We start from the raw sequence: 56,447 nt of genomic DNA on the forward strand, positions 1-56,447 counted from the left end.
TGGCGTCCCCGGCCGCCCCGGGGCGGCCGGGGACGCCAGCGCCGCCAGCCCTTCCGCGGGCGTCGGCGCCAGCGGGGCCTCCCCGGGCTGCCGCAGCCGGGAGACCATGCCCCGCATCGACTCCAGGGCGCGGGTGCCCGACTCCTCGATCTCGGGCAGGGCGTCCCGGACCGCTCCGGGGTCCCGGTCGGCGATGTGCCGGAGGGCCTGCGCCTGCACCACGATCCCGGTCACCTCGTGGGCTACCACGTCGTGCAGGTCACGGGCGATGGCCAGGCGCTCCTCCGACCGGACCCGCTCCACGCGGGCGCCGCGTTCGGCCCGCCGCCAGCGCAGGTACAGCCCGGGTGCCAGGCCTGCCGCTACGACTGAAAGCGCGGTGGTCGGATCGAGGTTGAAGGGCTGGCGGAGGTAGTCGGAGCAGGCGGCGAGGAAGACCAGCACCGACACCACCGCGATGTGCCAGGCGCGGCAGCGCAGCGCGGTCAGCGCCAGAATGATGAGCAGGCCGAATGCCTCGGCCATCGTTATGGGGTAGCCGAACATCCCCTTGGGAAGCGGCCACAGCAGCGCGGACACCGTCATGACCGACAACGGCGCGGCGATCCCCGCGGCCAGGGTCGCCCGGGCTCCGGCCCAGGGCGGGCTGACCAGGATGACCAGGAGGACGCAGACCGCTCCGGAGACGCTCGCCGCGAAGTCCATCGGGGAGGTCGGCGGTCCGGGCCAGTCCTCGATACGGGGGATCTCCAGCACGGTTCGCAGGTCCAGTGACCACTGCAGGAGCACCACCGCCGACAGGGCCGCGGCGGCCAGGTACTGCAGCGCGAGGGACCTTCGTTCGATGGAGGCGAAGAGCCTGCTCAGCGCGGTCGTATGTGTCATGCGGCAAGGCTAGGCCGACATGTGCGGGCCGGGCATCGGTCAAAGGGCCGACCCGCGGAGCACCTCCGCGGTGGCCGGGTCGGCGGGGAGGAAGGTCTCGATGGCGAGCCCGGCGACCGTCACGTCTACGGCGGTGCCGAAGGTCGCGACGGTACTCAGGAAGGAGAGGTCCCCCTGGGAGGTCCGCAGCCGCAACGGCACGGCCAGCTCCGTCGGCTCCGGCGCGAGGTCGTCCCCCCGGGGATCCGGGGCAGGGTAGTCGGACAGCTCTCGGAGCAGAGCGCGCAGGTCGCCTTCGCCGGTCCATTCCGCTTCGCGCCGCAGCCGGTCCAGCAGATGCGCCCGCCAGCGGCCGAAGTTGAGCAAGCGGGGCGCCATGCCGTCGGGGTGAAGTGCCACCCGCAGGACATTGACCGGAGCGGTGAGGAGTTCCGCTGACACCCCTTCGAGGAGGAGCGGAACGGCGGCGTTGGCCTCGAGAAGGTTCCAGTCCGAGTCGAGCACCACGGCAGGATAGGGCTCGTGGCCGGTGAGGATCGCGCGGACGGTGGTGCGCAGCGACTCCAGGCCGGGGCCGTCCGGCGGGGCCTCAGGGAACTCGGGTGCGTACCCGGCGGCGAGCAGGAGCCGGTTGCGCTCCCGTAGGGGTACCTGGAGCGTCTCGCAGAGCCGGAGAACCATCTCCCGGCTCGGTTGGGACCGGCCGGTCTCCACGAAGCTCAGGTGCCGCGTGGAGATGTCGGCCTCCAGGGACAGGGCCAGCTGGCTGAACCGGCGCCTGCCCCGCCATTCGCGGAGCAGGTCACCGACCGGACGCGACCGTTGGCCCCCCGGCGCGGCGGGGCCCGGCCGCATCCCGTCCGGCCGAGTGCTGCCCGACCGTGCGCTGCCCGGTGGCGTGTTGGTCACGCGGCCCTCCTTGTGCTCCCTCGCAGGGTCAGGACCTCCGCGACGGTGATACCCGCGACCGCGACGGCCTGCGCCAGGACGAAGGCTACGCCCCAGGGGGAGGGCGCGAACAGGGCGACGACCGCGAACGAACCCAGGGTCCACAGAATGTTGACCGCCACCACCGTGTGCACCGAGCCGTGCCGGACGGTCGCGGTGGCAGACGTCCACCAGAGGAACGCCGCGAAGGCCAGCAGGAACAAGCCCGCGGCGACGAGCAGGGTTAGGGGCAGCCCCAGAACCGCGGACAGCGGGGCCGCGCCGGGCAGGAGCACCAGTCCGCAGACGGCGCAGGCCAGGGAGTCCAGACGCAGGGACAGGCGGAGCGGACGGTCGGTCGCGGGCGCGGAGAGTGTGCTGGCCATGAGAGCCTCCAAGACGCTGTCGGCCGTGGTCGGCCGGGTTAGGCACAACTGTCGCCCGGCAGGGGGAGCGGGGTCGATGACGTCGGAGGTAACGGCGGCGGCCCGAGAGGGCTGCTGGAGGGTCCGGGCCCGGCCGGGTGGGCAGGGCGAGGCAACGGGGATCGGCCGAAAGGCTGAACCGGGAGGGGAGGCGATTCGGCTGTTCGGGCGATGTGCGGGAGGGCGAGCGCTGGCCAAGCTTGGGGACTATCCACGAGGAGGACCCTTGATGAAAGCTGTAGACCCGTCCGCCACCGTGCCGTCCGAAGGGGCCGGACCGGCTGCTGCCTCCGCCGACGGCGGGGCCGCCGTGACCGCCGATGACCCCGCCAGGAGGGTCGCGTTCCTGGACGTGGCACGCGCAGTGGCGATGGTCGGCGTGGTCATGATGAACGCGCACACCATCGTCTTCGCCGCAGAACGGCTCGGCGAGCGCGACCAGAGCGCCGCGGCCTCGGCTGTGGACGCCGTGCTGGGCCTCCTGATGGCGGGGAAGGCGCGGGCCATGCTCATGGTGCTGCTCGGGGTCGGCGCCGCCCTCGCCTGGCGGGCGGCGGAACGGCGCGGAGGGAGGCCGATGGCCCTCATGCTGCGCCGTTACGCGGTCCTCGGCGTGCTGTTCGGGGTACCGCACCTGCTCGTGTTCCCCGGCGACATCCTCACCCACTACGCGCTCACCGCGCTGGTGCTCGCCCCGCTGATGCCGTTCCTACTGGGCGGGGCGGAGAGTGCGTTCTGGTTCGCGGTCGCCGCATTCTCGGCCGCGCCGCTCCTCGAGTACCTCGCGGGCACGGTAGGGTCGCGGACCGAAGGGGACGTCCTGGTCACCTTGGTGCCGCAGACCCTGGGTTTCTTCTGCGTCGGCCTGTGGCTCGCCCACCGGCCCGAACTCGCTCCGGAGGCTGCCGAGGGCCCTTCCCGGCTTCCGCTCCGGATGGTGTGGACCGGCCTGGTCGGTCAGGTGCTCGGCCTGGCCGTCCTCTACGGCTCCGACCTGCTCTTCCCCATGGAAACGGACGCCGTCGGCGCCCCCGTGCACCTCACCTCCGAGGGCATGCCGGTGGTCGCGCCGGGGGCCGAGGTGATGGTGTCCTTCTCGGGCACGCTGACCGGCCTGGGCGGCGCCCTGTTCTTCCTGGGGCTCGTGTGGTGGCTGGTCCGCCGGAACGGGCCGGCCTCCCGTGCACTGGGCGCCCTGGCTCCGCTGGGTCGCATGACGCTCAGCGTCTACCTCGGCAGTACTGCCGTGTTCCTGCTGACCATGAAGCCGTTCGAGGGGGAGATCCCGCTCATGGCGCAGTACGGGATCGGCGTCGCCTACTTCGTGCTGGTGTTCTTCCTCGCCCGCTGGTGGCTGCGCGCGTTCCGGCTGGGCCCGTTGGAGTGGGTGTGGCGGCGCCTCACCCACCTGCGCCCGATACCGATGCGGCGCGGTGAAGGCGTGCACGCGGCCTGACCGGTGCCGGTCGGGTCCGGGCCTATCCTCCCGCCACCGAGGGGAGCAGGCGTACATCGGCCCCGTCCCGGACGTGTGCGTCCAAGCCGCCGACGGCCCGGCACTCGTCCTCGTCCACGAACACGTTGACGTACCGGCGCAGCTGGCCGCGCTCGTCCCGGATCCGCCGGTCCAGACCCGGGTGCCGGGCGGCCAGCGTGTCCAGCACACCGCGCAGCGCGCTGTCATCGGGGACCTCCAGCGGTACGTGGGAGGCCCCGTCGGCGTCGGCCCGCAGCACGCTGGTCAGGTGTACGGTCACCCGCATCTCACACCTCCGCCGCTCGGACGCACAGCACGTCGGGCAGGTGCGCGGCTACCCGGTGCCAGCGCTCTCCGTCGTCGGTGGCGGCGTAAACGTCGCCCGAGCGCGTACCGAAGTAGAAACCGGGGACGTCCGCGCCGTCGGTGCAGGCACCGTCGCGCAGCACGATTCCGAAGTACGGCTCCTCCGGCAGGCCTTTGTTGACCGAACGCCAGGTCTTCCCCCCGTCGTCGGTGCGGTAGGCGCTCAGCCGGTGCCCCGGTGGGAAGTGCACTTCCTGGCTGACCACGGGGAAGTTGAGCGCGGACTCGGGCCGGTGCGGGTGTGCGACCACCGCGAAGCCGAAGTCGGTGGGCAGCCCTTCCTCGATCCGGCTCCACCCGTCGGCGGCCGGGGCGTCGCTGCGGTACACCCCGTGGTGGTTCTGCGCGTAGAACGAGCCGTCCGGGGCGGCCGCGACCTTGTGCACGCACTGGCCGTACTCGGGTTCCTCGTCCGGCAGGAAGCCCGCGGAGATGCCCCGGTTGGCCGGTGCCCAACTGGCCCCGCCGTCCCCGGTCTGGTAGACACCCCCCGTGGACATGGCCACGGTGATCGCCTCCGGCGACCGCTGGCCGGTACCGAGCGTTCCCGGCAGGACGGTGTGGATCGCCGCGCCCCCGGCCCCGGGGAACCAGTTGGTCCGGTGCGGGTGGTCCCACAGCGCCCGGACCAGTTCGAAGCTGGTGCCGCCGTCGGAGGACCGGAACAGGGCGTGCGGCTCCACCCCCGCGTAGACCGTGTCCGGGTCGGCCCCGAAGGCGAACTGCCAGGCACGGGCGAGCGAGGCGTCGGTGTCCTCGGGGAAGGCGATGGGTGCGGTCTCCGGTTCGGTCCAGGTCGCGCCGAGGTCGTCGCTGTGCCAGACGCTCGGTCCGAAGTGCCAGCTCTCCGTTCCGGCGAGCAGGCGCCTGGTGTGCGGGTTGATCCCGACGGAGTAGACGGGGCTCATCCCCGCATCGTTTTCTTCGTCGAGTCGGTGCGGACCGTGCACCTTCCACCCGCGCCGATCCTCGCTGTGGGCGGTGAACAGCCCCTTGCGTGTGCCTATGACCAGGATATATGCCATGACGAATCCCAAGTTGTGATGTGGGTCTCCACTGTGTCACAGGGGGGTGACATTCGGCAGGGCGCGCGCGGAAGGCTGCGGTGGGAGGCGGCGAGGGGTCCTCGCGGCCCGCGGGCACGGCTTTCGGATACCTCGGATAGCGAACAGTTAGGAACCTGAACGATTTGCTGGGAGTGCAAATTCGCCTCCCTCCGGAAATGGTGGGCCCGTTGGAGGGATAACTTCCGTGAGGAGGGAACTCTTTCCTGGCAAGGGTTCAGCGGTAAGGGGAAGGCGGTTGCGAGTACCAGACCTCTTTGCAATAAAATCCCGGGCCAACCGGTGTTTGCCCGAGGCTCCCCCAGGCCTCGGGTGCCGGATACAACCCGTCATCAAGCCCGGACGACTTCCCGCATCCTCGGCTTCTCGGTCCGTTTCAGGACCACCGTCCCTATGGTCGGTCCCGCGTGCCAAAGAGAACCGAGTTCCCACTCGATAGGGTCGCCTCATGCACCACCCCCCGGACACGCTCCACGCTCGCAAACGTCGTAAGGCGCGGGCCACGATCGTGTCGGCCGCCTTCCAACTCTTCGCCGAACACGGATTCGACAACGTCACTGTCGCCGCCATCGCCGAACGCGCCGAGGTCGGCCGCACCACGTTCTTCCGGTACTTCGGTGACAAACAACAGGTGTTGTTCGCCGACGACAGCGCGGAGGCGGACCGCATGTGCGCCTACGTGCGCGACAAGGCGGACCGGCCCCTGGGCGACGACCTCGGGGCGGCCCTCACCCTGCTGCGTGAGGCCAGCGCCGTCACCAGACCGTACGCCTCCCTGTCACCCGCTCACTCCGCAGTGCTCGTGCGGTTGCTCAAGGAGAGCGTCGACCTGAGATCGCGCTACCTGCTCACCCGGCAGCAGCGCGCGCTCCGGCTCGCCGCGGCGCTGACCGAGGCAGGGGCGACCGAGACCGTCGCGGTCCTGGCCGCCCACGCCGCGATGGCCTGTGAACTCAGCGCGATGCGCCTCGCGGAGAGCCCAGAGGCCTTCCCTGTCCGCATGGACGAGGCCCACGGGAAACTGCGAACCCTCGGGGCCTGAGAGGACACTCCCTCGGCAACTGAGGGCACCGCCGCACCGACGGTGCAGGGTCGGCGGGGGTCAGATGTCGTTCTCCCGCACTAGGCGGGTGAGCTGGCGGCCGAAGAACACCACCACCGTCAGGCTGACCGCGCTCACCAGGACGTAGGGGGCACGGAGGGCGTCCGTCTGCCCCAGCGCCGGCGCCAAGGACGACACCAGGACACCGCCGACCGCCATGCCCACGGCGCTCATACCGACGCTCACCGTGCGCATGGCGGCGTTCACCCGCCCGAGCAGGTGGTCCGGGGTGATGCGCTGGCGGATCGAGGTCATCGCGATCGCGTAGCCCAGCACCAGTCCGCCGGAGAGGAAATACACCCCGGCCACGACCGCGGTGAGCGGGAACAGCGCCACTACCAGGTACAGCAGTCCGCTGACGGCCAAGCAGAGCACCGGCAGGGTGCCGTGCGGCAGGACGGAGCGCAGCCAGGAGACCAGCTGCCCGCCCACGATGCCGCCGATCGCGGCGAAGGCCATGAGCAGGCCGAATCCGGCCGAGTCCAAGCCCAGGGTGTCGCGCACGAACAGGACCTGGGTGGAGAGCAGGGTCGCGTAGGCGGTGTTGATGAAGACCGCGATGACCGCCACGGCGCGCAGCAGGGGCTGGTTCCACAGGGCCCGCACGCCCTCGCCCACGTCTTCCCACACCCCTCGGAGCCCGCGCGGCGCCGCCGCATGGGCCTCGGGCGAGGACGCGGTTGTGGTGGGCGATGTCGCTCGGACCCTGAGCAGGGCCACCACAGACACCAGCAGCGCGGCGGTGTTGAACAGGAACGGCGCGAACAGGCTCAGAGCCAGAACGAAACCGCCCAGCGGACGACCGGCGAACTCCTGCGCCACGATCGCCCCGGACCGGATGTGCCCGTTGGCCCGCTCCAGACGCTCCTTGGGGACCAGCGCCGTCACCGTGGTCTCGGCGGCGGTGTCGTAACAGACCTCCAAAGCGCCGAACGCGAACGCGAAGGCCGCCAGCAGGGCGACCGAGTGCCAGCCGGAGAACACGACCAGAGCGAGGAGCAGCCACAGCAGCATACGCAGGGTGTTCGCGGAGACCATCAGCGTGAACCGGGGGACCCGGTCGATCAGCACCCCGACAGGCAGGGCGAGGAAGAGCCAGGGCAGCCGCCCGGCGGTCGCGACCGCCGCCACCAGGGCCGCGCTGTCGGGCGCGAGCGAGGACGCGAGCCAAGGCATGGCGATCATCGCCACGCCGTCGCTCAGGTTCGAGGCCAGGGAGGCGGACCAGAAGGCCCAGAACCGGCCACCGAGCGGCGCCGTCGATGCCCGGGTCGTGGAGTCGGACATGGGGGCAACACCGACCTTTCGCGCCCCGCGCCGGAACTACCGTCCGGTCCCGATCGGAGCACCGGAACGCCCAGCCAGGCTAAGCGGCGGCCGATGGCGGACCGTGACCGGCATAGGACAACCCGTTCCGACCTGCGGGGGTGGTCGGGAGCGCCGTTCTCGGCCAGGATGGGGCGCTGTGAGCGGCACACACAACACCTCCCACGGCGACAACCACGGCACCCAGGTCCAGATCGGCTCGGTGGCCGGCTCGGTGAGTATCCACCAGAGTGAGTCTCGAACGGTCCGGCTCCTTCCGCAGCGCGAGACCAGCGTCTTCCAGAACCGGGGCGAGGAGCTGGCCCTGCTCGACACCTTTCTCGAACGCGCGGAGGAGGGAACGGGGAGCTGGCTGTGGAGCATGGTCGGAGAGGCGGCGGTCGGCAAGACCACCCTCGCCCTCACGTGGATCATTCTCAACCGGAGCAGCTTCGGCCACGCCCAGATCGCCATGGCCTGCGGCGGCGACCCGGGTGAGGGGCGGGGCAGAGGCGTCGAGCAGATGTGCGACGAATACTTCCACGCGGCCGGTATCGATACCGACGCCCCGGGTTTCGACACCCTGGAGGGCAAGCTCAGCCTCTTCCGGCAGCACACCGAGGGCAGGCCCGTGGTCGTGTTGTTGGACGACGTCCGCTCGGCCGCGCAGGTCGAACCGTTCCTGTCCGACCTGCCCGGGACGCTGGTGATCACCACCAGCCGCGAACCGGTCCGAGGGCTGGGCATGCGGCGCCCGGCCGCGGTGCGGGTCGGGCCGCTGGAGGACGGGGCGGTCGCGGCGCTGTTCCACGACATCCTCGGTCCCGAGCGCTTCGCGGACGAGCCGGAGGCCTTCGAACAACTGGTACGCCGGTGCGCGGGGATCCCCCTGCTCGCCGGTCACTCCGCCGCCCTCCTGTGCGATGAGCCGGGCCGGTCCGCCGGGGAGCTGGTCGCACGTATGGAGGAGTGCGGCCGACTCGCCTACCTCGAGGAGGCCTCCGCGGTCTCCACCCGGCCCATCGCGGTCTTCGACGCGTTCTACCGGGAACTCGACGAGAACGCCGCCCTGCTGTACCGCGCACTGGGCCTGCACCCCACCCGTGACTTCGACCGATGGCTGGTCCGGTCCGTCTTCGGCCAGGACCCGGTCCGCGGTGACGAGGCGCTGGACCGCCTCCTGAGGCGCAGCCTGGTCAAGACCGACTGGGCAGGCCGGTACGTCATGGAGGACCTCACCTACGAGCACGCGACATGGGTCGCCACCACGAAGGGTTCACCGGAGGAACGCCGAAGCGCCCAGCAGGCATTCGCCGACTACTACCTGTACGGCTCCGTGGCGGCCGACACCGTCCGCACCCAGCGCTGGAAGCTCGGCCCCCTGTACGGCAAGGAAGCACCCTGTTCGGTGCCGGACTTCGCCGCCGCCGCGGAACAGGTCCGGCAGGACGACAGGCTTCCCGGCCGCCTCGAGCCCTGGTTGGCCCGGCGCCGTGAGATCCGTGAACGCAGCGCCGAGTTCGTGCCCGGCCGGATGGAACGCGACCCGATCCCCGACGAGTGGTTCGAGGCCAACCTGGACGCGATCATCGCCTGTGTGGAGCGCTCCGGCCGGGTGTGGGACGGGTGCCCGCCCGATCCCGGCTACGCCTGGCAGGTGGCCGAGGCAACCAACGGCTACTTCACCGCGCACGGCAGGACCGACGAGCGCGTGACCCTGCTCGCCTTGGCTGTCCGAGACGCCGAGGCCTGCGGGAACGCCGACGCCGTGGCCCGGATCCGGGGGCAGTGGGGCGAGGCGATGCTCGGGCGGGGCCGACTGGCCGAGGCCAGGCAGCAGCTCGAACTCTCCCTGGAGGCCGCTGAGACCGAGCGGGCCGACCCGAGAGGCAGGGGCGCGGCCCTGGAGTGGTTCGGCATCCTGGAACGCCGTGAGGGTCACCGGGAGGCCGCAGAACGTCGGCTCGAGGCGTCGTTCCCCTGCCTCGACCACACGCGCGCCCGGCCGTCGGCCCTCCACCACATGCACATGGGGGACGCCGCACTGCTGGGCGGGGATCAAGAGGCGGCCCTCGAACGCTACGCGGCCGCGCTCCGGCTGTTCCGCGAGCACGCTGAGGCGGAAGGGCCCGACCACGCCAACGAGGGCAAGCTGCTGGTGAACCAGGCCCGCATCCTCGCCGAGGAGCACCCCGGCCAGGCCGTCGCGCTGCTGGGGGAGGCCCTGGGCCGCTTCGTCGCGGCCAACCGTGCCTACCAGGTCGGCAAGGTCCTGGAGACCCTGGGCGACCTCGGAGACAGCCCAGGGGAGCGGTGGACCACGGCGGCCGAGGTGTACGAGCTCGTCGGCGCGGCCGGAGCCGCCAAGCGCCTTCGGGAGAAGCTCACCGGGCAGGAGCGGGCATAGCGTCGGGGCCGGGCATGTGGCTCCGGCCCCGGTATTGCTGGAATGGGGTCAGGCGAATAGTTCGTCGGTGGTCTTCACTTTGACGGCCTTGGTGAGCCAGGCATCGAGCTGGTCCGAGTCAGCGCATTCGTCGATACGCTTGCGTGCCTCCTCGTCAACCGTGATGGGGAGTGCCTCCAGGATACGGAGGAGCGCCTCGCGCTTGCCCTGCGCGAAACCTTCCTCACGGCCTTCCTCACGGCCCTGCCCCACGTACTTGCGGGCGAAGTCGCTCTGCCACTCGTAGGTACCGGTTGCCATGAGGTCCTCCCACATCTTGCGGGCCGACGCATTGAGCTTCGACTCGATGTAGTCATTATAAAGAAGTTGGGTGTGTTCGGGCAGCTTGTCCAGGGCGGCTTCGGCGGCCTTGAGCACAGGCAGGTGTGAGCCGTAAGCCGCTGCGGACAGCACGGCAAGCTCCGGAAGGGCCCTCGCCCGTTCGATGTCGTCGATGTAGGGGGTGTTACTCGGTCCTAGGACCGCTGGCCTGAGAACGGCACCTCCGTTCTCCATCTCGATGGGAGTGCGTGCCCACTGCTCGGTGTCGCTGTCCGGACAGACCACCATCAATCGAACGGGGCAACGTAGTTGCTCCCTGACAGTGGCGAGGTAAAGAGGCCAGGTGTAGGGCTTGTCATGGTCCTTGTCCTGTTGGACCTCCGAGATGATGGCCAGTAGCTTTCCGCCGTCGTCGTCGTAGAGAACGACCACGTTGTCTGACTTGAACGGCTTGGGCTTGAGCTTGGTGTGGTCACCGCAGCCGAGCTCCGCACGGGCGAAGTCGGGCACAGGGAAGCCAAGCGTGTCGCTGAGCATGAAGGGCACCAGGGACGGCCTGTTCTGGAGCAGCCGTACCTGAAGTTCGTGGTCGAATCCGGGCATGGCATGAAGCTACTGAGCGTGGTCGCGTGATGTCGGTGGAATCCGGAAATCAGTGGGTGTAGACCTCGAAGGGGACGGTGAGTGTGCGCTCCAGGGAGATCCGGATCCTCAGCGGGCTGCGGGCCGCGAGCGCCGCCGGGGTGGGAGGGTGGTCAGCCGTGATGAGGCGTTCGGCGAGGATGCACACGGCCAGGTGGTCGTCGTCGAGGGAGCTTTCGAAGCGGAGCCGGAAGAGCGCTCCTTCACGGGTACGCAGGCGGGCGCCCTCGGGGGAGTGCACGACGGTGAGCCTCGCGCCGGGCCTGTGGGCGAACACGGTGTCGGACCACAGTTCCTCGTCGGCGGGGAGGTTCCCCTCCGCGACGGTGAAGGCGTCGGCGGCCCCGGCGAGGCGGTGGTCGAGTTCGGCGTCGGACACGACCAGGATCCCCGGGCCGTCGGGGTTCGCGGCGGCGGGAACCCTGTGGACGGCGAGGGAGTCCTCCACCGGGGTGACGGCGACCCACAGGGAGGCGGTCCCGAGGCTCCGGACCCTCGGCGGCGGCACGGCGAGGAGCGCGGGGGCGCGCGCGGGCGGATCGACTCCCATGATCCGGTAGGCCTCGGCGCGGATGAGGTCGAGCGACTGCTCGGGCGCGGAGCTGATCCAGGATCGGGCGGTCTCGTGCGTGTGGTCGCGGAGCTTCTCCGCCTGGTGGAACTGGGGCGGGAACGGTGCGTGGGGGTCGAGGGGCTGGGCTGCTTCGTAGAGGCGGCCGAGCGCGGAGTCGGGGTCGACGGAGTCGCGGCCGCCGGGGGAGAGCAGGACCGGGCGACCGAGGGCGGCGGCGTAGACGCTGACGGAGCCGTGGTCGGAGAGGACGAGGTCGGCGGCGGTGACGGCGGCGCGCCAGCCCTCGTCGGGCGGGATCAGGAGGAGGCCGGAGCGGAGGGTTTCGTCGAACCACGCCTCGATCTGGCGCTCACTGTGCGAGGACCAGACATTGGGGTGCAGGACGAGCGCGAGGCGGTATTCATCGTACGGGAGTCGGGAGAGGAGCCGTGGTACGAGCGAGGGGTGGGACCCGAAAAGGGAATCGGTCTTCCAGGTGGAATTGACGGTGATGAGTTTCTGTCCGGGGCGCAGGCCGAGATCGTCGCGGTAGTTGAGCCGCCTCGGCGCGCTGGCGAGTAGCCGGTCGTAGCAGGGGTCGCCAGCGAGAAAGGCGAGGGGGAGCGCGTCGGGGCAGCCTTCGCGGAGCCGGTCGAACTGTTCGGTGTGTGAGAGCGCGATGGCGGAGGGAACCAGGCGCCCTTCGTGCTTGAGGGTCCCGTCGGAGAGTCCGAAGACTTCCTGCTTCCTGCTTCCTGCTTCCTGCTTCCTGCTTCCTGCTTCCTGCTTCCTGCTTCCTGCTTCCTGCTTCCTGCTTCCACCTCTTATTATATCCGTTGCCGTGGGGAATTCTCAGGATCGGGGAATTTATCTCGTGCAGATTATCGCCGAGGCTGGCGGTGACGACGAGGTCGAATTCCATTTCCCGTGCCTGGTCCCAGGGGAGGTGGCGGACACCGTTCTCCCGGATGTACTCCTGGACGCCGTTGGCGAAGACGGCACCGCTGGTCTGGGCGCAGTAGAGCTGGACGCGGGGGTCGTGGAGCGCCGGGAGGATGTCGGCGATGCGGGTGGCGGCGGTGACGCTGTGGATCACCAGGAGTACACGCAGTGTGGTGTCGACGGTTCGCCACTCGGGGGTCAGGGCGAGGACATGGTCGGTTGCGCGGGGCGGCTCCTTGGCGGTCACAAGTCGCAGAGCCTACTGGGGGTGTCGCCCCTCCGGCAAAGGGTCGGGTATGTCCGTTCGCTGCGGTGTCGCAGCTGGCGCTGTCCTCCGCAGTGTCCTTGGCCTTCGGCTCCGCGGTCGCGCGTGATCCAAGGCGTCCCGGGCCTAGATTTAGTAGGACGTCCAACTATATGGTGAGGTGGCCGCGGAGCGGGGAAGCTGGTGCGAATCCAGCACGGTCCCGCCACTGTGACCGGGGACAACACCGGGAGTCAGGCCACCGCTCGCGGCCAGGGAATTCGTGTGATCCACGAGGATGGAGTGAACACGCATGGTCAGCGAGCTGACGCATTTCGTGCATGGCAAGAACGTCCCGGGCCGGTCCGGTCGCTTCGGCGACGTCTACGACCCCAACACCGGCCGGGTGCAGGCGCGCGTCCCCCTGGCGGACCGGGCGGAGACCGAACAGGTCATCGCCGACGCCGAGGCAGCGCAGATCGACTGGGGCTCCTGGAGCCCCCAGCGCAGGGCCCGGGTCCTGCTGCGCTTCCTGCAGCTGGTCGAGCCGGAGCGGGAGTCCATCGCTCGGGCGCTGTCCGCCGAGCACGGCAAGACCGTCGCCGACGCGCACGGCGATCTCCAGCGGGGGCTGGAGGTGGTCGAGTTCGCCGCCGGTATCCCGCACCTGGCCAAGGGCGAGTTCTCCGACAACGCGGGCGCCGGGATCGACGTGCACTCCCTGCGCCAGCCCCTCGGTGTGGTCGCGGGCATCACCCCGTTCAACTTCCCGGCGATGATTCCGCTCTGGAAGGCCGCGCCCGCGCTGGCCTGCGGGAACGCCTTCATCCTCAAGCCCTCCGAACGCGACCCCTCGGTGCCGCTCCGGCTGGCCGAACTGTTCCTGGAGGCCGGACTGCCCCCGGGCGTGCTCAACGTCGTCAACGGCGGTAAGGAGACCGTGGACACCCTGCTCACCGACCCCCGCGTGGCCGCGGTGGGCTTCGTGGGCTCCACTCCGATCGCCGAGCACGTCTACTCCACCGCCACCGCGCACGGCAAGCGCGCCCAGTGCTTCGGCGGGGCCAAGAACCACATGGTCGTCATGCCCGACGCGGACCTCGACCAGGTCGCCGACGCCCTCATCGGCGCCGGATACGGTTCGGCTGGAGAACGCTGCATGGCCATCTCCGTCGCGGTTCCCGTGGGTGAGAAGACCGCGGACGCCTTAGTCGCCAAGCTCACCGAGCGCATCTCCGGCCTGACGGTCGGCACCTCCGACGACCCCGGCGCCGACTTCGGCCCGCTCGTGTCCAAGGGAGCCCTGGAGAAGGTCGACTCCTATGTGGGGCTGGGCGTCGAGGAGGGCGCCGAACTGGTGGTCGACGGCCGCGGCCACAAGGTCGCGGGCCACGAGGACGGTTTCTTCACCGGAGCCTCCCTCTTCGACCGCGTCACCCCGGACATGCGGATCTACCGTGAGGAGATCTTCGGCCCGGTGCTGTGCGTGGTGCGCGCCGCCGACTACGCGGAGGCCCTGCGCCTGCCCAGCGAGCACGAGTACGGCAACGGGGTCTCCATCTTCACCCGGGACGGCGACACCGCGCGCGACTTCTCACAGCGGGTCGAGACCGGCATGGTCGGCGTGAACGTGCCCATCCCGGTGCCCGTCGCCTACCACACCTTCGGCGGCTGGAAGCGCTCCGGATTCGGCGACCTCAACCAGCACGGGCCCGACTCCATCCGCTTCTACACCCGCACCAAGACCGTCACTTCGCGCTGGCCCTCCGGGGTCAAGGAGGGCGCGGAGTTCACTATCCCGGTTGTCCGGTGACCCCCGCGACCACGGACGAACAGCGCGCGCTGGCCGAGACCGCGCGCGGGTTCGCCGACGAACACCTCGCGCCCTTCGCCGTCGAGTGGGACCAGAACAAGCACTTCCCGGTCGACGTGCTCCGCAAGGCCGCCGGACTCGGCATGGGCGGCCTCTACGTCTCCGAGGGCTCCGGCGGCACGGGACTGACCCGGCACGACGGCGCCGTGGCCTTCGAGGCCCTGGCCACCGGCTGCCCGTCCGTCGCCGGCTACCTGTCCATCCACAACATGGTCGCCTGGATGGTGGACCGCTACGGCGACGACGCCCAGAAGGCCCGCTGGCTGCCCGGCCTGTGCTCCATGGAGACACTGGGCAGCTACTGCCTCACCGAACCGGGGGCCGGGTCCGACGCCGCCGCGCTCAGCACCCGCGCGGTCCGCGACGCCGACGACTACGTCCTGACCGGGTCCAAGCAGTTCATCTCCGGGGCGGGCGCCTCCGAGGTGTACGTGGTGATGGCCCGCACCGGCGGCGACGGCGCCGCGGGGATCTCCGCGTTCGTCGTCCACCGCGACGACCCCGGGGTCTCCTTCGGCGCAGACGAGGCCAAGATGGGCTGGAACGCCCAGCCCACACGCCAGGTCCTCATGGACGGGGTGCGCCTGACCGCCAACCGGCGCCTGGGCACGGAGGGCGACGGCTTCCGCATCGCGATGAACGGGCTCAACGGCGGCCGCCTCGGTATCGCCGCCTGCTCACTCGGCGGGGCCCTCGCTGCATTGGAGGCCACGACCTCCTACCTTTGCAGCAGGGAGGCCTTCGGCGCCCCGCTGATCAACGCCCAGGCGCTCCAGTTCCGGCTCGCGGAGATGGCCACCGAACTGGAGGCCGCCCGCTCCCTGCTGCGGCGGGCCGCCGCAGCCCTGGACGAGGGCGAACCCGAGGCCGCGCACCTGTGCGCCATGGCCAAGCGGTTCGCCACGGAAGCCGGATTCACCGTCGCCGACCAAGCCCTCCAACTGCACGGGGGGTACGGCTATTTGACGGAGTACGGCATTGAGAAGATCGTGCGCGACCTGAGGGTCCACCGAATCCTGGAAGGGACCAACGAGATCATGAGTCTGATCATCGCCCGCGGACTGACCGGGGCCGCCTGATGCCGAACGATGCCAGCGCCCCCAACGGGACCGCGGCGCCGCAGGACGACAAGGTCCTGTTCAGCGTCGGGAACGGGCTCGGGCACGCCACGCTCAACCGGCCTCGCGCCATCAACGCGCTCGACCACGACATGGTCCGCGCCCTCGACGACGCCCTGACCCGCTGGGAGAGGGATGACTCGGTCTCGGTGGTGCTGCTCGACGGCGCCGGAGACCGGGGCCTGTGCGCGGGCGGCGACATCCGCGCCATCAGGGCCAGCGCCGTGGACGGAGACAACCAGGCCGCTGACTTCTGGCGGGACGAGTACCACCTCAACGCCCGGATCGCCCGTTACGCAAAGCCCTACGTCGCCCTCATGGACGGCGTGGTCATGGGCGGCGGCGTCGGTGTGTCCGCGCACGGCGCAGTCCGCGTGGTCACCGAACGCTCTTCTGTGGGCCTGCCGGAGACCACCATCGGGTTCGTGCCCGACGTGGGCGGCACCTACCTGCTCTCGCGGGCGCCGGGCGAGACCGGGACCCACCTGGCGCTCACCGGCACCCCGATCGGTGCCGCGGACGCGCTCTACGCCGGCATGGCCGACCACTTCGTGCCCTCCGACCGGCTGGAGGACCTGGTCGCCGCGATCGCCAAGGCCGCACCGGAGGCCGACGTCGCCGGTGCGGTGGGCCGCTACGCCGAGATCGCCCCGGCCGGGAAGCTGGCAGACCAGCGTTCCTGGATCGACAGCTGCTACTCCTCCGACGACGCCGAGGAGATCGTGGCGCGGCTGCGCGCCCACGGCGACCCGGAGGCCGCCAAGGCCGCTGATCTGATCGAGAGCAAGTCGCCGACCTCGGTGAAGACCACCTTGGCGGCTCTGCGCCGCGCCCGCGGGCTCGGCTCCCTGGAGGAGGTCCTGGAGCAGGAGTACCGGGTCTCCTGCGCCGCGCTGGCCTGGCCGGACCTCGCGGAGGGTATCCGGGCCCAGGTCATCGACAAGGACCGCAGCCCGCAGTGGTCCCCGGCCACTCTCGCGGAGGTCACCGGCGCTGTCGTCGCCCGCGCCTTCGAAGCGGCGCCGGACGGGCCGGTCGGTCTCGCGGATCCGCCCGGCTCCGTGCGGTCCGACACGCAGTCCACCACCGGAGGCTCGCCATGACCGCGATCGCCTTTGTGGGCCTCGGCAACATGGGCGGTCCGATGGCCGCCAACCTGGCCGCCGCCGGACACTCCGTGACCGGGTTCGACCTGGTTCCCGAGGCCCTGGAACGGGTAGCCGGGTCCGGTGTGCTGGTGGCGGGCTCCGCAGCCGAGGCGGTGGCCGGCGCCGACGCCGTCGTCACCATGCTGCCGAGCGGCCGCCACCTGCTCGCCGCTTACCAGGGTGCCGACGGTACGGGCGGGGCGGACGGCGGGCTGCTGACCGCTGCCCGGACCGGCACGCTGTTCATCGACTGCTCAACGGTGGACGTGGCCGACGCACGCTCCGCCAACACGGCCGCCGTCGCCGCCGGACACCGGTCCGTGGACGCACCCGTCTCCGGGGGAGTCGCGGGTGCCGAGGGCGGGACGCTCACCTTCATGGTGGGTGCGGACGGGTCCGATTTCCCCTCGGCGGAGCCGCTGCTGAGCGCGATGGGAAGGAAGGTCGTGCACTGCGGCGGCCCGGGCGGCGGCCAGGCGGCCAAGATCTGCAACAACATGGTCCTGGGCGCGTCGATGCTGGCGGTGAGCGAGGCGTTCGTGCTGGGGGAGCGGCTGGGCCTGACCCACCAGGCGCTGTACGACGTGATGTCGACGGCCTCGGGGCAGTGCTGGTCGCTGACGTCCTACTGTCCGGTCCCGGGGCCGGTTCCCGCCAGCCCGGCCAATAACGGCTACAAGCCGGGGTTCGCGGCCTCTCTCATGGCCAAGGACCTGGGTCTGGCCGCAAACGCGCTCGAACAGACCGGTGTGGAGTCGCGGATCGGGAGCCGGGCGGCCGATATCTACCGGGCCTTCGCCGACGAACTGGACGGTGAGCGGGACTTCTCCGCGATCGTTGAGGCCGTCCGCGAGGGTTCCGAGAAGCCGGGGGATGTTCCCGGGACCGAGTGAGTTGGTAGTGGGGGTCAGGGCGGCCGGTGCCTGAACGTGACCCGGGCTCTTCGCTGTCGGTCGGGTCGGGCCGCGAGTGGACTGACAGGGACAGAACCGCGCGCCCGGGCCGGGCGTCTCACGGGTGTCGCGGTCGGTGCGGAAGGGGCCGGGTGTGGCAGTGAGGTGAGAGGAGCCCTCGTTTACCACAAGCCCGGCACGATCACCGCGATTCAGGTCATCCTGTGGATCAGAGCCGCCCTGGGAGCATTCATGTACCTCTTGGCGCTCGTCGGACTCGGTGTCCTGAGTGATCCCCAGTTCCGGAGTGAAATGGGCACGGCCTTGGGGCTCGCGGTCCTCCTCATACTGGTCGGCATCGGCCTCACGGTTTTCGAGGCCTACGTCGCGGCGACCATGGGCCGGGGCGGAGGGCGCACCCAGACGCTCGTGCGGGTGGTGGTGGGCATCGGCTTCGCGAGCCTGGTGCTCAACGTGATGCTGGATGACTGCAACTTCATCGGCCTGGTCATCATCATCGTCATCCTCGTGCTCAACGAGGGTGAGGCCGCCAGGCGCTGGTACAAGGAGACCGAGGCCCCGACCTCCTACCGGGGCCGCCATTAAGCGGAAGCCCTCGCTCCTCCTCACTGGGGGGGCGAGATCCTGCAGTAGTGGGCGCGCCCCGGGTGCCCCCGCTCCCATCCCGGTTCGGGGCTACCCGGGGCGCGCGCTTGTGGCGGCCTCCGTGCGGGGCCGGTCAGAAGGGGGTCAGGGTGATCTCCAGGCCGGAGGGTCCGTGGTCCTGGACGTAGGACGCGAAGTCCTCCACGTCGTCGAAGGCGAAGCCGTAGGCCTTGCCGTCCTCGGTGTGGTCGTGGAAGACCCCGGCGTAGCGGTTTGCGATGTCGGCCAGGTAGAACTCGGCCGGGTCGTTGGTGGGCTGGTCGGCGAAGTCCAGCAGGGTGGAGCGGTTGAGCGCGGCGCCGACGATCGCCGCGACCGGGCCGGTGATGCCGTCATTGGGAGCGTCCAGGGCGCCGTCGCAGAAGAACACGTCGCGCGTACTGGGCTTGGCGATCGGGGAGACCCCGCCGTCGAACAGCAGCTCGTCGCCCTCCACCCGGCCGGTAAAGGTCCCGGCGTTGGTGGTGACGGTCAGGTCGGTGCCCGCGTAGTGCGACCACACCTCGTCCACATAGGGGTCGTAGTAGTCGGTGGGGAAGATCCCGGCGTCGAGCCCGTGGCCGGGGGCGATGATCCGGTCGTCGAACACCAGCGATGAGAAGTCCGGGTCGGCGGCGACCGTCTCGAAGATCGCGTCGCGCCCGCCGGGCAGGAGGAAGCCGGTGCTCTGGTCGTCGTCACCGGTCAGCCGGATCCCGATCGGCACGCTGAACTGGTCCACCATCGTGGTGTTGCAGAACATGCCGTCCTCGTTGTGGGTGAACTCCACCGAGTCGTGCAGGACGTCGAAGCTGTCGTCGTCCTCGACCCAGCCCGAGGGGAGCTGGAGGGCGGGGTTGCCGTCGCCGTCCTCGACGATCCGGATCCCCAGCTTGCCGCCGAGGGCGAAGTAGATCCGGCCTGACATGTACGGGACCGTCCAGTCTTCGGGCAGGGAGCCCAGGGGGATCGAGTAGTCCGTGTACCCGTCGTCGGTGTTGTCGTCGACGCTGACCGGGTGGGGCGTGCCTTCGGCGTCGACCCAGCAGTGGACGTCGTCCACCAGGTCGGTGCCGACGATGTACAGGAGGACTTCGTCGTCGCCGAAGCGGCCGCTTTCGTTGGTCACGCTCACCGGGAGCGCTCCCACATTGGCCGTGCCGGAAACGGGGTTGGCGACCTGGGGCCTGGTGGCGCAACCGGCTGCGCCGAGCAGTGGGACCCCGGCGGCGAGCGAGACGCCGCCCAGGAAGAGCCTGCGGTTGATCATGTCGGTGTTGCTCCTCAGTAGCGGGTTGAAGAGATGCACCAATGGAGCCAGGAGACCGCACCCGCGTCAACGGGTCCGCAGGGGTGGTTTCGGTGGTGCCCGCGTTACCCGTGGTTATGGGGTTGCATGTGACCCATGTCACACTGGTCGGCCGACCGTGTATTCCAGGAGCCTGATCCCGTGTGATTCGTGGTCCCCGGCGAGACTCAGACCCGATTCCTCCGCCAGTGCCGTCAGTGCCGCGCTGTCCCGTTCCCGGCCGTTGAAGTACGCCAGCATCCGCACGTCGAGTTCGCTGATGCCCCTGCCGGCGTCGTACTCGGCGACCAGGACCGTGCCCTCCGGTCCGGCGGCCTCGGCGCAGCGGCGCAGGATGGCCCGGGCCGAGGCGTCGTCCCAGTCGTGCAGGATCCAGCACAGGAGGTACGCGTCCCCGTCCTCGGGCAGCGGGTCGAAGAAGCTGCCCTCGACCGCCGCGGCGCGGTCCGCCAGTCCGGCGCCCCGAAAGCTCTCCCGGGCCTCCGCCACCGGGCCGGACAGGTCCACGACGGTCCCGCTCGTGCTCGGGAAACGGTCCAGCAGCACGCGCAACAGCGAGCCGTCCCCGCCGCCCACGTCCACGATGTGGTCCAGCGCCTCCCACTCGTACATCCGGGCCAGCACTCGGGCCTGCGTCGTCATACGCGAGCCCATGATCCCGCTGAACGAGGCGGACAGGGCCGGGTCGGCGGACAGGTCGTCCCAGAAGCCCGAGCCCTCGAAGTGCAGCCCGTACGCGGTCTCGCCGGTGCGCAGTGCTTCGGTCAGCTGCGCCAGACACAGGTCGGCCCGCCCGTGGGCGCTGTCCGCGGCGAACCAGTCCAGCCGCGAGTACGGGTGGTCCGAACGCAGCGCGGCACCGGTCTCCGTGAGCGCGAAGCGGTCCCCGTCCCGGGTGAACAGCCCTTCGTTCACCAGGTGCCGCATCACCCGGGCCAGCGCCTCGGGCCGGACGTCCACCGCGAGGCCGAGCTCCTCGGCGGTGTGCGGCCCTTCGGCGAGCTGGTCGGCCACCCGCAGGGTCGCCACCGCACGGATCGCCATCGGCGTGACCAGGCTGGCCTTGCCCCACAGCCGCCCCGCGGCCTCCAGCTCCTCCTCCGAACCCTGGTCCCCGCTCATCGAACCCTCTCTCCGCTGTCCCGGTCGGCCCGGTTTTCCCATCGCTGACGGATGTACCCCGTAACCCCCTTCCCAAGAGCGGCAGGGTGTCTAGAGTCAGGGGAAGCGTGGACCCGGGGGCGGGACATCAGGAGGCAGCCATGCCCGAGATCGACCTCAGCGACCTGACCCGGGGCGGTGACGGTTCACCGGGTCTTCGGGCCTACCTGGCCCGCCCCGAGGGGGAGGGTCCGTGGCCCGGGGTGGTGGTGGCGCACGAGGCCTTCGGGGTCGATCAGGAGATGCGCCGCCACGCCGACCGCATGGCCCGCGCCGGGTACCTCACCGTCGTCCCCGACCTCTACAGCGAGGGTGGAATGCTGCGCTGCGTCCGCGGGGTCATGCGCGCCCTCAGCGCCGGGCACGGCCGGGCCTTCACGGACCTGCTCGCCGGTCGGGAGTGGTTGCGCGCCCAGGACGACTGCACCGGGAAGGTGGGTGTCATCGGCTTCTGCCTCGGCGGCGGCTTCGCGATCGCCGCCGCCCCCGACTTCGACGTCTCCGCCCCCAACTACGGCTTCCTCCCCAAGGACATCCGGGCGGTCGCGGCCCGCTCCTGCCCGGTGGTGGCCAGCTACGGCGCCAAGGACCGGCAGCTGAGCGGTGCCGCCAACCGGCTGCGCGGCGCCCTCTACGACGCGGGGGTGCGCAACGACGTGAAGGAGTACCTCGACGCAGGGCACTCCTTCCTCAACGAGGAGCCCAACGGCCCGAAACCCCTGCGCGTGGTCCTGCGCGCGATGGGCACCGGTCCGCACCCGGAGTCCGCGGCGGATGCTTGGAAGCGGATCGAGGCCTTCTTCGCCGAGCACCTGGGAGAGCCGTACAAGGGCAAGCACGAATCCCCACGCGAGTCCTGAAGTGCGGGCGGGCAGACCGCGCCGACCGCGTGTACCGGTCAGGCGACTACCCGCTCTCTACGTTGTGGCGCGCCGGTGCGCACACCAGCAGGTGGCCCCGGCGGTACCGTTCCGCTGCGCCCGGTTCGCGCAGCATCCGGCCGACCTCCACGAACCCGGCTTCGCCGAGTAGCCCCGCGAGTTCGTCCACCGGCCACCGGTAGGCCGTCGCCACGGCGTGGTCGAAGGCCGTGGCCGGCTCGCCCTCCGACTCGAAGAAGGCGAGCAGGAGGTGGCCGCCGGGAGCGAGCACCCGCCGGAACTCGGCGAGGTGAGCTGGCAGGTCCGGAGGCGGGGTGTGGATGACCGAGTACCAGGACACGATGCCGTCCAGCCCGCCGTCGGCCAGGTCCAGGGCGTCCATGGAGCCGACCTCGAACCGCAGATCCGGGTAGGACTCGCGGGCGAGGTCGATCATCACCGGCGAAAGGTCGACACCGAAGACGTCCAGGCCCAGTGCCCGCAGATGCGCGGCCACGCGTCCTGGGCCGCATCCCAGATCAGCGACGGGCCCGGTGCCGGTGTCCCGCACGATCTCGGCGAACGCGGCGAGCACGGCGCGGTCCAAGGGAAGGGTGTCGAGCTCGTCGCGGGCGAACTCCGCGTACCGGGCGGCCACGGCATCGTAGGCGTGCGCTGTTGCGTCGGGATGAGAGGAGGGTTCGGTCACGGGTGAAGACTCTCATGCTCCGATTCTCGCCTTGGCCACTCACCTGGCTTCCCTGCCCGGCCCGGGCCGCGGAGGGGCACCTCATGGGCGTCCTGAGGTTGACCGCAGGTGGTCCGGAGGGCTGGCCGCATACCGGTCGAAGGCCACGCTTCCTAGCGTCTAAGGATGAGCTCCCCACCAGTGAACACCGGTCCCGGACGCGGCGCACTGCCCCTCCGGGAGATCTCGATCTTCGTCCTGGTCGTCTACGGGCTGGCCTGGCTCGTCTTCACCCCGCTCCTGCTGAACGGCACCTCGCCGACCGACCCGGCGTTCGCCGTCGCATCCCAGGTCTACATGTTCACCCCGGCGGTCGCCGCGCTCCTGGTGACCTTCTTCCTTTGGCGTCCGGCGAACGCGTGGCGGGCCTTGGGGCTGACCCCGCTGCGCCCGGTACGCCGGGTCGGCGGGTACACGCTGTCCGCCTTCGCGCTGTTCGCTCTCCTACCCGGGGTGAGCCTGCTGGTGGCGGTCGCGGCCGGGGCCGTGCGGCTCGACCTCGAGCACTTCTCCGGGCTCCGCGAGGTGCTGGCCGAACGGGCCCCGGAGGCCGCGGCCGCGATGCCGGAGACCGGGTTCCCCTTGGAGGTCTACCTCGCGGTCCTGGGCGGGGTCGTGCTCGCGTCTCCGCTGGTCCTGCTGATGTGCTTCGGCGAGGAGCTCGGCTGGCGGGGTTACCTGCTGCCGCGCCTGATGCCGCTGGGCGTGTGGCCCGCGCTACTGGCCAGCGGGGTGATCCACGGCCTGTGGCACAGCACCCAACTATTCATCCACAGCACTGTGGGCAGCTTCGGGATCGCGGAGAACCTGTCGTTCCTCGCCTCCGTCGTCCTGATCGGGCTCATCCTGGGCTGGCTGCGGCTGGCCTCCCGGTCGGTGTGGCCCGCCGTGGTCGGGCACGGGGTCAACAACGCCTTCCTGCCGGTCATCTCGCTCACCCTGATGCACGCCGACGGTCCGAGCGCCCCCTGGCTGTTTCCCGGAGGCAACGGCGGGCTGATCGGCTTGGCGGTCATGGCCGCGGCTGCTCTCGCGGTCACCCTGCTGGTGGCTCGGGGGAGTGGTGTGGTCGGTTCCGGACCGGTCAGGGCCGGTGCGGCGTCCAGCGGCACCGAACGGCGCTCGCGGCCGGTGTAGCTGCTTAACGGGCGGATGAGCACGTTGGCTTCCTGCTGCTCCAGGATGTGCGCGGTCCAGCCGGTGTTCCGGGCCGTCACGAACAGCGGGGTGAACGTCGGGACCCCGAACCCCACCAGGTGGTGGGCCGGTCCGCCGCGTTGTCGACGATCCGGTTCCCGAGCATCTCCACTACGTCGGGCTCCACCGGGACCCCGACGGTCGCCACGGAGGCGATCCGGTGAGTCAGCTGCTCTTCCCTTGCGGGCTTCTCGGAGCTCCGGAGGACCGGGACGCGGTACTGCACCAGGTCCCACCGGTTGCAGGTCGAGACTCTGGCGGACAACGCCGCGATGCTCAGCGCCGCCGAGCGCAACGGCTTCGTCCGCGAGGGCATGCTCCGCTCGTCGGCCTGGGCCCTGGGCGAGTTCATGGATGAGGTCCTGCTCGGACTTCTCGCCGACGAGTGGAAGCCGGTCCTGGCAAGCTAGGCCGTTGCTGTTGCTGTCCGACGACATCACAGAAGTCGGCCGGTGGGTGGATTGTGCGCGGCGATGCGGCCGCATATAGCAATGCGGTCACGGACTCGCCCGATGGGCGGTACCTGTGGGTTGGGGTTTCTTTCCGGTGCGGGTTTCCCCGTTTCCTGCCGCCCGATGGTGGCCGTCTCCGCTGCGCGCCTCAAGGTCGTCGCCATCGAGCGCTTCGCGCGTCAACGGCGCTCCACCTTGACCCGCTCCGCTGCGACGGCGGGTTGGCGGCTATCAGGAAACGGGGGAGGTGTGGTCGGGGTAGCGGTGGCCCCTTCGGGGCCCGGAGGGCCCAACGGCACAAGCACGGCCTGACGGCCGTCAACCGCCACTCCACCGGAGCGACGACGGGTCGGGTGTCGCGGCCGGTGATGGCGTGCGGCGAAAAAGGCACACAGAAACCTGGAATTCCAGGTGGACATAAACACCACACCAGGTGGCCTGAATTGGGGGCTAGAAGAAAGCCAGGGGGCACCCCTGGAGAAAGTCATGAATTCAGTTCGGGCCAGCGGAAGTCTTCCATTCTCCGACCTTTTCTCTTACAATGGAAGAATGGTGATCTCTCCTGAAGCACCCACCACCACCGGGCACACCCCGGTGGATACCGCGGTGGCCGCTGCCCGGGACGAGACCACCGCCTTCTTTAACCGGGACGTGCCCCTGGGAGCGGCGGGTGAGGTGCTGGACCAGGCCACCCGGGTGTGGGAACACCTCGACCAGATCAAAGTCAGTATGGCCGCCCGGCTGGCCCAGCTGGAGGCCACCGGGCAGCTGTTGGAACAGGGCGGGCAGAAGAGCCTGCAGGCGTGGCTGCGCCACGCCTTCGGCATTCCTGCCGCCCAGGCCAACGACCTGGCCCTGATCGGGCGGGCCCAATTCCGCCAGGACATGGCCCCCACCCTTCAGGCGCTGCACTCCGGGGTGCTGTCGGTGGGTGAGGCCGCCGCCGTCATCAAGGGCGCCGACGCCGGGGTGGAGAAAAGGCAGAAGGGCGACCACCCCGATGCGGAGCTGTTCCGCGCAAAAATGGAATGCGGCATCCTGGACTTCAAAGAGTCGCGCCCCAACATGTCGGTGGGCCAGATCACCCGTTTCGCCCACCAGCTGTGCCTGAGCCTGAACCCGGGCAAGGTGGAGGCCGACCACGCGGCCGCCCACGCCGCCCGGGGTGCCCAGCTGGTCACCACCTTCGACCAAACGTTCCTGCTGCAGATGTGGGGCTTGCCCGCTGATGCTTTGAAGGTTCAGGTGGCCTTGGACAACTTCCAGGTGCCCTTCCACCCCGAGGACGGGCTGTCCAAGTACGAGCGCACCTACGACGCGCTGATGGCCGCGTTGGGGTTCGCCCAGTCCCACCAGGGGTGCCAGACCCCGAGCACGGCGACGGCGTTGATCAACATCACCGTGCCCGCCACGTCCCTGGCCGGGGACGAGACCGCCGAGGACTCCGCTCCGGCGACGACCGACACCGGGCAGGTGGTGCCGATCTCCGTGGTGCGTGAACTCCTGGGTGAGAGCTGGGTGCGCCGCCTGGTGGTGGAGCAGAAGAGCGGGCAGGTGTTGGACGTGGGCCGCTCGTGCCGGTTGGCTCCGCCCAAGATCCGGGCGGCCGCTTTCCACGGCCACACCAGCTGTGCTTGGCAGTACGGGTGCGATGTGCCGCTGCCCTGGACGCAGGCTGATCACATCGTGGAGTTCTGGCAGGGCGGCACCACCAGTGCCGCTAACATCCAGCCGTTGTGTGCGACCCATAACCAGATCAAGCACCGGTGGGCGGTGCGCACCGACCGCCGGATGTGGTCGGGCCGCACCCGAGGCCGCACCGGAAACCGGGATGGGGATGGGGACGCGGATGCGGGTGGGGATGGGGACCCAGCCCCAGCACCGCACTCGTAACCATCCACCCCCGCCCCCAATCACCGCGCTTGCGCCGGGTCTCTACCCCCCGCACGCCCAGGCCCCGACCCGGCCCCTGGCCCCGCCCTGCCTTCGGGGTGCCGTTCCCGGCCCTCGACCCCCGCCATCCCGGGGGGTGAGCCCTGGTCCTAGAGTCACGCTCGCCCCTGTTTTTGCCTCCAACAGGGGGGTTCACCCACGCCCAGGTTCCGACCGGCCCCCAGACACCAGCCCCCACCCACCGGCCGGGGGTTCGCCACACACCATGACCAGCCGCGACACCCAACCCGGCAACGCTCCGGCGCAGAGGCAGGCATCGGCCCCCAGGCCGAGGGGTTCGCCACGCACCATGACCGGCCGCGACACCCAACCCGGCAACGCTCCGGGGGAGTGGCGATTGACGGCCGCCAGGCCGTGCTTGTGCAGTTGGGCCCTCCGGGCCCAACGGGCCCATCGCTACCCCGACCACACGTCCCCCGTTTCCTGATAGCCGCCAACCCGCCGTCGCAGCGAAGCGGGTCAAGGTGGAGCGCCACTGGCGCGCGAAGCGCTCGATGGCGACGACCTTGAGGCGCGCAGCGGAGACGGCCACCATCAAGCGGCAGGAAACGGGGAAACCCGCACCGGAAAGAAACCCCAACCCACAGATGTCCCCCGAAACGAAGCACGATCAGCCCTTCCTACATCCCGATTTCCTCTGGCGCCAACGTGGACGCTGCCCTGAAGTAGGTCGGCTTCGATCACGTCCGGACCAGAGGCGATCATGCAAAGCTCAGGAAGGGCTCACAGGTAGTGATCGTGCCTCTGTACAAGGAGCTCAAACGCCGGACGATGGCGTCGACCTCAAGCAGGCCGGGCTGGCCCCGGACGATCTCCGCTAACTTCCCTGAGTGCTTACCGAGCGGACCACCCTCCTGAACTCCCTCAAGGGCTGAGTCCGCGCCCCCACCGAACGCCCGTGTCAGGGGCTTGAGTGCTCCGGGTCCCCGTGGCACCATCAAGCCTGTGACCAGCAGATCCGCTGTATCCCAACACCTGGGTGACCTCGCTCGGCTTCGGCGTGTCCGGGACCGGATCGACCGGGAGTACGCCCAACCCCTCGACGTCGCGGCGCTGGCCCGGGGCGCGAACATGTCCGCCGGGCACCTCAGCCGACAATTCCGCCTCGCCTACGGCGAATCTCCCTACGCCTACCTGATGACGCGCCGTATCGAGCGCGCGATGGCGCTGCTGCGCTGCGGCGACCTCAGTGTCACCGAGATCTGCTTCGCGGTGGGCTGCTCGTCCCTGGGCACCTTCAGTACGCGCTTCACCGAACTGGTCGGGGTGCCGCCCAGCGTCTACCGGCGCGAGGCCGCCTACGCCACTGAGGGCATGGCCCCGTGCGTGGCCAAGCAGGTGACCAGGCCGGTAAGGGCCACACCCGCCAGGACCACATCCGCCCGGACCACACCCGCCAGGACCACATCCGCCCAGAGCACACCCGCCAGGGACACACCGGTCAGGAATCGAGAAGCGCAGGCCCGGGCCCGGAACTAGCGTGACCTCCATGGACATCACCATTCACGCCAGCTTCCTGCCGCACGCCGACCCGGACACCTCCTTGGCCTTCTACCGTGACGTCCTCGGTTTCGAGGTCCGCGGCGACGTCGGCTACGAAGGGATGCGCTGGATCACGGTCGGTCCCGTCAACCAGCCCAGCACGTCCATCGTGCTGGAGCCGCCGGTCTCCGACCCGGGGGTCACCGAGGAAGAACGCCGCACCATCACCGAGATGATGGCCAAGGGCACCTACGGGTTCATCAGCCTGGCCACCCCGGACCTCGACGCCGCCTTCACGCGGCTGGAAGCCGGGGGAGCCGAGGTTGTACAGGAGCCGATCGACCAGCCGTACGGGGTCCGCGACTGCGCCTTCCGCGACCCGGCGGGCAACCTGATCCGTCTCCAGGAGCAACAGTGAACCGTCCGGACAACACCGGCGTGACCGGCACGGACGGACGCTCGCCCGCGCCGCACGTCGCCGACAGCCACGACCTGATCGCTGTGCGGGGAGCCCGGGAGAACAACCTCAGGGACTTCAGTATCGAGCTCCCCAAGCGCCGGCTGACCGTGTTCACCGGCGTCTCGGGCTCGGGCAAGAGCTCCCTGGTGTTCGACACCATCGCCGCCGAGTCGCAGCGGATGATCAACGAGACCTACAGCGCCTTCCTGCAGGGTTTCATGCCGACGCTGGCCCGGCCCGACGTCGACGTTCTCGAAGGGCTCACCACCGCGATCATCGTGGACCAGGAGCGGATGGGCGCCGACGCCCGGTCCACGGTCGGCACCGCCACGGACGTCAACGCGACGCTGCGCATCCTGTTCAGCCGTCTTGGGGAACCGCACATCGGCCCGCCCGGTGCGTTCGCCTTCAACGTGGCGACGGTGCGGGGGGCCGGGGCGGTCACCGTCGAGCGGGGCGAGAGCAAGACCGTGAAACAGACCTTCACCCGCACCGGCGGTATGTGCCCGCAGTGCGAGGGCCGCGGCAAGGTCTCCGACTTCGACCTTGCCGAGCTGTACGACGACACCAAGTCCATCGCCGAAGGCGCGTTCACCATCCCCGGCTGGAAGTCGGACAGCTGGTGGACCGTGCGGACCTACGCGGAGTCGGGGTTCCTCGACCCGGACAAGCCGATCCGCGACTTCACCGAGCAGGAGATGCGGGACTTCCTCTACCGGGATCCGGTGAAGGTCAAGGTCGAGGGGGTGAACCTCACCTACGAGGGGCTGATCCCCAAGATCCGCAAGACGTTCCTGGCCAAGGACCGGGAGGCGATGCAGACGCACGTCCGGGCGTTCGTCGACCGGGCGGTCACCTTCGCAGACTGCCCCGACTGCGGTGGCACCCGGCTCAACGAGGCGGCGCGCTCGGCCAAGATCCGCGGCACCAGCATCGCCGACGCGTGCGCGATGCAGATCAGCGACTTGGCGGAGTGGGTCCGCGGTATCGGCGACCCTTCGGTGGCCCCGCTGGTCAAGGCGTTGCGGGACACCTTGGACTCTTTCGTGGAGATCGGCCTCGGCTACCTGTCGCTGGACCGGCCCGCGAGCACGCTGTCCGGCGGTGAGGCACAGCGCACCAAGATGATCCGCCACCTGGGATCCTCGCTCACGGACGTCACGTACGTCTTCGACGAACCCACCGCGGGCCTGCACCCGCACGACGTCCAGAGGATGAACAACCTGCTGGTGCGGCTGCGCGACAAGGGCAACACGGTGCTCGTGGTGGAGCACGAGCCGGAGACGGTCGCGGTCGCCGACCACGTGGTCGACCTCGGTCCCGGCGCCGGCGCGGACGGCGGCGAGGTGGTGTTCGAGGGCACCGTGAAGGGGCTGAGGGACAGCGGCACCGTCACCGGCCGCCACTTCGACGACAGCCCCTCCCTCAAGGACTCCGTGCGCACACCCTCCGGGTGGTTGGAGGTGCGCGGTGCCAGCACCCACAACCTGCGGGACGTGGACGTCGACATCCCGCTCGGGGTGCTGTGCGTGGTCACCGGGGTGGCGGGTTCGGGCAAGAGCTCACTGGTGCACGAGTCACTGGTCCACGCTTCGGGGGCGAAGGGCACCGGTGTGGTCTCGGTGGACCAGACGCCGATCCGCGGTTCCCGGAGGAGTAACCCGGCGACCTACACGGGACTGCTCGAACCGGTCCGCAAGGCGTTCGCGAAGGCAAACGGCGTGAAGCCCGCGCTGTTCAGCTCCAACTCCGAGGGCGCCTGCCCGGAGTGCAAGGGCGCCGGGGTGGTCTACACCGACCTGGGGATGATGGCGGGGGTCACCTCCACCTGCGAGGACTGCGAGGGGAAGCGGTTCCTGGCGTCGGTGCTGGAGTACACGCTCGGCGGCCGCGACATCAGCGAGGTGCTCGCGATGTCGGTGGCGGAAGCCTTGGAGTTCTTCGGTGCGGGGGAGGCGCGCATCCCCGCCGCCCACAAGATCCTCACCCGGATGGCCGACGTCGGGCTTGGTTACACCAGCCTCGGTCAGCCGCTCACCACCCTGTCCGGCGGTGAACGGCAGCGGCTCAAGCTGGCCACCCATATGGCCGACAAGGGCGGCGTCTACGTCCTCGACGAACCCACCACCGGCCTCCACCTCGCCGACGTCGAGCAGCTGCTCGGCCTGCTGGACCAGCTCGTCGACTCCGGCAAGTCGGTCATCGTGGTCGAGCACCACCAAGGGGTCATGGCTCACGCCGACTGGATCATCGATCTCGGACCCGGTGCGGGCCACGACGGCGGCCGGATCGTCTTCGAGGGCACCCCCGCCGACCTAGTTGCCGTTCGCTCCACCCTCACCGGCGAGCACCTCGCGGACTCGGTGGGCGACTGACCGGCACCTATGGTGCGAAGGGCGGGTTCCAGCGGTGTTCGCGGGGATCAGCGCGCCTTTCCGTCAGCTGGATGGTCGCTGCTGGTCAACGAGAACCACGGCACGGTGTCGCCCTACCCGGTCGCCGAACCCGGCCGCTCCTGAGCGGGCCCGCTCAGGAGCGGCCGGGTTCTCGGGTTCAACCGATCCCGGGGGTCAGCCGTACTGCGGGCCCGGGGAGTGGAAGCCCTGCGCCCGCTCGGCCATCAGGCGGCGCTTGTGGCGGCCGCGGCGCACACCGGTGACGATCATGGTGGGCACACCGATCGCGAGCCCGGCGCTGGGCAGTCCCAGCATCAGCACGAGCCCCACCGCGGCGCCGCTCATGATGTCGTCCTCGCCGCCGCCGACGTCGGCCACGGCGAATTCGGCTTCATTGCCCGTGTAGCGGCACTCCACGAGGTACTCGCCCGCCTCAGCGCCGTTGAAGACGCCGACGAGGTCCCACCGCACGTCGTCGTGGTTGCCGTGGTGGCCGTAGCCGGGATCGCCGAAGTCCCACTTCTGCCCGTCGGGGTCGGTGATCCGGCAGTCGCCTTCGGCCCCGCCCTCCGCTGCGAACAGGCCGATGTTGACGTCCCCGTCCTCCAGGACGAAGGTCTCCTCCGAGGAGTCGGCGATCCGGGTCTCGAACTCGGGCAGGCTCACGGCGCTCGCGACGGAGGCGATGAAACCCACGATGCCGCCGATGATCCCGAGCGTCAGGATCCCGGCTCCCACGGCGTACCAGATCCGGCCGGGTCGCAGCTCCTTGGCATCGATCCTCGGTGGCGCGGCCTGCGGGGGATAGGGCGGGTGATGGGGGTAGGTCATGCGTTGTTCTTCTTCCGGATCATCGGGGGACCAGTGTGGCTGGTGTGATGCATGGGGACTGAGTCCCGTTTTTCACCAGCCGGTGATGTGGGTCACGGGCAGGTTCAAGCGGCCAGGTATGCCCATTTTCATGACGGTTTGTCCAATAATGACAGGTTAACTCTAAAACCTGCCGGCGCTCTGACCTGGGCTTTTATAGTTTTCGCAGGTCAGAAGACCTAGACCCGTGCGCGTTAAGTGCCGTTCAATAGACAAGGTTTGTCACCGAGATCAAGGGAAGCAGCCATTAAGCGGACTGAGCAGCAGAACGAGTACTCGACCGATGTGCAGGTTGCACGCGACTACTACAACAGCAGCGATGCCGATACCTTCTATGCCACTGTCTGGGGCGGGACCGACATCCACGTCGGTCTCTACCGCGGGGTCGAAGGGCTTTCCGACACCGACGACATTGCCACGGCCAGCGCCCGCACCGTCGAGCGCATGTCCGCCAGTGTCGCCCCAGACAGCTCCACCAGGGTCCTCGACCTGGGCTCGGGTTACGGCGGGTCCGCCCGTCACTTGGCCGAGGTCTACGGCAGCCACGTGACCTGTCTGAACCTGAGCGAGGTGGAGAACGACTACAACCGCAAGCGCAACGAGCAGGAGGGGCACGAGCACCTCATCGACGTCCTGGAGGGTTCCTTCGAGGACATCCCCTTCGGGAACGGCAAGTTCGACGTGGTGTGGTCCCAGGACGCCATCGTGCACAGCGGCGCCCGCGACCGTGTCCTCTCCGAAGTGGCCCGGGTCCTGGCGCCCGGCGGGAAGTTCGTCTTCACGGACCTCCTCGCGGCAGACCACACCCCCGTGGACACGCTGGGTCCGATCCTGAAGCGGTTGCACCTGTCGTCCATGGGCACGCCCGGCTACTACCGCGAGGCCGCGGGCCGGGCCGGTCTGACCTATGTGGAATTCGACGACCTCAGCACGCAGCTGCCCATTCACTACGGGCGCGTCCTGGCGGAGACCGAACGCCGGTATGACGAGCTGTCGGAGCGCATCAGCACCGACTACCTGGAGCGCATGACGGCCGGGCTGCGCGAGTGGGTGGCCAGGGGCCAGGCCGGAGACCTGGCCTGGGGTATCCACCACTGCCAGCGCTGAGGCGCGGGCACCCCGCGGCCACCGGGGCGACCGCCTGACCGAGGTAGCAACGCCGCTACCGCACAGGGGAACTGAGTCCCGTTCTTCACCCGCCGCTTCGTTCGGCGAAGTCGGTAACGGAAAGTGGCCGGGGTGCCACTGGCGATAGTTATCAGAGGTTGGGGCGTCCGGCTTGGTACTGCCTGGCGCGGTGTTCTTGGATGAGCCGCTGCCGGTAGCTACTGCGCCGGACCCCGACCGTGATAGTCACGACCAGAGTGACCAGGAAGCCCAAGAAACTCACCAACAGCAGGCCCAGGAACCCGAGCCCCATCGCCTCGTCGTGGTCGACGGCGATGTCCGTGTCCGCGATCGCGTACTCGGCACCGGCGTCTCCTTCGCACTCCAGCGTGTACGTGCCGGGGATATCGACCGCGACAGAGTAGGCGAGCCGCCAATCGCCGTGGGTGTAACCGGTCACCCGCTCAACGAACCTCGCGCTGCCTACACCCTCGTCCCGGCTCAGTTCGCAGGCTTCTTCGAACGCCCCGGCGGGGGACACGTACAGGCCCAAGGAGTCCAGCTCGTCCGACCCCACCGTGAATGTGGCGCTGCCGCTCTGTTCGACGGGGTCGGAGGCGAATTCGAGCGAGTTCCGATCCGCGTGGGTGCTGCCCGCCGCCCAGAAGACGGACACGCCCAACGCGATGCTGACGGGCAGGCACAGCGCGCCGACCACCATCCACCGGCGGCGGGGACGGAGTTCCTTCGGTGAGATCTCGGGCGGGGGAGGCGGCGGTCCGTGGAATGCGGGCCCCTGCTGCCAAGGCTGGCCCGCTTGCGCCCCGTGAGCCGCGGCGGCCGCGTGCGCGCGCCGCGCACGCTGGCGGCCCAGCCTGGACGCCCGCACGGCGAACACGGTGATGCAGATACCCAACGACACCACGAAGGCGCCCATGGGGAGCAGGATCCCGCCGACGATCAGCGCGGGGTCGTCGCTCGTGGCGTTGGTCAGCATCAGCGTGCTCACCAGGAGGGACACGGGGAAGACCGATCCGCCGATCCAGTACCAGTACCGGGGAGGCCGGACGTCGGGCTCGGAGCCGTCCGTGCCTTGGTGCGCGGTGGCCGAGGGCTGGGCTTGCCCGGGTGGCTGCTGCCGGTACTGCTGTTGCGGGTAGGGGTGCTGGTGCTGCTGGCGCGGATCGGCGCCGTCGGCGGCCGCGTGCGGCCCCGGTTGCGGAGGGGGAGAACTCATGTGCGCAGTGTGCCAGGCGAGTGTGAAAGGTGAGGATTGGGGTGTCCGGCGGGACTCCCTTTTACAGGGTCGGGACCCCCGGAGCCCCAGGGCTTCCCGGCCGGTCGCGGTGGGCCTGCTCCCACTCCCGGGCCATGTGCTCGCGCACGAGCCTTCCCCGGCGCCCGGCGCGCCTCAGCCCGATCGCGAAGGCGGCACCTGAGGCGCCCAGGAGATCGAGGGGGAATGCGAAGGGGAGTGTCGTGTCGGCGGCGAATCAGTCGAACAGCGGCGCGAGCCCGATGGCGACCGGGAACGCGAGCGGCACGCACAGCACCGCGCACACGTACCAGAGGCGGCGGGGCCGCAGGTTCCGGGCGGGGACCCGGGGGCGCGGGGGCAGCGGTGCCGGGTACCCGGTGTGGCTGGCCGCGAACCGGAGCTGGTGGACGTGCCGTGCCCACTGGGCGGAGAGCCGGGAGGAGCGCGTGGCGTACACCCCGATGAGGATGCCCGCCGACACCGGGAGGCTGAACACCGTGAGCATGGGGGCGATGACCCCCGCCTCGTGCTGGTGCGGGGACGAGCAAGAAGAGCGCCAGGGTCAGCGCCAAAGTCGCCGGGGTGCACAGGAACCCGGTCCAGTACCAGGCCAGAGCGGGTTTGGCGTCCTGGAGGCCGTACTCCGGCGGGTGGTGCCGGTCTGCGGGCGGATGCGCTGACTGGCGGTTCCGGGGGTACATGTGAGGCCTGTCGTTCGATCGGGGTGGGCGGTGTGAGCTCACCCGCGAGCGCCCGTGTCCCATCGGACGCGTTGGGGTACATACATGCAGAGTCCGGGGCAACTCGTCAGTAGTTCTGGCCGAAACCCTTGTCAAGACCCTTCCACGCGGATTCAATCAGGGGTTCCCGGGCGAACTTCCGCCGGGTCCGTAGCCGCCGCGACGGAGGAGGGAAGTACCGATGTCCATCGCATGGAACGCGTGGTCATGGGATGCCGACCCCGACACCGTGCGCCGGGACGTCGCGGTCGCCCACGAACGGTTCACGGACTCCGGCCGACTCAGCGGCAGGGTCCGACCGGTGGTCAGCGACTCCTGGCGGCGCAGCGCGATGCACGGCGTGGACCCCGACCGGACCCGGCCCAGTCTCGAACTGGCCGGGTCGACCCTGCTCGACCACCGGGACACCCACCCGCTCTCGGTAGCCATGCCGCTGCTGCGCCGTCTGCTCCTGGACACCGCGCCCGGACCGCAGATCATGGCCGTGGGCGACGTCTCCGGCCGTCTCCTGTGGGTGGAGGGCGATCACAAGCTGCGCAGCAGCGCCGAGTCCATGCACTTCGTCGAAGGCGCCAACTGGCACGAGCGCTCCGCCGGGACCAACGCGCCCGGTGTCGCCCTGGCCCTCGACCACGAGGTCCAGGTCTTCGCCAGCGAGCACTTCAGCCGGGGCGTCCAGCGCTGGAGCTGTTCCGCCGCGCCCTTGCACGACCCCGATACCGGAGCGCTCATGGGCGTCCTCGACCTCACCGGCGAGGACCACCTGGCCTCACCGCAGGCACTGGCCCTGGTCCGGGCCGCTGCCACCGCCGCGGAGATGGAGATCCGGGCCCAGCGCATCAGCGGTCTGCTGCCCGCTCCCGGGCTCCCCGCCGACTTGGCCGCACCGGCCCCCACCCTCGCCCGCCTGCGCGTCCTCGGCCGCGACCAGGGCCTTCTCGAACTGGACGGCAACTCCGTCGAGATCAGCGGCCGCCACTCCGAGATCCTGCTGCTGCTCGCCCGCCACCCGCGCGGCCTCACCGGCGAGGCGCTCGGTGCGCTGCTGCACGAGCGCGACGCCTCACCCGTCACCATCCGCGCGGAGATGTCCCGCCTGCGCCGCCTGGTGGGAACGGGGCTGCTCGCCTCCCGCCCCTACCGGCTGCGCCGCCCGGTGGACACCGACCTCGACGAGGTGCGCCGCCATCTGGCCGACGGCGCCTACCGCCGGGCCATCGGTGTCTACGAGGGCCCGGTGCTGCCCCGTTCGGAGGCGCCCGGTGTGGCCGAGGCCCGGGACGAGCTCCAAGCGGAGGTCTGCGAGGTGCTCGCCGCCAAGGCCGACCCGCAGGTGCTGCTGGCCTGGTCGGAGCATCCCGAATGGCGGGAGGACCCGCGGGTGCTGACCGCGGCCCTGCGCGCCGTTGACCCGGACTCCCCGCGCCACGCCGCCCTGCGCGGACGCCTGCGCTGGATCGGCCGCTGACCCGGGCCCCTCACTGACCCGGGCCCCTCCGCTGGCCCGCGCCTCTCCGCCTCCGCGGCAATCCGCGCGCAACGTTGCGGTCGCGCGCAACGTGGTCGCAACCATGGTGTAACTAGCGTCACAGCCCACTGGTCTTCGAAAGTGCCGCCGGGGCAGGAGCTCCGGCGGTACCCCCGATGAAGGAGGCAGAGCACCATGGCGATCTATGCTCCCCCAGGCGAGTCCGGAAGCGTTGTCGACTACAAGCCGCGCTACGAGAACTGGATCGGCGGCGAGTGGGTCAAGCCCGTCAAGGGCCGCTACTTCGAGAACCCCACTCCGGTGACCGGCCGTACCTTCACCGAGGTCGCCCAAGGCGGGGCCGAGGACATCGAACTCGCCCTCGACGCCGCGCACGGCGCCGCCCCGGCCTGGGGCCGCACGTCCACCACGGAGCGGGGCATCCTCCTCAACCGGATCGCCGACCGGATGGAGGAGAACCTCGAGAAGCTCGCGGTGGCCGAGGCCTGGGAGAACGGCAAGCCGGTCCGCGAGGCTCTGGCAGCCGACATTCCGCTGGCCATCGACCACTTCCGCTACTTCGCCGCGGCCATCCGCACCCAGGAGGGCCACAGTTCCGAGATCGACGGCGACACCGTCGCCTACCACTTCCAGGAGCCGCTGGGCGTGGTCGGCCAGATCATCCCCTGGAACTTCCCGATCCTGATGGCGACCTGGAAGCTCGCCCCGGCACTGGCCGCGGGCAACGCCGTCGTCCTCAAGCCGGCCGAGCAGACCCCCACGTCCATCCTGGTGCTGATCGACCTCATCGCCGACCTGCTCCCGCCGGGCGTGGTCAACGTCGTCAACGGCTTCGGTGTGGAGGCGGGCAAGCCCCTGGCCTCCAGCCCGAGGGTGCGCAAGGTCGCGTTCACCGGTGAGACCACCACCGGTCGGCTGATCATGCAGTACGCGTCCGAGAACCTCATCCCGGTCACGCTGGAGCTGGGAGGCAAGAGCCCGAACATCTTCTTCGCCGACGTCGCGGCCGAGCGGGACTCCTTCTACGACAAGGCGCTGGAGGGCTTCACGATGTTCGCCCTCAACCAGGGCGAGGTGTGCACGTGCCCCTCGCGCGCCCTGGTGCAGGAATCGATCTACGACAGCTTCATGGGCGACGCCCTGGCCCGGGTCGGACAGATCAAGCAGGGCAACCCGCTGGACACCGACACCATGCTCGGTGCGCAGGCCAGCAACGACCAGCTGGAGAAGATCCTCTCCTACATCGACATCGGCCGTAAGGAGGGCGCCAAGGTACTCTCCGGCGGCGGCCGTGCGGAGATGGAGGGCGACCTCGCGGGCGGCTACTACGTCACCCCGACCGTGTTCGAGGGCCAGAACTCCATGCGGATCTTCCAGGAGGAGATCTTCGGCCCCGTGGTGTCGGTGACCCGCTTCAACGACTACGCCGACGCGATCAAGACCGCCAACGACACCCTCTACGGGCTCGGGGCCGGCCTGTGGACGCGCGACAACAACACCGTCTACCGGGGCGGACGCGACATCCAGGCGGGCCGCGTGTGGGTGAACAACTTCCACGCCTACCCGGCGCACGCCGCCTTCGGCGGTTACAAGCAGTCCGGGATCGGCCGCGAGAACCACAAGATGATGCTGGACCACTACCAGCAGACCAAGAACCTGCTGGTCAGCTACTCGGAGCAGCCGATGGGGCTGTTCTGATGGACACCTCCCGAAGCGGCGACGCGACAGTGGAGCGGGTGGCCGTCACCGACAAGGCGGCGGCCCTGCTCCGGGAGCTCCACGCCGACCACGGCCCGCTGATGTTCCACCAGTCCGGCGGCTGCTGCGACGGCAGCTCGCCGATGTGCTACCCGCTAGGGGAGTTCCGCACCGGGGACTCCGACGTGCACCTGGGCGACTTGGAGGTGGGACTTCCCGAGGCGGTGCCGGTGTGGATGTCGCGCTCCCAGTTCGAACTGTGGAGCCACACCCACCTGACTATCGACGTCGTCCCCGGGCGGGGTTCCGGCTTCTCCGTAGAGGCCCCGACCGGGAACAGGTTCCTGATCCGTTCGCGCCTGATGACCGACGAGGAGGCCGAAACGCTCTAGTACCACGCCGAAGGCGTCCACTGAGGGGAAAGGCCGGGGCCGGAGGGAAGCGATGTCCCTCCGGCCCCCGGTCACGCGTTCGGCGCGCACCTACGGGGCCTTGTCTCCCTGCTTGGCGGCCAGCCGGTCGGCGAGTTCGTCGGTGACGATCAGGTCATGGCGGATCCGCCCGGTCCGGTAACCGACCCGTGCGGCGATGTGGCCCGCCACGGGAACGGTGACGATCTGGAAGAGTCCCACCAGGATCAGGGTGCCGAAGTCGAACACCCCCGTCTCCTCCACGGGCATGAGGCGCAGACCGATGCCCAGCAACACCAATAGCATGCCCAGGACCTGCGGCTTGGCTGCGGTGTGCATTCGGGAGAGCAGGTCGGGGAAGCGCACCAGGCCGACTCCGGCCACGAGGGACAGCAGGGCCCCCACCAGGATGCACAGGATCGCGACCCAGTCCAGGACGGTGATCATCAGTTCGCTCATGACGTCCTCCCTCCCTCCTCGGGCTCGGGTTCGACGGTTTCGGTGAAGGCCTTGCCCTCGTCAGCGTGCTCGTCGGGCCGCCGGGCGACGAACTTGGAAATGCTGATCGATCCGACGAAACCGAGCAGCGACAGCACCAGCAGCGTCGGCAGGATGGTGGGGTCCCGGTGGAACGCTGCGTAGGCACCCAGTCCCGTCACGGCGGAGGCGAGCAGCACGTCGACGGACAGCGCCCGGTCGAGGATGCTCGGCCCTAGGAGGAGGCGGGCGGTGCTGAGGAGCGCCGCGGCGCCGAGCAGCACGGCGACGATGGTCCACAGTGTGTTCACGTGTTCCCCTTCCCGGCGGCCTGGGCGGTCTCCAGGGCGGCGATGTCCTGACGGGTACCGAGTGCCCGGACGATCCGCTCCTCCAGGTTGAGGACGTCTCGCTTGGCAACGTCGACACCCTCGTCGTCCTCCGCACCCAACACGTGCACGTACAGGATGTGCTCCGGCTGGGCGACCTCGACGATGACGCTGCCCGGGATCACCGAGGTGACGATCGCGGTGGACACGAGCATGAGGTCGGAGTCGGTGCGCATCCGCACGGCTATCACCGAGCTCCGAACCGGAGGACCGGGCCGGAACACCTGGGCTGTCACCTGGAGGCTGGCAATGACCATCTTCACCAGCGCGTAGAAGAACAGGTACAGGCCCTGAACCGGCCAGAACCGGAACCCCGGAGCGATCGGCGGCATCGGGAACAGCATCATGATGGCCACCGAGACCGCGAAACCGGTGACGGCCAGGCCCAGTGACTCCGGCCGCGGCTCGAACCCTTTGAACAGGAGCATCCAGACCACGGTCATGCCGAGGGCGACCGGGATCTGGACTTTGCCGAGCCGGCGCCGGACCGCTAGCACGCCCCGCTTCTTCTTGGTCTTCAGGTCGTTCATTCGGAACCTCCGAGGACCGCCTCGATGTAGGGCGTCCGCGCCTGGAGTTCGATCGCGGCCTCCGTGGAATAGGCGATGAGCGGCCCCGCGAACACGGTCATGGCGAGACCGAACGCCACCAAGGCGACCGTGGCCCCCACCATGCTCTTCGGCAGGACCACCGAGGTCACCACCGGGGCGGCCGCGGTCGTGGTGTCACCGATGCGCGAGGACGGGCCGACCGCCTCGCCGGACGGGCCGAACGCCGCGGTCGAGGTGTCGTCGGCCTCGGAGTCGTCCAGCACCGTGCCGGGTTCGGCCACCATGCCCTCGGCCGGGGTACGCCAGAACGCGTAGTTCCACACCCGGGCGATGACGTACAGCGTCAGCAGGCTCGTGAGGACCGAGGCCCCCACCAGCGTGTAGGCGAGCGGGGTGCCCGCGTCCACGCCCGCCTGCATCAGGCCGATCTTGCCGAGGAAGCCCGACAGCGGCGGGATGCCGCCCAGGTTCATCGCCGGGATGAAGAACAGGATGGCGAGCAGCGGGGCGATCTTGGCGAGACCGCCCAACCGATCCAGCGATGTGGACCCGCCTCTCCGTTCGATCAGCCCCGTGATGAGGAACAGCGTGGTCTGCACGGTGATGTGGTGCGCGATGTAGAACACCGCGCCCGCCATGCCCAGCTCGCTGCCCAGCGCCACACCGAACACCATGTAGCCGATATGGCTGACCAGGGTGAACGACAACAGGCGCTTGATGTCCGTCTGTGCCACCGCTCCCAGGATGCCGATGACCAGGGTCGCCAGGGCCACCCACATGAGAGCGTTGTTGAGCTGTTCCCCGGGGAAGAACAGGGTCTGCGTACGGATGATCGCGTAGACGCCCACCTTGGTCAGCAGGCCCGCGAACACCGCGGTGACCGGGGCCGGGGCCGTGGGGTAGGAGTCCGGAAGCCAGGCGGCCAGAGGGAACACCGCCGCCTTGATACCGAACGCGATCAGCAGGATCACCTGCAGGATCAGCGCCAGCTCGGAGGAGATCTCGGGGAGCCGCTCACCCAGCTGGGCCATGTTCACCGTGCCGGTCGCGCCGAAGACCAGCGCGATGGCGATCAGGAACAGCACAGAGGAGACCAGCGACACCACCACGTATGTGGCACCCGCCCGCATCCGCGACTGCGTACCCCCGAGGGTCAGCAGGACGTAGCTGGCGGTCAGCAGGATCTCGAATCCGACGTACAGGTTGAAGAGGTCGCCCGCGAGGAAGGCGTTGGAGACACCGGCCACCAGGATCAGGTAGGTCGGCTGGTACACCGACAGCGGTGCCACTTCGCCCTTGTCCGCCATCCCCTGACCGATGGAGTACACGAGGACGGCCAGGGTGACGGCGGCCGAGACCGTCACCAGCAGAGCGGACAGCCGGTCGGCCACCAGGTTGATACCGACCGGAGCCTCATAGCCGCCCACGTGGACGACCTGGGGGCCGAACATGTCGGCGCCCACCATCAGCGCGGCACCGGTGACCAGCACCAGGGTCAGCGCGATGACGCTGATCCACTGCTGGATCCGGGGCCAGCGGATACCGAGCGCCAGCTTCACGCCGGCCGCGAAGAGGGGCAGCACCACCGGTAGGGGAACGAGGTAGTGCAGGATTCCGGAGAAGTATTCCCATCCCATGGTCAGTCGTTCCCTTGCAGGTCGCTGTCCTCTGCGCGAGCCAGGCGTTCACGCTCTGCCCGCATGGTCTGGCGCGCCTGGCGCCGCTGCGAACGGATGCGGCGGCGCAGCTCACGCCACAGCTCGCGCTCGGCGGCACGGTCGGCGCGCCGGTGCTCGCGCAGTCGCTTGCGGCCCAGGCGGATCCGGCCGCGCAGCTCCGTCACCTGGTTGACCATGCTCTGCTGGCGATCGGTCAGCCTGCGCACAGTCTCCTCGGAACGTTCGTCGCCCCGGCCGTCCTCGGCCTCGACCTCGAATCGGGCCAGTTCGGCCTGTGCCGCTGCGATCTCCGCCTTGATACGGGCCTGTTCAGCCAGTTCCTGGGCGTCGGCCGCGGCGATGGTGGCCTGGAGTTCCGCCCGCTGGCGGCGGATGTCCGCCCGCAGCCTGCGGCGTTCCTGCACGAAGCGCTGCCGCACGGCGCGGCGGCCCTCGCCCTGCACGATCCGGAGGTCCTCTGCGTCGTCCTGGACCTCGTCGTTGCCCTCGAGCTGCCAGCTCCGGTAGGCCAGGGCCAACAGGAACGCTGTCAGCCCGAGGGTGATGACGATCGCTGTCAGGATCAGGACCTGCGGCAGCGGGTCGGTCATCTCTTCCTCAGGGGTGAACCAGAGGACGGGGGGACCGCCCGGCTGCCCGGCCATGGCCAGGAGCATCAGGTTGGCGCCGTTGCTCACCACGATGAAGCCCAGCAGCACGCGGGTCAGGCTGCGCTCGAGCATGAGCACGACACCTACGGCGACGAGGACCCCGATGACGATGACGAGGGTCAGACTTGGTGAGTCGTTCACGAGGTGACCTCCTCGGCTCGAGCGGGGGCCTCGGTGTCGCCGGACTCCTCGGCGTGGGCGGCGTCCCGCTCGATCTGTTCGTCGATTCGGGCGCCGAGACTGCGCAGGATGTCCAGGATGAGCCCGATGACCAGCAGGTACACGCCGATGTCGAAGATCATCGACACCGTGAGGTGTGCCTCGCCAAAGATCCAGAAGTCGACGTAGCCGTGGGTCCCGGCGAGGATGTCTCCACCGAAGATCGCACCACCGATCGCCACGCCCGTGGCCACCGCGAGTCCTGCGCCGAGGAGCGCGCCCGGTTGCAGCCACGCGCTCGCGTACAGTTCGTACCTGCCCCCCGCGAGGTAGCGGACGGTGAACGCCACGCCGGCCACGATGCCGCCGGCGAAACCGCCGCCGACGTCGGTGTGGCCGGTGAGCAGCAGGTACACCGAGATGACCATGATCAGCGGGAAGAGGAAGCGCGACACCACCTCGAAGATGAGCGACCGGCGTTCGGTCGGCAGGCTCTCGGCACCCGGGAGCCATGTTCGGTTCCACTGGGGCTTGACGTGCAGGTTCCGCGGAGCGACCCGGAGCCTGCCCAGATCGATGCCTCTTTGACTGTTGGTGGGCTGCGGTGCGTTGGTGACGGACAGGGCCATCACACCGCCCGGCGCCTTGCGGGGCTGGGCGCGGCGGCGTACGAACATCAGGCTGGCGACACCCGCGGCCGCCGCAGCGATCACCCCGAGCTCGCCCATCGTGTCCCAGACACGGACGTCGACCAGGAGCACGGAGATGATGTTCTCGCCGCCGGCCTCGACAGCTGCCGCACCGTAGTCCCCGGAGACCGTAGGCTCCTGGCGTCCTGCCAGCGCGTACCAGGTCATGGCGGCCGCCACCAGGCCGGTGGCCGCGCCGATCACCATGTTCCAGATCCGGCGGCCGCGTAGGGCGGGTGCCGAGAAGTGGGACGGGAAGCGGCGCAGCACCAGGACGAAGATCACCAGGCTGATGGTCTCGACGAGGAACTGGGTGAGTGCGATGTCCGGGGCGCCGTGCAGGTAGAACAGGGCGGCCACGCCGTACCCGCCGATACCGACGAGGATCACCGCGAAGAGGCGGCGCCGCACGAACAGGATCAGCAGGCAGGTGATCGAGACGATCAGTGCCGGGATGACCTGGACCGGGGTGTCCCAGAGGCGCAGCTGCGGGTAGTCCCCGGACCAGATCCGGCCGGTGACCATCGGGATGCCCATGGCGACGACCATGAACACCAGGATGGTGCCGAGGTAGACCGGGAGGGAGCCGCGTTGGGTGCTGCCGGTGACCTGGAGGGCCGCGGTCTCCAGTCCGGCCATCATGCGCCGGTAGTTGCGCTCCGGGTTGACGACGGCCATCCGGGTGCCCAGCCACGCCACGCGGTTGCGGAAGTAGAAGAGCACCAGGCCGCCGACCACGCAGATCGCGGACAGCAGGAGCGGAAGCTCCCAGCCGTGCCACAGCGCCAGATAGCTCTCGTAGGCGCCGGGTGCGGAGGGAACGGTGTCGGCGTAGGCCGCGAACAGGGGGTCGGTCCAGCTGGAGACCAGACCGCCGAACAGGCTCAGCCCGGCCAGGACCGCGGCGGGTGCCAGGAACAGCGCTCCGGGCGCGTGGACGTGGGTGTCCTGCACGCCCTCCTTGTCGAAGAAGGCGCCCCAGAGGAAGCGGAGGCTGTAGGCGACCGTGAGGGTGGACCCCAGCACCAGGCCGACCAGGGCCAGGGTGTCGAACCCGCCGCCGTCGAGGTAGGCGCCGAAGGCGAGTTCCTTGGCGACGAAGCCAGCGGTGGGCGGCAGGCCGGCCATGGAGGCCAGCGCCACGACCGACACCCAGAAGGTGCCGGGCATGGAGCGGCGCAGGCCTGACAGCTCGCGCAGGTCCCTGGTTCCGGTGCTGTGGTCGATGATGCCGACCGAAAGGAACAGGGGTGCTTTGAACAGCGAGTGCGCGACCAGCATCGCGAGGCCGGCCAGGGCGGCTGCCCGGGTCCCGGTGCCCAGGAGGGCGATGAGGAAGCCGAGCTGGCTGATGGTGCCGTAGGCCAGCACGAGCTTGAGGTCGTACTGGCGCAGCGCCTTCCAGCCGCCGAAGACCATGGTGACCACACCGAAGAACAGGGCCATGCTCTGCCAGACGGAGACGTCACCGAAGGCCGGGGTGAGGCGGGCGACCAGGTAGACACCCGCCTTGACCATCGCCGCGGCGTGCAGGTAGCCGGAGACCGGCGTGGGTGCCTGCATGGCCGCGGGCAGCCAGAGGCTGAACGGGAACAGCGCCGACTTGGACATCGCGCCGATCATGATCAGCACGAGGGCGGCGTTGATCACGGCTCCGGCTTCGGGCGGGTTCGCGACGATCTCGGAGATCACGTAGGTCCCGGCGGTCTCGCCGAGCATGATCATTCCCACCAGCATCGCCAGACCGCCGAAGACCGTGATGGTCAGGGCGGTCATCGCCGCGCGGCGGCTCTCCTGCGACTCGGCCTTGTGGCCGACCAGGAGGTAGGAGAAGACCGTGGTCAGCTCCCAGTAGATGAAGAGCTGGATGAGGTCGTCGGCCAGGACGAGGCCGATCATGGCCCCGGCGAAGGCGACGAACACTCCGGCGAAGCGTCCGATGCCGGGTTCGGAGTCGTCGAAGTAACGCGCGCAGTAGATCAGGATCAAGGTGCCCACTCCGGCGGCGATGAGCGTCATGACCAGCCCGAGGGCGTCCATGTGGAGGCCCAGCCGCAGTGAGAACTCGGGCGCCCACGCGACGGACTCGTTCAGCGCCTCGCCGCGGAGGACGTCCGGCAGCTGGAAGAGGACCCACACGGTAGCCAGGGCGGGGACGATCGCGAGCGCGTAGAACCCGTTACGGCCCCACAGGCGCACCAGTAACGGCGCGACCGCAGCTGTGATGAAATGCGCGACCAGCACTGTTGTCAATGCGCCCCTCCCGGACCGGTCCGGGCCCACCCGGATGTCCGGGCGGACGTCCACTACCCCGCAGCAGACAACGCCGCCCACACGCTGATCTGTGGGCGGGCTGTATGTGCCGTTTTGAGGGGCAATGTTCTGCTTGAACTTGCGTGCGCAAGCTATTTAATAGCTAGACTACACATAGGTCAAACCACCGCACGGGTCTGGGGCCCGTGCGACACGCCCAGCATGCGAGGACCGTTTCGTGCCAGACGAGGCCCCTGAGCCCTGCTCTGATCAGCAGGAAAGCGCCAAACCCAACCCGGAGGAGCTCGAAGAGTTCCAACGAGTGTGGACCGAACTGATCAACGCGGCGCTACACGCCCGCGCCCGCGGCGGGCACGGGCATCGCGGCGCTGAGGAACTCACCCTGACACAGTCGCTGCTGATGGAAGCCGTACGCGGCCTGGACAATCCGAGTGTCGGTGCGGTTGCTCACATCGTCGGCGTGTCATCGCCCTCGGCCACTCGGATGATCCAGCAGCTCGAGCGCAAGGGCATGCTGTGCCGCCGCCGCTCCGACCGTGACGAGCGCAGCACCGTCGTCACGATCACGGAGGAGGGCGAGCGGGTCCTGGCCGAGCGCCGCAAATACATGGAGCGCAAACAGCGGCAGGTCTTCGACGCGATCAGGCCGTCCCTGCGCCCCGTCGTCCTCGACGTCCTGCGCGACCTGCGCGAAGCCATAGACGACACCTGATCCCGACGGTTCTCTGGGCCGGTCTGCCGTGGGCAGATCTGCCCCGGGCCGAAAAGGTGGAGGTCAGAGCTCTCCTCGACGCACGCTGAAGGCACCGGCGGGAGCGGACGAGTGGTCCGCGTCCGAAACGCCGGTTCGAGGAGGGCCAATGCCGATACACCACCAGTCCGCCGCGGAGTACCCGCCGAGCGGCACCTTCGACGACCAGCTCGCCGCGCGCCTGCTGCGCAGCCGCGTCGTCATGCTGGGCACGCAGGTCGACGAGGACAGCGCCAACCGGGTCTGCGCGCAGATCCTTCTGCTCGCCGATGAGGACCCGCATAAGGACATCACCCTGGCGATCAACAGCCCGGGCGGGGTCGTCTCCGCCGGTCTGGCCATCTACGACACGATGAACTTCATCCCGAACGACGTGTCCACCCTGGTCATGGGGTTCGCCGCGAGCATGGGCCAGTTCCTGGCCTGTACCGGAGCCCCTGGCAAGCGGTACAGCCTGCCGAACGCGCGGATCATGATGCACCAGCCCTCGGGCGGGCTGGGCGGGACCGCCGCCGACATCGCCATCCAGGCCGAGAACCTGGCGCACACCAAACAGACGATGATCCGGCTGATCGCCGAGCACAGCGGTCAGAGCGAGGAGACCATCGCCAAGGACCAGCACCGGGACGCCTGGTTCACCGCCGAGGAGGCGCGGGAGTACGGGTTCATCGACCACGTGGTCGACTCGGCGGGACAGATGGCGGGCGGTATGCGCCTGGGCGGGAACTCGCCCGGGTTCGCCACGCGGACGGGGGGTTCGAAGTGAGCGGTCGTTACACGGTTCCGATGGTGGTCGAGCGGACACCGAACGGAGAGCGCTCGTTCGACGTGTTCAGCCGCCTGCTGTCCGAGCGGATCATCTTCCTGGGGACCCCGATCGACGACGACGTGGCCAACGTCGTCATGGCACAGATGCTGCACCTGGACTACGAGAGCTCAGAGATGGACATCCAGCTCTACATCAACTCCCCGGGCGGCTCGAACACCGCCCTGACCGCCATCTACGACACGATGCGCTTCGTCCGCTCGGATGTGGCCACCGTGTGCATGGGGCAGGCCGCTTCGGCGGGGGCCGTACTGCTCGCGGCCGGGACCCCCGGAAAACGGACCGCCCTGGAGCACGCCCGCGTGCTGCTCCACCAGCCCTCCGCCGAGGGGCGTGGCGAGGCAGCGGACCTGCAGATCCAGGCGGCCGAGATCCTGCGGATCCGTGCCCAGGTGGAGGACATCCTGGCCCGGCACACGGGACAGACGCAGGAGCAGCTGCGCGCCGACACCGACCGGGACAAGATCTTCACCGCCCAGCAGGCCAAGGAGTACGGCCTGGTGGACGGCGTGATCACCACCAGGGAAATCCAGGAACCGGTCATGCCCTAGCTGAGCTGGCGGCATGGACGGCGGCGGTCCCGGGCCGGAAGGCCCGGGACCGCCCGGGCAACGCGCGGTGGGATGGGCCGGACGCGATGCCGTTCAGGGACCGGGGTCAGGCGGCCGAGGACCGTGGCGCGGTGTCAGGAGCCGGGCTCAGGCCGCCAGGGACATGACCCTGGCCTGCCCGGCTCGGGAGGTGGCGGTCCCGTTGACCGGGGACAGGTGTGCCTGCCGTGCCCCGGCCCGTTCGAAGCGGGCCAGGTGGGTGCGCTGGTAGAGCTCGCCGAGGACGTCGGCGATGCCCAGGCCGAGGGAACGGTAGATCGCGGCGAGGAGTTCGGAGGAGGCCTCCTTGCGGCCGCGCTCGATCTCCGAGAGGTAGGGGAGGGACACCTGGGCGTCCTCGGCCACCTCACGCAGGGTCCGGCCCTGTTCCACCCGAGTGCGGCGCAGCAGGTCACCGATGAGGTCGCGCATGAGCGGCTCCTCCGGGCCATCCCCGGAGCGGTTACCCCTTCGGGCCGCGTCCAGGGCGTGTAGGACGCTTTCGGACATCGGTGCCTCCCGGTAGCTCTGGATCCCGACTTCTGAGCTTACGTCGGGGAGGGGAGGTGCGGGAGGGGCCCGGTGGCCTTCTGCGGACGGCAGAAGCGGAGGCCGAGCCCGGACGAAACCCGCCCGACGCTCCTCGGTGCCGTGTCCGTGGGCAACGCCCACCCCGTCGACGACCGCACCTGGATCTCCGGCATCAGCGTCATCGGCGCGGGGCGGATCATCGCCGACGTCCGCGGCTTCCCCGGCTGAGGTACCTAAGGTACCCGTCCGAGTCTGAGGTACCGGCACTCCGGACCTAAGGCATCGTGTCGGGCGCTTTTCTACAGTCCTCTTCCGATGTGCGGCCCGGGGCCTTAGCGCGAGTCTGTAAGCAGTCGGGCGAACGCACCCGGCACACAGACCCGGAGGAGACGCCATGCACCCCGACCTCAGCGCCCAGGCCGCAGACCTCTACCGCGCCGAGATGGAGAGTGCCGCCCTCCGCGAGCGCCGGGCCGACCGGGCCCGGACCCGCCCCCGGCCCCTGTGGGCGCGGATTCGGACTCCGCGCCGGTCCCAGACCCTGGCCGCCTGAGCCCGGGTAGGGGCCGCGGCCCGTAGCGCACGAGCTGCCGCAGAAGGAGGTGCCGTGTCGAGCGGGGTTCGACACGGCACCTCTGGCGTGTACAGGGTCCCGCTGCGGCCCCGTCCGGGGCTTTCCCGGGCGACAGCTATCCCCCGCCCCGCAGAGCGGGGAGTGGCAGCGCAGGAGCTCGGGAGCAGATCCACTCGTATTCAGCGGGAGCCTTCCGGGACTAGGGCATGTTCGGCGGACACATACCCTGCTGCGCGTCGCCCCAGCGGCACTGTCACTGCGCATCTCTCAGTCGACAGCCGAACCCGGGCGGGCCCCCGCTGTGCGATGCTGCCGAGCTTGCGAGGCAGCGCACAGTAGGGGAACTCCTTCTTCGGCCTTGTGCCAGCACCACTGGATACGCCCGCCCGTCGCCCGCCACCAACCCTCAACGGACACCCACGGCGCAGCACCTTCTCGACGGGCAGCATCCACCGAACACGCCCTAGACGATGTGTGGCCGGTCATCGGTTTCGAACCCGAGGGAGCCGGATGAGGGAGCCTCGATCAGCCGCGCGCTGAGGTCCGCCATCGACTGGTAGGCGACGACCGGGGTGCCGTCCGGGCGGAAGTAGTGCCCCCTTGCTTTCGGAACTAATCCGGTCACTCGCGGTGCCACGTGCAGGCACCCGTGCACCAGCGGTCAGATTCTCAAAGCTCCAAAAAGCGGGCAAAAGCTTAGTTCCGGGAAGGGATCGGGCGTGTCCTCCTCTGCTGTGCGGGGAACAGGGGGGAGGCGTCTACCTGGGGAGGACCCGTGGAGATCACCGGAATCATCAGCGCGCTCATCGTCGGACTGATCATCGGCGCGTTGGGACGACTCGTCGTCCCCGGTAAGCAGCACCTACCCATCTGGCTGACTTTGGTCCTGGGCATCGTTGCGGCGTTCCTCGGCGGTTGGATCGCCAGCTTCTTCACGACAGCCTGGCTCCTGGTGCTCGTCGTCCAGGTGCTGGTGGCCGCCGGGATCGTCTACCTCGCCGACGGCGTGTACTCCCACAACGCGGGGAAGACCGCCTGACCGCCGGAACCGTTCACCGACATCACTCTGAGGCCACCGGATCCGATCCGGTGGCCTCAGCCACGTGCACGGTCCGGCCGGAGCGGACGGAGGCCTCCGCCGCGGCCAGGACCGCCACCACGTCGCGGCCGAAGCGCACGTCGCAGGGGTCGCCGGGACCCCGCTCCACCTGGCTGACCAGCCGATCGATCGCTGCGCCGAATGCCTCGACCGGGCTCCGGTCGCCGCCAGGCACCGACCGCCACCCGCTCTCGCCGTAGAGGTCGACCGAGAAGTCCCCGGACTCGGGTGCCGCGTCCAGGGTCACCGAGTACGATCCCACGGCCTTGGGGTGCCGGGTCAGCATGTGCACGCTGTCCCTGGGCCCCGCTATCGCGGTGACCTCCTCGACCGGGCCGAGCACGGGCAGCACCATGGAGAGCACGTGCGGGCCCACGTCCCACAGGCCGCCCTTCTCCCGCCGCCACGGGGAGGCCCCGAACGGGTTGCCCGGCTGGAAGATCGACGCGAACAGGGTCGCCCGCACGCCGTGCCAGCCGCCTTCGGTGGCCGCCGCTCGGAGGAATTCGTTCACCCCGTCCGAGAAGCGGTTGGTGAAGAACACCACCGAAGCCAGTCCCCGTGCCTCGGCCTCGGCGACGACCGCGTCCGCGACCTCGGTGGACAGGGCGACCGGTTTGTCCAGCAGGAGGTGTCTTCCGGCCTTGGCCGCACGCAGGGCGAGGTCGCCCTGCACATCCGGCGGTAGGGCGACCGCGACGGCGTCGACGTCGGCGATGAGCGCGTCCGCGTCCTCGTAGGGCCGGGTACCGAGCTTCTCGGCGAGCGCTGCGGCCTTGGCGGGGTCGCGCCCCCACACCCCGGCCAGGGTCGCCCCCGGGTGCGCGGCCAGCGCGGGCCCCTGTGTCTCCGCGGCCCAGAAACCGGTGCCCAGCAGTCCGAATCGCAGTCCCATGCGGCTCTCCCGTTTCAGTGGCGCCCCGGGATCCGTCCAGGGGCGGGGGTGTCCCCCCTGTGCTCCGTACCCCTGAAGCCTCCTGCATGGAAACGCTCCCAGCAAGGGTGCGCCCGCATCCGGACACCGCCCGGCATGCGGGGACCCTCCCGGCCGGAGCCCGCTCCGTATATTGGGCCCATGGTCCACATCGCCTTCTTCGCCCCCAAAGGGCCGGGGCACGTCAACCCCATGCTCGGGTTGGCCACCGAACTCGTCCGGCGCGGTCACCGCGTCACGTTCGCCGCCCCTGAGGTGTTCGCCGAGCGCATCGAGGAGACCGGCGCCGAATACGTTCCCGCCCCCAGCACGTGGTCCCGAAGCGCCGGTGCGGTGCCGCAGATGCACGGCAAGGAGTTCGTCCGCGCGATGGGGATGCTGCTGGGGGAGACCAAGGTGGTCCACGCATCCCAGGTCAACCGGGAGGCCCCGGACCTCGTCGTCCATGACGGCCCGCTTGCCTGGTGGGGGCGGATGCTGGCCCGGCAGTGGGGTGTTCCCGCCGTCGAGACCTGGCCCAACCTGGTGAGCAACAAGCACTGGTCGCTGCACCACGACTACACGACGTTCAACGCTTTGAGCCCGCGCTTCCTGCTCATGATCCTGCGCATCGGCCGGTACCTGAAGAGCCAGGGCATCACCGACGTCGGCTCCTTCCTTCAAGGCACCGGTGCCGCGGACCGGCTGGTCATGCTGCCCCGGGCCTTCCAATACGAGGGCGACACCTTCCGGGAGGGGTACCGGTTCGTCGGCCCCGGACTCACCGGCCGCGCCTTCCAGAGCGACTGGTCCCCGCCTTCGGACGCCCCCGTCGTCCTGGTCTCCCTGGGCACCTCCTACAACGACCGCCCCGACTTCTACCGGATGGTGGCCCAGAGCGCCGCCGACCTGCCCTGGCAGGTGGTCATGGCGATCGGTGCCACCGATCCCGCCGACCTCGGAGTACTCCCGCCCAACGTCGAGGTCCACCCACAGGTGCCCCAACTCGCGGTGCTCCGGCACGCGAGCGTGTTCGTCACCCACGCCGGCATGGGCGGCACGATGGAGGGCCTCGACGCCGGGGTGCCGATGGTCGCCCTGCCCCAGATGGCCGAACAGCGGGCCAACGCCGACCGCGTACAGGCCCTGGGCCTTGGTCTCGCCCTGGACCCGGAGCACCTCGACGCCGACAGCCTCTGGAAGGCGGTGGGCCGGGTCGCCGACGACCCCGCCGTCCACGAGCGCCTGGTGTGGATGCGCGGCGAGATCTCCGAAGCGGGCGGGGCACATGCGGCGGCCGACGCGGTCGAAGAGGTCCTCGAACGCCGATAACCGGCCCCGCGTATCACCGGATGCGGACGGCCGACCGGACGGCGTCGGTGAACGCACAGTCGGGACGGTCTTCAGATGCGGGGCCGAACCTCCGTAGGGTCAGGGGAGTCACACGGGGAGTCAGTCAACCAACGAGAAGTGAGTCGAAGGAATGACCCCCCTGCCTTCGGGTTTCGCCCCGCTCCGTCCGGACGACCCCGTCGCCGTCGGTCCCTTTTCCTTGGTGGGGAGGTTGGGCGCTGGCGGCATGGGTGCCGTGTACGGCGCTCTTGCCCCTGACGGAGGCCGAGTCGCGGTCAAGGTCGTCCACCCCCACGTGGCCGCGGACCCCGTGTACCGGGAACAGTTCGCCCAGGAGGCAGAGCTGCTGGGCCGGGTGGACGCGGACTGCGCCCCCGCCATTCTCGGCGCGGACCCGGCCGCCGAACAGCCGTGGCTCGCCACATCCTTCGTTCCCGGGCGCACGCTGACCGCGCACGTGCGCGACCGCGGTGTTCTCGACGGGGAACGGCTGCTGGCCTTCGCGGCCGGTACCGCGGAAGCGCTCTCGGCGATCCACGCCGCCGGGATCACCCACCGGGAGGTCAAACCGGCCAACGTCGTCCTGTCCCCGGAGGGACCGAGGGTCCTCGACTTCGGGATCGCTCGCGACTCCGGGGACGCGAGCGCGGAACGGGGGGTGTTCGGTACCCCCGGCTGGGTGGCGCCCGAGCGCCTGTCCGGTTCCACCGGAACCCCGAAGGCCGACATGTTCGCCTGGGCGGGCTTGGTGGTCTATGCGGCCACCGGGCGGGGACCGTTCGGTTCGGGTGACACCAACACCCTCCTGGAACGTGCCCGGTCCGGCCAGGCCGACGTTAACGGGCTCCCCGATGAGCTCCGCCCGCTGATCGCCGCAGCACTGTCACCGGAACCGGACGAGCGCCCGCACGCGGTGGAGGCGCTCGGTGCAGTCCTCGTGCTCGGCGGTCCGGGCGCCCAGGGCCAGGCCACCAGGGACCGGCTGCGCGCCTTGGTCGGCCGGTCCTGGCAGGGCTTCGAGGAGGTGCGCGGTGCGGGCCGGTGGGTCGTGGCGGGTGCGGCCCTGGCGAGCGCCACCGGTTCGGCGGCATCGGCCGGGGGTGCCGCCGGGACCGCTGCCGTCGGCGGAGCCGCCGGGGGCGTTCTGGGAAGCAAGGTGCTCCTGGGCGTCGGTGCCGGCGCCCTGGCGCTCGCGGTGGGCGCGGCAGGCTGGATGGGCGGCCGCGTCTACGCGGGTGAACCCCTCCTGCCGTTCGGCGGGGGCGAGGAGGCGGCCGAAGCCGATCCGGGCCCGGAGAACGAGGACGAGGACCCAGAGGAGACGGTCGAGTACCGCGGGATGACGGTCTCCCTTCCCGAGGGGTGGGCCGCTGAGACCCTGTCCGATGAGTCCTTCCAGTCCGATGTCCCCGACTCCGAGGGTGAGCCCGTCGTCGAGGACTGGCTGGTGCTGTACCCGGAGGACCAGGATCCCGTGTGCACCGAGGACTCCGAGGGCCCGCTGGACGGCGACGGCGAGGCATGGGAGTGGGGCGACACCACCACCGGCTGCGAACACCTGAAGGTCCTCGGGCCCGGGGCCATGCAGTACGGCGGTGCCGGCTTCGCTCCCCTGCAGAGCCTGGAGAACGGGGGACCGAACAGCGCCTACGGTCCGTCCAGCAACCCCGCGCCCTGTCCGAGCGGCCAGGGCGTGCACCCCGAGACCTCCCCCTACTTCCGAGGGGCCGGGGAGTGGGACCTGGACGAGGTGCAGTTGGGTACGGAGAGCGCCACCCGTACCGAGGGCTCCGCGACCTGTATGGACCCGGCCACCGGCGATCTGGGCTACTACGTCCAGCGGATGTGGCTACTGGACGGTCCGGAGATCCTGGTGGTGGACGGCTACGAGATGGCGGAGGCCGACGACATTCTCGCCTCCGCCGAGTGGTGACCCCGCTAACCGGCGATGATCTTGCCCCTGTCTCCACCCTCGGCCGCCGAAGGTGGAGCTGGGGGCAGGATCATCAGGTGTTAGCGGAGGCGGCGGGCGCCGGCCGACGGCAGGGCGGTGAAGACCACCGGTGCGTCGAACCCCCGCTCCGCGTACGCCTCGCGCGCCGCCTCCGCGCAGGCCTCCGTTCGGCCTGAGTCCACCAAGGCGATCACGCAGCCGCCGAAGCCGCCCCCGGTGATCCGCGCGCCCAAAGCGCCCGCGGACAGCACGGCCTCCACCGCGGCGTCCACCTCGGGGACGCTCACCTCGTAGTCGTCGCGCAGGGAGACGTGCGAAGCGGTGAACAGCGGACCGGCCTCACGGGGCCGACCGGCGCGGAACAGGGCCACGGTGTCCAGAACCCGGGCGTTCTCGGTGACCACGTGCCGTACACGGCTCCGCGTCACGTCGTCGGGGAGCGCGGCCAAGGCCTCGGGCAAGCCCTCGGAGGAGATGTCGCGTAGCGCGGAGACCCTCAGGGTCCGCGCGGCCTCCTCACAGGAGCGCCGCCGTTCGGCGTAGGCGCCCTCCACCAGGCGGCGCGGTGCCCGGGTGTCCACCACCAGCAGCGACAGTCCGTGCGCGGCCGGGTCGAACGGCACCTGCTCGGTCTCCAGTGAACGGCAGTCCAGGAACAGCGCCCGACCCTCGTCGGACAGCATCACTGCGGACTGGTCCATGATCCCGCAGGGCATGCCCACGAAGTCGTTCTCCGCGCGCTGGGCCAACCGCGCGACCTCGGCCGGTGCGGGCTCAGCCCCGTTCAGGCCGGTGGCGGCGAGCACCGTCGCACAGCACACCGCCGCGGACGTGGACAACCCGGTCCCCGTCGGGATGGAGCTGTCCACCAGCAGGTCCAGCCCGCCGAAGCGGTAGCCCTCGTCGGCCAGTACCCACAGGGCACCGGCCTGGTAGGCCGCCCAGCCGGGGACCGACCCGGGGGACAGTTCCGCCAGCGGCGCCTCGATGACGTCCGAGAACTGCCGGGAGCGCAGCCGCACCACCCTGTCCTCACGGCGGGCGGCGGCCACGGTCAGGGAATGGGGCAGGGCGACGGGCAGGGCGAAACCGTCGTTGTAGTCGGTGTGCTCGCCGATGAGGTTGATGCGTCCCGGGGCGGTCCACACCCCGTCCGGTTCGGCTCCGAACGCCTTCCGGAATTCCGACGAGAGGCCGTCCGTGTCGATTCCGGCGCCGGTGTCGGCTCCGGCTCCCGCACTGGGCCCGGCGCCCGTGTTGGTCCCGGTGCTCACGCGGTCACCTCCCGTCCTCGGGCGAAGGCCCAGGCGTCCGCCACCATCTCGTCCAGCGTCCGGAGCGGCTCCCAGCCCAGTTCACGGCGGGCGCGGTCGTTGGCCGCCACCAGCACCGCCGGGTCGCCCGGCCGCCGCGGCCCGTCCACCACCGGGACGGGGTGTCCGGTGACCTGCCGGACGGCCGCCAGAACCTGGCGCACGGTGTACCCGCCGCCGCTGCCCAGGTTGTACACCCGGTGGGTACCGGGGGCCACGTGCTCCAGCGCGCGCAGGTGGGCGTCGGCCAGGTCGGCGACGTGCAGGTAGTCGCGGACCGCGGTCCCGTCAACGGTGGGGTAGTCGGTGCCGAAGACCGAGGCGTGCGGGACCTCGCCGGTGGCCACTCGGAGGAGGTTCGGGACGAGGTGGGTCTCAGGATCGTGGCGCTCGCCGCAGCCGCGGTGCGCGCCGGCCACGTTGAAGTAGCGCAGACTCACCGCGCCCAGCCCGTGGGCCTCGGCCCACCCGGCCAGCATGTGGTCCACGGCGAGCTTGCTCGCGCCGTAGGGGTTGGTGGGCACGGCGGGGTCGCTTTCTCGCAGCGGCGCGTCCGAAGGCGGGTCGCCGTAGGTGGCGGCGGTGGAGGAGAACACCAGGCTGCCCACACTGTGGGTGCGCATGGCCTCCAGCAGGGCGAGGCTTCCACCCACGTTGTTGGCCCAGTACCGTCCCGGTTCTTGGACGGACTCGCCCACCAACGACTTCGCTGCGAAGTGCAGGACGGCGTCGAAGGACGGGTCGAGCACCTCCGCGGCGCGGTGGACGTCGCCCTCCACCAGGGTCGCGCCCGGGGGGACGGCGTCACGGTGTCCGGCGGAGAGCACGTCGAGCACGGTGACCTCGTGCCCGGCCTCCACCAGGAGCGCGGTGACGACGCTGCCGATATAACCGGCACCGCCGGTGACGAGGAGCTTCACGGTCAGACCTCTCGGAGTCGCGTGGCCGTGGTCTCGGGGGCCACGTCGTTGATGAACACACCCATGCCGGACTCGGTCCCGGCCAGGTACTTGAGTTTGCCGGGTGCGCGGCGCACGGAGAACAGTTCCAGGCGCAGCCGGGCGAGTCGGCGTCGCACCGGGTCGCCGACCGGGGCCTGGTGCCAGGCGGACACGTAGGGCAGCGGGGCGTCGAACAGCCGGTCCATCCGGCCGAGGAGGTCCGTGTAGAGCGCGGCGAAGGCGTCGCGCTCAGCGTCGTTCAGCGCGGGTAGGTCGGGCACGGCGCGGTGGGGGTACACGTGCACCTCCACCGGCCAGCGGGCGGCCTCGGGGACGAAGGCGGTCCAGTGCTCGTTGCTCAGCACCACCCGGGAACCCTTCTGCTCGGACTCCAGGATGCCGGCGAACAGGTCGCGTCCGGTCTCCTCCAGGTGCAGGCGGGCCGATTCCAGGTCGCGCTCGGTCCGAGGGGTGACGAACGGAAGCGCGTAGATCTGCCCGTGCGGGTGGTGCAGGGTCACCCCGATCTCGGGGCCCCGGTTCTCGAAGACGTACACCTGCGTTACCCCGTCCCGTGCGGACAGGTCCTGGGTGCGGTCGGCCCAGGCGTCCACGATGGTGCGCAGGCGGCCGGTGCCGAGTTCGGCGAGGGAGGTGTTGTGGTCGGACGAGAAGCAGAGCACCTCGCAGCGGCCCTCGGCGCCGCTCAGGGAGGGAAACCGGTTCTCGAAGGCCACCACGTCGTAGGAGGACGAGGGCACCTCGGTCAGCCGACCGCCGTCCGAGGGGCACAGCGGGCACTCGTCG

At 69.9% G+C, this 56,447-nt stretch carries 53 protein-coding genes, 1 pseudogene and 1 riboswitch (1 of these 55 running past the window's edge); of the genes and pseudogenes, 28 read left to right on the forward strand and 26 right to left on the reverse strand.

The genetic code is table 11. The features are described 5' to 3' along the window. The 3 genes from ACYVD1_RS17090 to ACYVD1_RS17100 form a co-directional block, all read right to left on the reverse strand. Positions 1-885: sensor histidine kinase (locus ACYVD1_RS17090; RefSeq protein ID WP_460773444.1), on the reverse strand; the 885-nt coding region annotated here is incomplete at its 3' end. 39 nt (positions 886-924) lie between these two features. Next, positions 925-1,794, reverse strand: a complete 870-nt coding sequence (locus ACYVD1_RS17095; RefSeq protein ID WP_460773447.1) for a helix-turn-helix domain-containing protein — start codon at positions 1,792-1,794, stop codon at positions 925-927. Next, positions 1,791-2,198 carry a hypothetical protein gene (locus tag ACYVD1_RS17100; RefSeq protein ID WP_460773450.1) on the reverse strand — a complete coding sequence of 136 codons (408 nt, stop codon included), beginning with the start codon at positions 2,196-2,198 and terminating at the stop codon, positions 1,791-1,793. Before ACYVD1_RS17100 ends, ACYVD1_RS17095 begins: the two co-directional genes overlap by 4 nt. Positions 2,199-2,466: 268 nt before the next feature. Between ACYVD1_RS17100 and ACYVD1_RS17105 the strand changes: the two genes are divergently transcribed. Further along, entirely contained in the window at positions 2,467-3,693 is a 1,227-nt protein-coding gene (locus ACYVD1_RS17105) for a DUF418 domain-containing protein (RefSeq protein ID WP_460773452.1), read from the forward strand. 22 nt (positions 3,694-3,715) lie between these two features. On the opposite strand, the gene ACYVD1_RS17110 is transcribed toward ACYVD1_RS17105, so the two are convergent. Next, complete coding sequence (locus tag ACYVD1_RS17110) at positions 3,716-4,000, reverse strand: MoaD/ThiS family protein (RefSeq protein WP_460747786.1); 285 nt, start codon at positions 3,998-4,000, stop codon at positions 3,716-3,718. A 1-nt stretch (position 4,001) separates the two neighbouring features. Continuing rightward, a complete protein-coding gene (locus tag ACYVD1_RS17115; protein WP_460773455.1) occupies positions 4,002-5,105 on the reverse strand; it encodes a WD40/YVTN/BNR-like repeat-containing protein in 1,104 nt (367 codons plus the stop codon). A gap of 487 nt (positions 5,106-5,592) precedes the next feature. On the opposite strand from ACYVD1_RS17115, the gene ACYVD1_RS17120 reads away from it, so the two are divergent. After that, a complete protein-coding gene (locus ACYVD1_RS17120; protein WP_460747784.1) occupies positions 5,593-6,186 on the forward strand; it encodes a TetR family transcriptional regulator in 594 nt (197 codons plus the stop codon). Positions 6,187-6,246: 60 nt separating this feature from the next. Here the strand turns inward: ACYVD1_RS17120 and ACYVD1_RS17125 are convergent, their stop codons facing one another. After that, the gene (locus ACYVD1_RS17125) at positions 6,247-7,533 is read right to left on the reverse strand and encodes an MFS transporter (protein ID WP_460773457.1); all 1,287 of its coding nucleotides are present in this window, start codon (positions 7,531-7,533) and stop codon (positions 6,247-6,249) included. Between the two features lie 178 nt (positions 7,534-7,711). Here ACYVD1_RS17125 and ACYVD1_RS17130 point away from each other — a divergent pair, with 178 nt between their 5' ends. Next, positions 7,712-9,958 (forward strand): hypothetical protein, encoded by a 2,247-nt coding sequence (locus ACYVD1_RS17130; protein ID WP_460773460.1) that lies wholly within the window; start codon positions 7,712-7,714, stop codon positions 9,956-9,958. A gap of 48 nt (positions 9,959-10,006) precedes the next feature. On the opposite strand, the gene ACYVD1_RS17135 is transcribed toward ACYVD1_RS17130, so the two are convergent. Further along, positions 10,007-10,882 carry a hypothetical protein gene (locus ACYVD1_RS17135; RefSeq protein ID WP_460773463.1) on the reverse strand — a complete coding sequence of 292 codons (876 nt, stop codon included), beginning with the start codon at positions 10,880-10,882 and terminating at the stop codon, positions 10,007-10,009. Between the two features lie 49 nt (positions 10,883-10,931). Beyond that, positions 10,932-11,471 (reverse strand): hypothetical protein, encoded by a 540-nt coding sequence (locus ACYVD1_RS17140; RefSeq protein ID WP_460773466.1) that lies wholly within the window; start codon positions 11,469-11,471, stop codon positions 10,932-10,934. 75 nt (positions 11,472-11,546) lie between these two features. Between ACYVD1_RS17140 and ACYVD1_RS17145 the strand changes: the two genes are divergently transcribed. From ACYVD1_RS17145 to ACYVD1_RS17170, 6 genes are all read left to right on the forward strand, one after another. Then, a complete protein-coding gene (locus ACYVD1_RS17145) occupies positions 11,547-12,056 on the forward strand; it encodes a hypothetical protein (RefSeq protein WP_460773469.1) in 510 nt (169 codons plus the stop codon). 772 nt (positions 12,057-12,828) lie between these two features. Continuing rightward, positions 12,829-12,975: riboswitch (adenosylcobalamin (AdoCbl) riboswitch) on the forward strand. Next, entirely contained in the window at positions 12,974-14,473 is a 1,500-nt protein-coding gene (locus ACYVD1_RS17150) for a CoA-acylating methylmalonate-semialdehyde dehydrogenase (protein ID WP_460773473.1), read from the forward strand. Its footprint overlaps the riboswitch before it by 2 nt. After that, the gene (locus ACYVD1_RS17155; protein ID WP_460773475.1) at positions 14,470-15,612 is read left to right on the forward strand and encodes an acyl-CoA dehydrogenase family protein; all 1,143 of its coding nucleotides are present in this window, start codon (positions 14,470-14,472) and stop codon (positions 15,610-15,612) included. Before ACYVD1_RS17150 ends, ACYVD1_RS17155 begins: the two co-directional genes overlap by 4 nt. Further along, on the forward strand, positions 15,612-16,754 hold the full coding sequence (locus ACYVD1_RS17160) for an enoyl-CoA hydratase/isomerase family protein (RefSeq protein ID WP_460773477.1): 1,143 nt from the start codon (positions 15,612-15,614) through the stop codon (positions 16,752-16,754). The genes ACYVD1_RS17155 and ACYVD1_RS17160 overlap by 1 nt, the downstream gene beginning before the upstream one ends. Then, positions 16,751-17,692, forward strand: coding sequence for a 3-hydroxyisobutyrate dehydrogenase (mmsB, locus tag ACYVD1_RS17165; RefSeq protein WP_460773480.1), 942 nt, complete (start codon positions 16,751-16,753; stop codon positions 17,690-17,692). The genes ACYVD1_RS17160 and mmsB overlap by 4 nt, the downstream gene beginning before the upstream one ends. Before the next feature lie 165 nt (positions 17,693-17,857). Then, a complete protein-coding gene (locus ACYVD1_RS17170; protein ID WP_460773483.1) occupies positions 17,858-18,298 on the forward strand; it encodes a hypothetical protein in 441 nt (146 codons plus the stop codon). A gap of 133 nt (positions 18,299-18,431) precedes the next feature. Here ACYVD1_RS17170 and ACYVD1_RS17175 read toward each other — a convergent pair whose 3' ends face one another. Both ACYVD1_RS17175 and ACYVD1_RS17180 read right to left on the reverse strand, forming a co-directional pair. Further along, entirely contained in the window at positions 18,432-19,607 is a 1,176-nt protein-coding gene (locus ACYVD1_RS17175; protein WP_460773486.1) for a beta-1,3-glucanase family protein, read from the reverse strand. 138 nt (positions 19,608-19,745) lie between these two features. After that, positions 19,746-20,768 carry a methyltransferase gene (locus ACYVD1_RS17180; RefSeq protein ID WP_460773489.1) on the reverse strand — a complete coding sequence of 341 codons (1,023 nt, stop codon included), beginning with the start codon at positions 20,766-20,768 and terminating at the stop codon, positions 19,746-19,748. A gap of 140 nt (positions 20,769-20,908) precedes the next feature. On the opposite strand from ACYVD1_RS17180, the gene ACYVD1_RS17185 reads away from it, so the two are divergent. Then, positions 20,909-21,667 carry a dienelactone hydrolase family protein gene (locus ACYVD1_RS17185; RefSeq protein WP_460773492.1) on the forward strand — a complete coding sequence of 253 codons (759 nt, stop codon included), beginning with the start codon at positions 20,909-20,911 and terminating at the stop codon, positions 21,665-21,667. Positions 21,668-21,713: 46 nt separating this feature from the next. Here the strand turns inward: ACYVD1_RS17185 and ACYVD1_RS17190 are convergent, their stop codons facing one another. Continuing rightward, positions 21,714-22,376: a class I SAM-dependent methyltransferase gene (locus ACYVD1_RS17190; protein WP_460773494.1), complete on the reverse strand. Its 663-nt coding sequence runs from the start codon at positions 22,374-22,376 to the stop codon at positions 21,714-21,716. Between the two features lie 165 nt (positions 22,377-22,541). Between ACYVD1_RS17190 and ACYVD1_RS17195 the strand changes: the two genes are divergently transcribed. Continuing rightward, positions 22,542-23,552, forward strand: coding sequence for a lysostaphin resistance A-like protein (locus ACYVD1_RS17195; protein WP_460773498.1), 1,011 nt, complete (start codon positions 22,542-22,544; stop codon positions 23,550-23,552). A 76-nt stretch (positions 23,553-23,628) separates the two neighbouring features. On the opposite strand, the gene ACYVD1_RS17200 is transcribed toward ACYVD1_RS17195, so the two are convergent. Next, the gene (locus ACYVD1_RS17200) at positions 23,629-23,838 is read right to left on the reverse strand and encodes a hypothetical protein (protein WP_460773501.1); all 210 of its coding nucleotides are present in this window, start codon (positions 23,836-23,838) and stop codon (positions 23,629-23,631) included. A gap of 13 nt (positions 23,839-23,851) precedes the next feature. Between ACYVD1_RS17200 and ACYVD1_RS17205 the strand changes: the two genes are divergently transcribed. The 5 genes and pseudogenes from ACYVD1_RS17205 (at position 23,852) to ACYVD1_RS17225 (ending at position 30,334) form a co-directional block, all read left to right on the forward strand. Then, positions 23,852-24,022, forward strand: coding sequence for a GNAT family N-acetyltransferase (locus ACYVD1_RS17205; protein WP_460773504.1), 171 nt, complete (start codon positions 23,852-23,854; stop codon positions 24,020-24,022). Between the two features lie 591 nt (positions 24,023-24,613). After that, the gene (locus ACYVD1_RS17210; protein ID WP_460773507.1) at positions 24,614-25,957 is read left to right on the forward strand and encodes an HNH endonuclease signature motif containing protein; all 1,344 of its coding nucleotides are present in this window, start codon (positions 24,614-24,616) and stop codon (positions 25,955-25,957) included. Between the two features lie 1,005 nt (positions 25,958-26,962). Next, positions 26,963-27,391, forward strand: a pseudogene (locus ACYVD1_RS17215) (helix-turn-helix transcriptional regulator); the annotation flags it as partial. A gap of 115 nt (positions 27,392-27,506) precedes the next feature. Next, entirely contained in the window at positions 27,507-27,917 is a 411-nt protein-coding gene (locus ACYVD1_RS17220) for a VOC family protein (RefSeq protein ID WP_460773510.1), read from the forward strand. Then, entirely contained in the window at positions 27,914-30,334 is a 2,421-nt protein-coding gene (locus ACYVD1_RS17225; RefSeq protein WP_460773512.1) for an ATP-binding cassette domain-containing protein, read from the forward strand. Before ACYVD1_RS17220 ends, ACYVD1_RS17225 begins: the two co-directional genes overlap by 4 nt. A gap of 195 nt (positions 30,335-30,529) precedes the next feature. On the opposite strand, the gene ACYVD1_RS17230 is transcribed toward ACYVD1_RS17225, so the two are convergent. Beyond that, a complete protein-coding gene (locus ACYVD1_RS17230) occupies positions 30,530-31,186 on the reverse strand; it encodes a hypothetical protein (RefSeq protein ID WP_460773515.1) in 657 nt (218 codons plus the stop codon). Between the two features lie 324 nt (positions 31,187-31,510). On the opposite strand from ACYVD1_RS17230, the gene ACYVD1_RS17235 reads away from it, so the two are divergent. Further along, positions 31,511-32,332, forward strand: coding sequence for a methyltransferase domain-containing protein (locus ACYVD1_RS17235; protein WP_460773518.1), 822 nt, complete (start codon positions 31,511-31,513; stop codon positions 32,330-32,332). 151 nt (positions 32,333-32,483) lie between these two features. On the opposite strand, the gene ACYVD1_RS17240 is transcribed toward ACYVD1_RS17235, so the two are convergent. Both ACYVD1_RS17240 and ACYVD1_RS17245 read right to left on the reverse strand, forming a co-directional pair. Further along, complete coding sequence (locus tag ACYVD1_RS17240; protein ID WP_460773520.1) at positions 32,484-33,569, reverse strand: hypothetical protein; 1,086 nt, start codon at positions 33,567-33,569, stop codon at positions 32,484-32,486. Positions 33,570-33,825: 256 nt separating this feature from the next. After that, on the reverse strand, positions 33,826-34,095 hold the full coding sequence (locus ACYVD1_RS17245) for a hypothetical protein (RefSeq protein ID WP_460773524.1): 270 nt from the start codon (positions 34,093-34,095) through the stop codon (positions 33,826-33,828). Between the two features lie 416 nt (positions 34,096-34,511). Between ACYVD1_RS17245 and ACYVD1_RS17250 the strand changes: the two genes are divergently transcribed. From ACYVD1_RS17250 to ACYVD1_RS17260, 3 genes are all read left to right on the forward strand, one after another. Next, positions 34,512-35,798: a GAF domain-containing protein gene (locus tag ACYVD1_RS17250; protein WP_460773526.1), complete on the forward strand. Its 1,287-nt coding sequence runs from the start codon at positions 34,512-34,514 to the stop codon at positions 35,796-35,798. A gap of 195 nt (positions 35,799-35,993) precedes the next feature. Continuing rightward, complete coding sequence (gene exaC, locus ACYVD1_RS17255; RefSeq protein WP_460752023.1) at positions 35,994-37,517, forward strand: acetaldehyde dehydrogenase ExaC; 1,524 nt, start codon at positions 35,994-35,996, stop codon at positions 37,515-37,517. Then, a complete protein-coding gene (locus ACYVD1_RS17260) occupies positions 37,517-37,909 on the forward strand; it encodes a DUF779 domain-containing protein (RefSeq protein ID WP_460773529.1) in 393 nt (130 codons plus the stop codon). Before exaC ends, ACYVD1_RS17260 begins: the two co-directional genes overlap by 1 nt. A 90-nt stretch (positions 37,910-37,999) precedes the next feature. Here the strand turns inward: ACYVD1_RS17260 and mnhG are convergent, their stop codons facing one another. The 6 genes from mnhG to ACYVD1_RS17290 are packed head-to-tail and all read right to left on the reverse strand — an operon-like array spanning position 38,000 to position 44,765. Continuing rightward, positions 38,000-38,386: a monovalent cation/H(+) antiporter subunit G gene (gene mnhG / locus ACYVD1_RS17265; RefSeq protein ID WP_460773533.1), complete on the reverse strand. Its 387-nt coding sequence runs from the start codon at positions 38,384-38,386 to the stop codon at positions 38,000-38,002. Then, entirely contained in the window at positions 38,383-38,715 is a 333-nt protein-coding gene (locus ACYVD1_RS17270) for a monovalent cation/H+ antiporter complex subunit F (RefSeq protein ID WP_460773536.1), read from the reverse strand. Before ACYVD1_RS17270 ends, mnhG begins: the two co-directional genes overlap by 4 nt. Then, a complete protein-coding gene (locus ACYVD1_RS17275; protein WP_460773539.1) occupies positions 38,712-39,323 on the reverse strand; it encodes a Na+/H+ antiporter subunit E in 612 nt (203 codons plus the stop codon). Before ACYVD1_RS17275 ends, ACYVD1_RS17270 begins: the two co-directional genes overlap by 4 nt. Beyond that, the gene (locus tag ACYVD1_RS17280) at positions 39,320-40,981 is read right to left on the reverse strand and encodes a Na+/H+ antiporter subunit D (protein ID WP_460773541.1); all 1,662 of its coding nucleotides are present in this window, start codon (positions 40,979-40,981) and stop codon (positions 39,320-39,322) included. The genes ACYVD1_RS17275 and ACYVD1_RS17280 overlap by 4 nt, the downstream gene beginning before the upstream one ends. Before the next feature lie 2 nt (positions 40,982-40,983). Next, positions 40,984-41,814: a Na(+)/H(+) antiporter subunit C gene (locus ACYVD1_RS17285; protein WP_460773544.1), complete on the reverse strand. Its 831-nt coding sequence runs from the start codon at positions 41,812-41,814 to the stop codon at positions 40,984-40,986. Further along, positions 41,811-44,765, reverse strand: coding sequence for a Na+/H+ antiporter subunit A (locus tag ACYVD1_RS17290; protein WP_460773617.1), 2,955 nt, complete (start codon positions 44,763-44,765; stop codon positions 41,811-41,813). Before ACYVD1_RS17290 ends, ACYVD1_RS17285 begins: the two co-directional genes overlap by 4 nt. Before the next feature lie 247 nt (positions 44,766-45,012). Here ACYVD1_RS17290 and ACYVD1_RS17295 point away from each other — a divergent pair, with 247 nt between their 5' ends. From ACYVD1_RS17295 to ACYVD1_RS17305, 3 genes are all read left to right on the forward strand, one after another. Further along, positions 45,013-45,507 (forward strand): MarR family winged helix-turn-helix transcriptional regulator, encoded by a 495-nt coding sequence (locus ACYVD1_RS17295; protein WP_460773546.1) that lies wholly within the window; start codon positions 45,013-45,015, stop codon positions 45,505-45,507. 148 nt (positions 45,508-45,655) lie between these two features. Then, positions 45,656-46,312, forward strand: coding sequence for a ClpP family protease (locus ACYVD1_RS17300; RefSeq protein ID WP_460773548.1), 657 nt, complete (start codon positions 45,656-45,658; stop codon positions 46,310-46,312). Beyond that, positions 46,309-46,923, forward strand: coding sequence for a ClpP family protease (locus tag ACYVD1_RS17305; protein WP_460773550.1), 615 nt, complete (start codon positions 46,309-46,311; stop codon positions 46,921-46,923). The genes ACYVD1_RS17300 and ACYVD1_RS17305 overlap by 4 nt, the downstream gene beginning before the upstream one ends. 147 nt (positions 46,924-47,070) lie before the next feature. On the opposite strand, the gene ACYVD1_RS17310 is transcribed toward ACYVD1_RS17305, so the two are convergent. Further along, positions 47,071-47,472, reverse strand: coding sequence for a helix-turn-helix domain-containing protein (locus tag ACYVD1_RS17310; protein ID WP_460773552.1), 402 nt, complete (start codon positions 47,470-47,472; stop codon positions 47,071-47,073). Between the two features lie 72 nt (positions 47,473-47,544). On the opposite strand from ACYVD1_RS17310, the gene ACYVD1_RS17315 reads away from it, so the two are divergent. The 3 genes from ACYVD1_RS17315 to ACYVD1_RS17325 all read left to right on the forward strand — a co-directional run bounded on the left by ACYVD1_RS17315 (position 47,545) and on the right by ACYVD1_RS17325 (position 49,106). Next, positions 47,545-47,721, forward strand: coding sequence for a hypothetical protein (locus ACYVD1_RS17315; protein WP_460773554.1), 177 nt, complete (start codon positions 47,545-47,547; stop codon positions 47,719-47,721). Between the two features lie 166 nt (positions 47,722-47,887). Next, positions 47,888-48,046, forward strand: a complete 159-nt coding sequence (locus tag ACYVD1_RS17320; protein ID WP_460773555.1) for a hypothetical protein — start codon at positions 47,888-47,890, stop codon at positions 48,044-48,046. Positions 48,047-48,842: 796 nt separating this feature from the next. Continuing rightward, a complete protein-coding gene (locus ACYVD1_RS17325) occupies positions 48,843-49,106 on the forward strand; it encodes a GlsB/YeaQ/YmgE family stress response membrane protein (protein ID WP_460773558.1) in 264 nt (87 codons plus the stop codon). Positions 49,107-49,128: 22 nt separating this feature from the next. Here ACYVD1_RS17325 and ACYVD1_RS17330 read toward each other — a convergent pair whose 3' ends face one another. After that, a complete protein-coding gene (locus ACYVD1_RS17330; RefSeq protein WP_460773561.1) occupies positions 49,129-50,061 on the reverse strand; it encodes a Gfo/Idh/MocA family protein in 933 nt (310 codons plus the stop codon). A 180-nt stretch (positions 50,062-50,241) separates the two neighbouring features. Here ACYVD1_RS17330 and ACYVD1_RS17335 point away from each other — a divergent pair, with 180 nt between their 5' ends. Together ACYVD1_RS17335 and ACYVD1_RS17340 are read left to right on the forward strand one after the other, a co-directional pair. After that, complete coding sequence (locus ACYVD1_RS17335) at positions 50,242-51,411, forward strand: macrolide family glycosyltransferase (protein ID WP_460773563.1); 1,170 nt, start codon at positions 50,242-50,244, stop codon at positions 51,409-51,411. Between the two features lie 151 nt (positions 51,412-51,562). Then, a complete protein-coding gene (locus ACYVD1_RS17340) occupies positions 51,563-53,365 on the forward strand; it encodes a serine/threonine-protein kinase (protein ID WP_460773566.1) in 1,803 nt (600 codons plus the stop codon). 80 nt (positions 53,366-53,445) lie between these two features. Here the strand turns inward: ACYVD1_RS17340 and galK are convergent, their stop codons facing one another. The 3 genes from galK to galT all read right to left on the reverse strand — a co-directional run. Next, on the reverse strand, positions 53,446-54,594 hold the full coding sequence (galK, locus tag ACYVD1_RS17345; protein WP_460773619.1) for a galactokinase: 1,149 nt from the start codon (positions 54,592-54,594) through the stop codon (positions 53,446-53,448). A 62-nt stretch (positions 54,595-54,656) separates the two neighbouring features. Then, complete coding sequence (gene galE / locus ACYVD1_RS17350; RefSeq protein WP_460773569.1) at positions 54,657-55,619, reverse strand: UDP-glucose 4-epimerase GalE; 963 nt, start codon at positions 55,617-55,619, stop codon at positions 54,657-54,659. 2 nt (positions 55,620-55,621) lie between these two features. Continuing rightward, positions 55,622-56,447: the 3' portion of a galactose-1-phosphate uridylyltransferase gene (gene galT, locus ACYVD1_RS17355; RefSeq protein WP_460773571.1), read on the reverse strand. It continues 200 nt past the right edge of the window; 826 of the gene's 1,026 nt are visible here — the last part of the coding sequence; the start codon falls outside the window, past its right edge — the gene reads right to left on this strand; it ends in the stop codon at positions 55,622-55,624.

It is taken from the genome of Nocardiopsis nanhaiensis (genome assembly GCF_054778635.1).

Bases quoted from the DNA above. Each gene is read 5' to 3' on its own strand.
- ACYVD1_RS17300 (WP_460773548.1), top strand. From the start codon at position 45,656: ATGCCGATACACCACCAGTCCGCCGCGGAGTACCCGCCGAGCGGCACC.
- ACYVD1_RS17260 (WP_460773529.1), top strand. From the start codon at position 37,517: ATGGACACCTCCCGAAGCGGCGACGCGACAGTGGAGCGGGTGGCCGTC.
- ACYVD1_RS17320 (WP_460773555.1), top strand. From the start codon at position 47,888: ATGCACCCCGACCTCAGCGCCCAGGCCGCAGACCTCTACCGCGCCGAG.
- ACYVD1_RS17220 (WP_460773510.1), top strand. From the start codon at position 27,507: ATGGACATCACCATTCACGCCAGCTTCCTGCCGCACGCCGACCCGGAC.
- mnhG (WP_460773533.1), bottom strand. From the start codon at position 38,386: ATGAGCGAACTGATGATCACCGTCCTGGACTGGGTCGCGATCCTGTGC.
- ACYVD1_RS17120 (WP_460747784.1), top strand. From the start codon at position 5,593: ATGCACCACCCCCCGGACACGCTCCACGCTCGCAAACGTCGTAAGGCG.
- ACYVD1_RS17240 (WP_460773520.1), bottom strand. From the start codon at position 33,569: ATGAGTTCTCCCCCTCCGCAACCGGGGCCGCACGCGGCCGCCGACGGC.
- ACYVD1_RS17140 (WP_460773466.1), bottom strand. From the start codon at position 11,471: ATGGGAGTCGATCCGCCCGCGCGCGCCCCCGCGCTCCTCGCCGTGCCG.
- ACYVD1_RS17210 (WP_460773507.1), top strand. From the start codon at position 24,614: ATGGTGATCTCTCCTGAAGCACCCACCACCACCGGGCACACCCCGGTG.
- ACYVD1_RS17100 (WP_460773450.1), bottom strand. From the start codon at position 2,198: ATGGCCAGCACACTCTCCGCGCCCGCGACCGACCGTCCGCTCCGCCTG.
- exaC (WP_460752023.1), top strand. From the start codon at position 35,994: ATGGCGATCTATGCTCCCCCAGGCGAGTCCGGAAGCGTTGTCGACTAC.
- ACYVD1_RS17340 (WP_460773566.1), top strand. From the start codon at position 51,563: ATGACCCCCCTGCCTTCGGGTTTCGCCCCGCTCCGTCCGGACGACCCC.
- ACYVD1_RS17115 (WP_460773455.1), bottom strand. From the start codon at position 5,105: ATGGCATATATCCTGGTCATAGGCACACGCAAGGGGCTGTTCACCGCC.
- ACYVD1_RS17195 (WP_460773498.1), top strand. From the start codon at position 22,542: ATGAGCTCCCCACCAGTGAACACCGGTCCCGGACGCGGCGCACTGCCC.
- ACYVD1_RS17125 (WP_460773457.1), bottom strand. From the start codon at position 7,533: ATGTCCGACTCCACGACCCGGGCATCGACGGCGCCGCTCGGTGGCCGG.
- ACYVD1_RS17250 (WP_460773526.1), top strand. From the start codon at position 34,512: ATGTCCATCGCATGGAACGCGTGGTCATGGGATGCCGACCCCGACACC.
- ACYVD1_RS17150 (WP_460773473.1), top strand. From the start codon at position 12,974: ATGGTCAGCGAGCTGACGCATTTCGTGCATGGCAAGAACGTCCCGGGC.
- ACYVD1_RS17110 (WP_460747786.1), bottom strand. From the start codon at position 4,000: ATGCGGGTGACCGTACACCTGACCAGCGTGCTGCGGGCCGACGCCGAC.
- ACYVD1_RS17185 (WP_460773492.1), top strand. From the start codon at position 20,909: ATGCCCGAGATCGACCTCAGCGACCTGACCCGGGGCGGTGACGGTTCA.
- ACYVD1_RS17160 (WP_460773477.1), top strand. From the start codon at position 15,612: ATGCCGAACGATGCCAGCGCCCCCAACGGGACCGCGGCGCCGCAGGAC.
- ACYVD1_RS17175 (WP_460773486.1), bottom strand. From the start codon at position 19,607: ATGATCAACCGCAGGCTCTTCCTGGGCGGCGTCTCGCTCGCCGCCGGG.
- ACYVD1_RS17330 (WP_460773561.1), bottom strand. From the start codon at position 50,061: ATGGGACTGCGATTCGGACTGCTGGGCACCGGTTTCTGGGCCGCGGAG.
- ACYVD1_RS17245 (WP_460773524.1), bottom strand. From the start codon at position 34,095: ATGCTCACGGTGTTCAGCCTCCCGGTGTCGGCGGGCATCCTCATCGGG.
- ACYVD1_RS17135 (WP_460773463.1), bottom strand. From the start codon at position 10,882: ATGCCCGGATTCGACCACGAACTTCAGGTACGGCTGCTCCAGAACAGG.
- ACYVD1_RS17310 (WP_460773552.1), bottom strand. From the start codon at position 47,472: ATGTCCGAAAGCGTCCTACACGCCCTGGACGCGGCCCGAAGGGGTAAC.
- ACYVD1_RS17105 (WP_460773452.1), top strand. From the start codon at position 2,467: ATGAAAGCTGTAGACCCGTCCGCCACCGTGCCGTCCGAAGGGGCCGGA.
- ACYVD1_RS17275 (WP_460773539.1), bottom strand. From the start codon at position 39,323: ATGAACGACCTGAAGACCAAGAAGAAGCGGGGCGTGCTAGCGGTCCGG.
- ACYVD1_RS17180 (WP_460773489.1), bottom strand. From the start codon at position 20,768: ATGAGCGGGGACCAGGGTTCGGAGGAGGAGCTGGAGGCCGCGGGGCGG.
- ACYVD1_RS17280 (WP_460773541.1), bottom strand. From the start codon at position 40,981: ATGGGATGGGAATACTTCTCCGGAATCCTGCACTACCTCGTTCCCCTA.
- mmsB (WP_460773480.1), top strand. From the start codon at position 16,751: ATGACCGCGATCGCCTTTGTGGGCCTCGGCAACATGGGCGGTCCGATG.
- ACYVD1_RS17335 (WP_460773563.1), top strand. From the start codon at position 50,242: ATGGTCCACATCGCCTTCTTCGCCCCCAAAGGGCCGGGGCACGTCAAC.
- ACYVD1_RS17230 (WP_460773515.1), bottom strand. From the start codon at position 31,186: ATGACCTACCCCCATCACCCGCCCTATCCCCCGCAGGCCGCGCCACCG.